This window comes from Capnocytophaga sp. oral taxon 412 str. F0487 (assembly GCF_000271925.1).
GTDB lineage: Bacteria > Bacteroidota > Bacteroidia > Flavobacteriales > Flavobacteriaceae > Capnocytophaga > Capnocytophaga ochracea.
Genome location: NZ_AJZR01000062.1, coordinates 1 through 57671 on the forward strand (window position 1 = coordinate 1; position 57671 = coordinate 57671).

Sequence of the window (57671 nt, forward strand, 5' to 3'; positions counted from 1 at the left end):
TTGTTGGCAAAGTTTACAATGTACACATCGGCTTGTTCGGGTTTTGCGTTGCCTTTAGTAGGTACGTAAGGCTTACGAGTGTCGCCTTTTACTACCTCAATCGAGCCAATTTTTAAGGGAGCTTTGGTAACAATACCTTCTACTTCACGCATTTGCATAGCGGTAGCGAGAGCGGTTTCTTGGGCTTCCTCCGCCGAAATATGGGTTTGCCCTGTGAGAGCTACCCAACCTAAAAGTCCGTTGTCGGAAGCCTTCGTTTCAGTACTGGGTAATACTGAAATATCAGTGTCGGTTGCGAACGGGGCGTCTACCTCTTCGCGTTGGCAGGAAAGGAAGAGTCCTGCTACGATAAAAATAGATAAAAACTTTCTCATATAAGGTTTGTTTTTTTATTACGCGACAAAGATAATAAAAGAAATGGAAACTTCAAAACAAAGTAACAAAAACTATAGCAGGATTTTCTTTTATCTCCTAAAAACTGAGCGTTATCCCCGCTAAGTAATTCGCTTCGGCAGCGGGAATATACACCATTCCGTAACCGTTATCGCCGTAAGGAGTGTATTTGGTATTGAAAATGTTATTCCCCATTACTGAAAACAATACCGATTTGAAAGTGTTTTTAGGCTTCCACTCGTATTGCAAACTGAGGTTATTCACGAAATAAGCATCGAGTTTTGCTTCATCACGCTCGGTGTTATCTACATATTGTGCACCCACATATTTAGAAATCAAACCTATTTGAAACCCCTCAATAGGCATAAAAGTAATCGTATTACCGAGCACTACATCAGGAGAATACGAAATGCGAGTATCGCCCCAACTAATGGTGCGAGTCGCAACCTCAGCATCTTGACTCTTATAATCTCTGTTTAAATTTTTGCTAAAAGCTACGTTAGGCGACCACAACCAACGCTCTGAGAGTTGCACCATCGCATCGGCTTCAATTCCTGCACGATAGCTCTTACCCACATTCTCACGGATAGGATAACCGGTGCTATTGAGCTTACCTGAAAGCACTAATTGGTCTTCATAGCCCATATAATACCCATTGAGATTCAAACGTACTTTTGGGGTGGTGAGTCGCCAACCGAGTTCGATATCGTTGAGCTTCTCGGCTATCGGTTTTTTAGCATTAGGGTCGTCCTGTAGGGCTTCGTAATAGCTCTTGTAATCGGAGCGGTTAGGCTCTTTGGTAGCACGAGCATAAGAGAGGTAAAGGTCGTTATGTGCATTCAAGAAGAAGGTAATACCCGCCTTAGGGTTAAAACTGTTAAGGCTTTCATCTATTTTGTATTTATTTGCCTTATACCCTACGTGACGGAATTGTACATCGGCAAACAGGCTCCATTTAGGGGCAAATTGCCAAGTGAGTTTGCCATAACCCGCTGCTTCTTCTTTGGTGTTGAGTCCTTCGTAACTATAACGATTGCCATACACAAAAGGCGCTTTTTCTGCCCATAACAAGTCTTTGTAGTGAGCACCTTCATAACGATTGAGCAATCCTCCAAATAGCAGTTGCACACCATCTTTCTGATAGTTCGCCGAAAAAGTAGTACCCCAGAAATCATTGTCTAATCCTTGTTGGTGAATGATGTATGCTTTTTGTTCCTTGCCAGCCCCGTCGAGTACTTTGGGCAAGCCTACCTTAGAATATTTTTTCTTCTCATAGTTTTCCCAATAACCTTTGCCTTTGGTGTAGTGGAAGGAAAGTTGCGTATGCCACGCCGTATTCCACTGTTGCGTCCAATGCAGTTGAGCGTGGTCTTGCTGATAGTTATCAGTTTCGTTTTCATAGAAACGTTTGTTACCAGCGGTATCTTTGTATTCACCCGCAGGATTATAACGGCGATTGCTCTGTAAAGTCTCTTTATCTACTCCCAGATAAGTGAGATAGACACTTTGTTTGCCACCAAATACTAATCCTTTGATGAGCGTACCCCCGTGGCTATAAGCGCCTTGTAAGAAGTAAGATTTAAGGTCGGAGGAAGCGCGGTCGCGGTAACCATCACTCTTGATAACAGAAAAGCGTCCGCTGAGCTCAAAACGGTCGTTGAGTTTTCCGGTGGAAAGTTTAAGGCTGTGTTTGTGAGTATTATAACTGCCGTAGAAGTTAGCGAGCTCTCCTGATGACTGCTCTTGTACAGCATCGGTGAGAACGTTTAGGCTTGCGCCAAAAGCTCCTGCTCCATTAGAAGAAGTACCTACCCCGCGTTGCAACTGTATGCTCTCAGCTGAGGAAGCAAAGTCGGAGAGATTGTACCAAAATACCCCTTGTGATTCGGAGTCGTTGAGCGGTACGCCGTTGATAGTAACATTAGTACGGTACAAGTCGCTCCCACGTACAAACATATTGCTACTACCGAAGCCCGAACCATCTTCGGAATAGCTCACCACATTAGGCAACTGACCTAACAACAAAGGCAACTGCTGACCGAAGTTCTTAGTCTTGATTTCCTCCTTAGAGAGGTTAGAAAAGGTTACGGGAAGTTTTTTGGTAGCCCTCACGGACGATACTAATACTTCGTCTAACTGAATAGGCTTAGGTGAAGGGACGATAGAGTCAGGCTCTATTGCCTGTTGTGCCATTGCCGATGTAGTAAAGCAAATAGCAGTGTACAAAAGTACATTTTTCATTGTAAAATAAATATTTACAAATAAAAGAGGCTATTATTTGGTGTGTTAATAAAATAAAAAAGCCTGTTTATGCTACCCAAAAGCAAAAACAAGCTCCAATTGCTTAGTTTCATTCCTTCAACGGGATTATCCGTTCAAGTTCAATGGGTATAATCTCAGCCTGTTACAGCACCCCTTATGAGACGGCGCAAAAGTACAAATAAATACCAAAACCACAAATAATACGCTAATTATTTCTTCTGAAAGCCTTTTATGAAAGCTGTAATAATAAAAGTTAGCAAAGCAGGTAAAAACCATTCTAAACCGTAATGGCTCAAAGGTAATAGGTCTTTAATTTCATAAAGCTTATCAAAGGGTAGTCCTAACGTTTGACAGCTATCAATAGTGGAAATAATAGCAGTGACCAATACGCTTAAAATATAGGGTAATTTGCTATTTACAAAGCGATCGAAGAATAAAACGGTTATAATGAGAGTAGAGACTATCGGATATATAAATAGCAGAATATAAATCGCATAATTGATAATATTATCCACCGTATTAATTGATAATACTAATGAAATGAGCGTACAGGCTATAGCACCTACTTTGTAAGGGATACGTTGGTGAGTTACTTCTTCAAAGAACAAGCCCACTGCCGATGTAAGAGCAATAGCGGTAGTAAGACAAGCAAAACCAATAGCTAAGGCAATAGTAATAGTGCCCCATTTCCCTAAAACAGAATGAGAAATGTGTAACAAAAGTTCAGTGCGTTGTACGCTATCAGTTAAAGGGTAATCGGTAGTGGCGCCTAAGTAGATAAGCCCTCCATAAATAAACAACAAACAAAGCGTAGAAAGCATTCCAGCCGCAAAAGTAACAGAAACACGCTCATTGCGTGAGGTATATCCACTATCTATTACTGCTGCAATAACAATACCTGCAAAGATAACCGAAGCCAGTAAATCCATTGTTTGGTAGCCTTCTATGAACCCTAACGAAAAACTTTCGGTGGCGGTAAATGCCGTAGAGGTAATACTATCGGGGGGAAAGCATACGCCTAAAACAATAAGCAGTACTAAAACTATCAGCAGAAAAGGAGTGAGAAACCTTCCTATAATGCTTACAATCTTGGATTTCGATATAGATAATACAGTTACAACGACAAAGAATAAAACGATGAACCACACCTTAGGAAAAGCAGGTAATAAGGGCTGTATGCCTACTTCAAAAGTAGTAGCAGCGGTGCGTGGGATAGCTACCAAAGGACCTATGCATAAAATAACTAATAACGTAAGGATTTTAATGAGCCAAGGGTGCGTTTTCTTCCCTAAATCAGTGAAGTGAGTGCCCGTTTTAGCCACCATTAACACCCCTAAGAAAGGAGCTAAAATAGCGGTGATAAAAAAGCCTAACAACGCCATACCCCATTCCCCTTCCGTTCTTAAACCTATGAACGGAGGTAATATAAGATTACCCGCCCCAAAGAACATCGCAAATAAAGCGAAGCCTACGGTGGTAATAGTTTTCCATTTGCTTTTACGAATATGATGCATAGAGGTAGAGAATAACTTTGCAAAAATAGTAATTTTATACTACAAATGCAAATATTTATTTCGAAGTTCCTCAAAAAATACCTTCAACCTATGTTTTCCTACCTTCATTGGCGCTACCGAATCCATTGCCATTACGGTGAAAACGAATTCTATAGTGCCGTAAGCACTTTTAGGCAAGAGATATTTGCCTATTTTCAAAACGGACTTCCGTACCCAATCAGGCAAAAAACCGACCTTCACAGGCTTATGTAACACCTCGAAAGCCAAAGCAGCGATTTCATACTGGGTGAACACCTCAGCCCCTCCTACATTCACTTCCTTTTCGGAGCTCTCTAATTGCGCTACACACACCTCGGCTAAATCCTCGCCGTGAATAGGATTCATAGCGTATTGCCCTTTGCCAAAGAGACGCACTTTACCTTCTTTTGCCATTGAAAAGATGGTAGCTATATCGCTGTAAAAAGCCGATGGACGCACGATACAGTAGTCCATTCCACTGGTTTTAAGGGTATCTACAAAACGCTCTTTGGCAGCCCCAATGGCAATAGGACGTAGTGCTTCGCCGTTTAATACGGAAATATATATGAACTTACGTACCCCTGAGCGCAGTGCTTCGTCAAGCAAGTTCTTGTTAGCCGCATAATCTACTTGCTCGTAGGTGAGTTTGTCTTTCTGCCGAGTAATTCCGACAGTGGAAATCACTTGGGTAACCCCCTCGCACACACCGAGTAAAGTATTGGGTTTTGTTACCTCAGCCTCGACTACTTCTAATAGCGGGTGGGTAAGTAAGGCGGGTGCTATTTTCGACTTATTACGCACTATAATGCGGGTAGGGTATTCTTTTTTTAAGAGTTCAGCTAATATAAACTGACCTAAATAACCGGTCGCTCCGGCTAATAATATTTTTTCTGATGATTTCATACTGTTTTAATAAATTGATTTAAGACTTTCAACTTAGCTAATGTTTAAACTTTGGCTAAATTTGCGACGAAAAATAACTAATCGAACACAATTTTTCCTACGATTTTAGCGCCTTCGTACACGTTGAGCTCGTGAAGTTCGTCTAAGATATAAGCGGGGGCGTGGTCAAAGAGAAACCTCACTTGGCACAAAGCACTGTATTCACTTTCTTTCATAGGCTCTTCAAATTCAATAATAATGCTCCAATTTGGTTGAGGCAATTGCTCGATGTAAGTGGTGGCATAATAGACCTCACCGGTAGGAGGGTGTTGCCGTCCGCCTTCTTCTTTGGTAAAAAAATGAATGACACCTGATTTTGATTTCTTCATAGTCAGAATACAATTTGGTTTAACAAAAGTACTTCTTTATTTACTAACCGCCAAATAAAATAACAAATAACGAATGACGAATAACAGATAGATATATTTTAACTATACACTAAACGAATTTAGAGTGGGTCTTCAGTGGCTCTACAGTGGCTCTACAGTGGCTCTACAGTGGGTCTACAAGGGTCACTAATTATACATTTACCGAACACTAGCTGAATATCAACGATTTCTTACCTTTGAGAATTGGCTTTTTCGGTAGAATGAAGGTTTTACCTACTAAAAAACAATCGTCTCTCTTTTATGAGGATATACCCCACGAGTAGGGCGAATAAGCCTGTTTGTATCAGTTTGCTATCGGGATGGGTGGCGAAGATTTCGTTGGAAATATTGGCTACCAAATGGAACAATATGGCTATCAGCACGTTGCGCCTCGATTTGTAATACAGCCAGTTGATGATAAACACAAAGGCAAACAGACTTACGAAAAAGTTGGCTGTATAGAGCCACCCCTCAGCTTGTACATTGCTTTGGTAATAGTCTTTTACAAAGAACAAGGGTAAATGCCATAACCCCCAATACACGGTAAAGATGAGCGATGAGGTGAAAAGCGTCCACCTACTGCGCAAGGCATCAGTGCCGTAAGTATGCCAAGCCAATTCTTCGAGCACCGGCGCCAAACAGAGCACAAACCAAGCGTTGAAAGGCGCTGAACTGAAACTGGGTTGCCCTGAAATGTAAAACTGGTCGAGACTATGCCCTAAATCAAGCGAAAGTAGCTGTGCCACGACAATGGAAAGGGGTGGAAACAAGAGGGTAATCCAAAAATAGCGGTTAGTAAGCAAATTTTTGCCAATAAAACGCGTTTTGAGGTCGGATAATAGCTCCTTATTGCGTGTAAAGAGGTAGGTAGCCACGCCCATAGGAGATAACAAGCCTGCCAATTCAAAAAAACCTGTCCAAAAAGCATTAGGTGCTTTTGGCTGGTGACTCCAATAAGCCACCACAAACCACAATACCCAAGGAATCACAAGGGAAAGGGTGAAAAACAAAATAGGGTGATTATATTTTTTCATTTTATTTATATAAGAAATAAGAGGTAAAAGATAAGAAGTTAGAATTCTATTTTATAACTGATATTTGGTATGATAAGAGTAGCTTTGCTGAGCTCTATCTGTCCGGTTTGGTAATTGTAATTATGGTCGATATAGATAGGAGCTCCGAGTACATTCTTCATTTGGAAAGAGAACACACTACTGCTCTTGCGGTGGTTGATGCGGTAATTCACGGTAAGGTCGGCGTAGGTAAGGGTGCGGAATTGCTCGCTAAAAGCAAGACTTTCATCAAATATCACACGTTTAGCAGCTATCGACTGGCTTTCTAAAATGGGACTGTAACGCTCGCCTCCAGTTACACTCACACGCGCATTCACATCGAGCACCTTGCGGTTATTGGCAAAATAGAACTCTTTACCAAAGAGGGCATTCAGTACAAAACCTTTGTTATAGCGCGTATTACGCCACACATTATCTCCCGCTTTATATTCGGATTTGAAGATAGACCCCGTAATGAGATAGTAATAATTGTCACCCAAAAAGCGCTCCAAAGTAAGGTCGATACCATAATTGCGTCCTTTGGTATTATTCACGAGTGCTTTGTTGAGATACAACGCCCGTCGCAAATTGATAAGCGAGTAGCTGGTACCCTCTTCCCCTGGGATATTCCACAGATATTGATAATAGGCTTCGGCTTTGAAACGCAATTTATCGGTAAGCATCCAGTCGTAACCTAACACAAAATGATGTGCATCGCTCAGCTTCAAATCCTTATTCACAGCTACACCCCCTACTTCTATCATATACACATTCAAATCTTCGGGTTGAGAGTGTTTGCCATAGCCGAAACTCAAACTGTGTTTATCGGAAAGTTTCCAAGCCAATCCCGCTCTGCTTTCAAGAGAAAGTTCTTTACTCAAACCAAAGTAGTGAGCGCGCAATCCTACATTTGCTAAAAGGGCAGGCGATAGCTGGTATTTCAGTTGGGCATAGCTTTCGGTAAGATGCGTATTGCCTGCCGAATTGACAATACACGCATAAGTGGAAGGTACATAATCCTGTGCAGCACTGAGATTATACTTGTAGAAAAGTTGTTTGCTGGTGAGTCCCACCTTCAAAGTAGCCAAAGGAGAAAACTTATGAGTGAGCGAGGTCGCCAAAGTGAGTGTTCCGTTTTGTTTTTTAAGTCGGCTATCGGGGGTGAACACAGAAGCATCATCGGAAAGGTAATCGGTGCTAATACGGTCGTCAGTACCCGAAAAAGCGACGTGTGATTCTACAAAACTGCGCTCACCAGCGGTGATTTGGTGGCGCAAGCCCACAGTACCCACGTAAGTATCCCAATTGTTATTCACGCGGTCGATATCGGTTTTCCAGTCGGTTGGGGAGCTCAAAGCATCTTTATGGGTGTTGTCAATCCCTCCAATGCCCCAAAGAGAGAATGTACCTGCTTTTTCGGTAGGGAAATTCAATTTAAAAGAAAGGTCTTGGTACTTAATACGCTGACCTGTTTTATTGATTTTCAAATCGCTGAGTAATCCCAAAGTAGAATAGCGATAGTTGAAGAGATAAGAAGAACCTTTGGCACGTGAAAGCGGACCTTCGGACGCAAAGTCGAGCCCCAAGACGCCCACTTGTGCCGTATGTTCATAGCGGGAAGTGTTACCAGTGCGCATTTTCACATCAAAAACAGCAGCGAGCGCATTGCCATACTCGGCAGGAAAAGCCCCTGTAAGAAAATCGGAATTGCCAATCACCTGATTGCTAAAAAGCGTCACCAATCCGCCCCCGATGACATTTCCACCAGAAAAATGCTGAGGTGAAGGAATTTCCACACCTTCCAATCGCCATTGCACGCCCTGCGGAGCATTACCGCGCACGACAATAGAGTTGTCCTGTAAATTACCCGTAGAGACCCCCGCAAAAGCAGAAGCTAAACGCGCCGGGTCACTAAGTCCGCCGGCATAGCGCTGTGTTTCCTCTACCGAAAAAGTGCGGGCACTCACGGTAGCCATTGCATTGAGGGCTTTCTCCTTGCGGATACCCGCTACTACTTCCACACCTTCAAGCTCAGTGGCGGCTTCTTTAAGAGCGATGCTGAGCACGACTTCTTTGGCTGAAGTAATGAGTACCTCAGGAATCACGCGGCTCTCATAGCCTATATAAGAGATTTCTAAACTCACCCTCCCTAAGGGAAGGTTAGTAATTGAAAAGTTTCCTGCCTCATCGGTAGTTGTACCGATAACAGGATTAGAGTTTTGCACCACTATGGTAGCCCCTATGAGGGGTTCGTGAGTGCTTTGGTCATAAATAGTACCCCTAAGTGTTTGGGTAATATCTTGTGCGTGTGCTACAAGCGGAAGCACTAAAAAAAGAACGATGTTCAAAAAGGTTTTCATTGCGTAATACGTTTAAAATTCTGGGGCAAAGGTATGGTGGAAAACAAGGTGCATCGCCCAAGCGTGAGGGAATGGACGTAATTGTAATGAACAATTGATAATTGACAATTGACAAATGGTAGTGAGGCAATGGGTTAGGGAAGTTTTGTTCGTGGGAAGAATTGTGCGGGGCGAATGGGAGGAGGTGTTGAAAAGAAGGGGTAGCGTGAGAGTTTGGACGTGCTAAACTATGTTTCTCGCACCTAATTCACAAATTCACTTGGTGTTTTACCTGTAATCTTCTTAAACACTTGGTTGAAAGAGGACTTAGAGTTAAAGCCCGCTTCATAGGCAAGCCCCAAAAGATTAAAATTCTTATCAATGTCTTTCTTCGCCAAAGTGATAAACTCTTCGACACGATAGCTGTTCACAAAGTCATAAAAATTCTTTTCTTCGTATTGATTGATAATTTGTGAAAGGTGGTTAGGAAGTACACCTAACATTTCAGCTAATTGAGCTAAGGAGAGTTTAGGTTCGAGATAAGGTTTTTCGGTAGTCATTAGTGTGAGCAGCTGTTGGTGTAAACTGGTTGCGTCCTCAGCTTTCAATCCAGATTTGCGGTATTCAGGAGTTTTGGAGAATGAAGAATCAATATTGTCTGACCTATGAGAATTGTCAGACAAGACTAAATTCTTTATAAAAGGCTTTTGTTTTTCAACACTAAAAATTCCCTGATGTCGTATGCCCCAGAAGCCAATAAGCCCTATAAGTAAGACAAAGAGTGCCAAAAAAATAAGTTCTATATTAACTCCTATCTCTATTTCTAAGAGAAACTGCACTATATATCCCACTATCATCACTGAGAAAATCAGCCCGAACCCGATGAGCAACAGTCGTAGCCATTGCAAACTAATACCTTCGTTATAGCCAAAATTGTCGCCTATTACCTGCTCATACTGATTGATTTTCTGATAAGCCAATACAATATACACCACACTCACGGTCACAAAAGCTACAAACGAAGTTGTAAATAACCATTGATAGGGGCTATGGTAATCGGCTTGGTCTATCATTGCTTTTTCAGTCGCCGAATAGCCAAAAAGAAAGGGAAACATCACAACGTAGGTGAGCAAAAAAGGTAAAAAGTGCAAGCTATCGTGCCAATGAAAATGTTGGTCTTCACGTGAACACACCAATACGTACAAATATACAAAAGGAGCAAACAAAAGCGGAAAAGGGTGCGTCGCTCCTACTAAATGAGGATATTTCTCCCAATAGCCCAAATAATGCAGGTAATAATTCAGCAGATAAATACCAATGCACACCAACCATATCGCCAATACCTTATCCGATAGGGCTTTAGGACGTTTGGTAAAGAGCAATACAGAGAGGAAAAAGCAAAGGAAAATGCCGATAGTAAAGAGCGTATTCATTATTATCTTTGTTGTTATTAAAGGCGCAAATATAAAGATAATACAAGAAAACGCCAATAACTTTACTACTTAATGATAAATAAATGAAAAAATATAACAAATATAGTGAATAAGGCACCTAAAATGAATAAAAAAACAAGAGCTAAATAAAAGTGTTTTTCTATTTAGTTCTCGTTCTATAATGAGATTATAATGTGGAGTCGGAGAGAATCGAACTCTCGTCCAAATAAGTCATCAAAAAGCTTTCTACATACTTAGTCCTCGTTTGATTTTCGTCGCAAAACTGACCGAGCACCGCCCATTTTGCGCTTAGCTTCCTTTGCTTAAGAACCGTTAGCAGAAGCGTACTGCAGGTTCAATGTTGACTTTTATGGTGTCTCTGTACGAAACGCCGTCAACAAGGGCTTTTCAGAGACATCTCGCTTCCCTACCTTGTAGGGACTTAGCCAGCAATCTTACTAAACTTCAGATTAGGCAGCAAGAGCGTAGTTATTCTCGCCATTTAAAATTTTGAAATAGAGATTATCGAGCATTCATTTCACAGCTCGGTATGCTTACTATTTAATGCCACTTACTGTCAAAACCGGTCGACCCCAAGTGTTCATTTCTGTAATTCGGTGCAAAGGTACAAAAAATAATCATACTCACAACAATTGCTCCTTTTTTTATTTCATAATCCCTCTTTATTCTCCTACCTTCCACTAGCATACGCCTACCAAAACAAAGAAAAAAAAGTGTATACAACGTTCTTTTTCTTTTATCAGCCTGTTTTGTTTATTATCTCGTATTTTAATTATCTTGAATTATTCTGTTATCACATCTCCTCGGTATCCTCTATCACTGTCTCGACCAATTCGGATACTTCTTTTATTTTGCCGCCGAAGTATTTTTTGTCTTGTACTATCTCCTTATAAATATCGTCTAAGTTGTGTGCAGGTGCCAGCACCCATAAAAGATATGGTCTAAACCGAGCGGAACCAAGCTTTCTAATAGAGGGCAGTATTGCCCCCAAATCTTTATGATTAAACCAGCAGTCGGTTCTTAACGCGAAATCTTGATTATACCTACCACAGGCAATCTTACTCTCCAGAAAATCGTTCATCGTAGGATACTTATCGCTTAAATATCTTGTACAGGCGATATGATATTCTACCTTTCTCGGCGAACTGTCCACTGCCGAAATAAAACAAATCCCATACCCTTCTTTCATCGCAACGGCTAATACATCGCCTTTTTGGAAATATGGCTCTTTCGGTTTTTTTATCGTCGGTTTGCGAAGTGGCTTCGGATTATCCGACGAGAGTTGTAATTTTAATTTCTCGAGAGCCTTCTGCCTTTGTCGTCGGGCTTGGGTATGAATCTCGTCCCACAATGCACTCGCTCCGCCTTCTATTATTTCCAATGCTTTCTGGCGGACTTCATCTTCCTTGTACCCGATTTTCCAGAGCGAGTAGGCGAACGCCGTCCAGTATATTTCCGTAAATAATTCGTCAATACAGAAATTGTCTTCCTCGTTCAACCAATCTTGTCTGATTTTTTCAATATCTTCACCGTCTTTGTAGCGTTCTGTGATATTGTTATAAATATCGTAACCGCTATCGCTATCGATAATCTTTACTCCGTCTATTGCCATTGTGTGCCTCCATTTTTTTAGTTGTTCGCTTTTTATATCTCCTTTATGGTTGATTTACTTTACTGTTTACTCAATAGTTGATACATATCATTTTTTGCCTTCTCAACAGAGGGTAAAAGGGTATATGAAGTTTCTTTAAGATAAGGAACAAACTTATTGAGCACATAGCTATCGATAGAAATACATACCAAAATACTCACCGTGAGCCCCATCGTGTATTACATAGTTATAGACATACCATTTAAGAATTTAGCCATAAAGTCACATATAACGTAATCCTTAAATTCTTCAACTCCCGTTCTACCATTCTGTCGATTTTTTTTCGTTTTTCATAAGAAATGTATGTAGTACGGTTATGCAAAGATACAACTAATTTGCTAATTCACTAATTAACAAATTTAGTTCTTTTTTAGCTCTCAGTGAAATCTCACGCAGAATTCTGATAGCAAAGCTATCTGTTAATTTGCTTCAATTTCCACTCCGTCAGATGATTTTCTATCTATTATTTTTTCCGGCAAAAATGCTATTTAATCACTTTCCCTTCAATAATTCAGATAGCACTCTTCTTCTATTGACATTCAATACACCAACGTATTCACTTCTCTTTACTTTCGATTTATTATCCTCAAAATCACTTCTTACTCCCCTCTCTTAACTCCTCATTCTTAACTATTTATATACCCTTTCTATACCAATCTTCCAAGATTCGTATAAGCTTCCTATAAGCTCTCTATAAGCTAAGCGTACCCTCCTAACAGCCTTTTCTCTTCAAAATTCCCTTTAACCCTCTTTTGATATTTTTCGTTTTCCTCCGATAACTCCGAGCCTTTCCAAGTTTCTCTACTCCCCCTCCGCTGGTGCTTTTCTTGTAGCCTGTACCTCATTTTCTAATTTCCAAATTCGCTAATTTTCCCTATGCCTGTGTGGTTCACACTGCGCGTCGTGCACAACTAATTTGTAGTGAGTCCGCCATCTACAGCAAGCACAGTGCCTGTAATCCACGAAGCATTGTCGCTGGCTAAGAATACACAAGCTTTGGCTATATCTTCAGGCGTGCCAATGTGTTGTAAAGGGTAAATTTCCTTTACCATAGTCTCAAAAGCGGCTTGTTTTTCGGGGGTAAGAGCTTGCAAATTGTGGTTGAATTGCGGGGTAGAAATACTTCCAGGGGCAATGGCATTTACGCGTACGCCCAACTGTCCTATTTCAAAAGCTAAAGACTTGGTAAAAGAGTTTAACGCTCCTTTAGTAGCCGAATAAACGGTAGTCGCGCGGTTAGGAAGCATTCGGTGGGCAAAATACGACGAGATATTAATAACATTCCCCTTGCTTTTCACCAGAGCAGGAAGCAGACCTTGGGTAAGGAAATAAGGCGCTTTTACATTGAGGTTGAAGTGGGCATCGTATAAGGTATAGTCCACTTGCTCAAAAGGTACGAACTTGCCCAAACCAGCGTTGTTTACTAAAATATCTACCGTAGATAGCAGTTGCTCAATGTCTTTCACTACCTCAGCTACTGTCTCTGTTTTTGATAAATCAGCAGAGAGGGTGTGTACTTGCACGCCAAACTCATTTAGTAGCGCTTGTTGGGCTTTTTGTAGTTTCTCAGGGTCTTTACCTATGAGCAATAGATTTGCACCCTCACGGGCAAAGGCTTTGGCTATTCCTAAACCAATACCATCACTTCCGCCGGTAATTACGGCATTCTTGTTATTTAAGTTTTTCATTTTAATATTTGTTTATTGATTTTACATTTTCTTCTTTTATACCATTTTACTAAGGAAACATAAAGTACTGCCTGAGGAAATGATATTGCGTAAGAAGTTAGAAACTTTAGTCCCCAATCATTCCAAAGATTAAACTTATCGCTTGTAATAAAGCTGTTTACCAAGCAAAGCGGTGTTGCTATAAAAAAGACAAATTGCAGAGTTTGTTTAAGTTCTGTATTCATTTGTTAATTATCTTCTTTGATTGTAGATTATTTACAAAATGCAAAGGTAAAGTATTTATTTGTATATTTGCAACTTATTTCGTAATTTATTTACAATCTATGGCAAAAGAAGTACAAAAAGAACTCTTGTTAGACTTTGATTTTCTGCGGAAATTGGTAGTGGGCATAGGGGAAGTATCACAAATCACTGGTATCCCTACCCGACAAATACGCTATTGGGAAGAGAAAGGAATTATCAGCAGTTTGACAGAAGAGGAAGGAAAAAACCGCCGATATGATTACCTTAATATCAAAAAAATACTCCTCATCAAAGAACTCCTTGATGAGGGGTACACGTTAGATGCTTCGGTAGAGAAAGTAAAGAAGCGTATGGCGATGATAGAGGAAACGCTCACCAAGATGAATCAATTAGTTAATAAGCAGGTGAGTTGATGAGAACAATAAGTAAACAAGAAGCTATTGCGCTGAGACTCTTGCATCAGCAGTTGCTTTCTCCTCGATATGAAAAAACTGAGGATATTGTAGCGTGGCAAGGAGCTATGCAGGCACAGGATTATAATTATTTCCGTTGGGCGATAGGTATACGGCAGAGTGTCCCGCAATTGGCTCAACTCCAAGAGGCTTTTGCTAAGGCTGAACTTTTACGTCTTCATCTTTTGCGCTGTACGGTGCAAGTGGTGAGCAAAACGGATATAGGCTGGTTACTTCTTTTATGCAAGGAACGCAACCTGAGTACTTTGCAATCTTGGCAAAAGAGTATCAGTACAGCGTTTGCCCAAAATTACTTTGAGGAGGTAACCCACGCTCTACGTGAATTGTTCGTTGGTGGTAAGTCATTGTCTAAAAAAGCTATTGCTAACAGACTCACAGCTTTGGGGCTTTTACCCAATGACAAACTGCTCAACCCCTTATTATTGCGTGCTGAGATTGAAGGACTTTTGTGTTCGGGGGTGATGCAAGGCAAGGAAGCTACTTGGGCTCTATTGTCGGAAAGAGTGCCCACAACAACTGTTATTACCCTTGATGAAGCTTCGAAACGACTGGCACAGAAGTATTTCAGGAGTCATTCGCCTGCCTCGTTAGAGGATTTCACGTGGTGGTCGGGATTGCCTAAAATGCAATGTAAAAAAGCTATTGAGGGGATTGCCTCTGAATTAGAAGAAGTTTTGGTAGAAAGTACTCCAATGTATCTGTATCGCAATAACTTTGAGGCTACTAATTACACAAAAACAATGCATTTACTTCCGCCGTACGATGAGTATCTGATAGGCTATAAAAGCCGTTGGGTAGCTCTCGACAAAAAGCACGAAGCAAAGGCACACAATAAGTTTGGTATATTCAAACCGGTTATTCTGCACGAAGGCAGAGTTGTAGGCAATTGGAAAGCGAGTATTGATAAACAAGCAACTAACCTAACTACCGACCTTTTTACTGAGAAAACCAAAGTAAGGAAGAGTAACTTGCAAGAGGCTACTGAGCAACTTGTAAGGTTTTGTAAAAAAGATAACTAATTTTCTACTTAAAAAATTTGCTCATTTGTTAATTATATATTACCTTTGCAGCATTAAAATATTAATAATATAATTATGAAAAAAGTACTTTTAATGGGAGTGTTAGCTTCCTTTATGCTAGCGAGCTGTGGTACAGCTAAATCACCAGAGATGAAACGCTTAGAAAATCAACAGCAAGCCTTAAAACTCAATTCTGAGCTCAACGAATTGCAAATGAAACTCACTCAAGAGCAAACCAATAATCAGTCGTTGCAAACTGAGGCTACACAAGCTAATGAAGAAGCTACCAATCGTACGGATGCTTTTAGTGATGCCAACTCGGCTTCGGCAAGTGCTAAAAAAGCGAACAAAGCTCAAAAGGCATTGCGCAAAGCTAGTAAGGCTAACAAGAATTTAGCCAAAAGTAATCGCCGTATTGAGAAGTTGCAAAAAGACATCACTAAATTGCAAGAAAAGATAACTAAACTAAATGCTGAAGTAGAATTTAGCAAATAGATGCAAGTTAGATGTTTTATTAAAAAATCCTTGTATGGTATATACCACACAAGGATTTTTATTTATTGCTTGTCGTGCTACGACCTAATTATTACTTACTTCAAAGGTTACTTCTATATTCCCACGAGTAGAGTTAGAATACGGACAAACTTGGTCGGCTTTTGCTACAAGTTCCTTAGCTTGTTCAAGCGACACATTAGGTATATTCACTTGTAAGGTTACGCCGAAAATAAAACCGCCGTTGTTCAGCTTTCCAATAGATACGTGTGCTGTTACAGCGGTCTCACCAGTGGTTATTTTAGTTTGTCTAATAACCAAATTCAGTGCGCTGTCGAAACAAGCAGCATAGCCAGCGGCAAAAATCTGCTCAGGATTGGTATAATCGTCGTTAGCTCCGCCTAAGGCTTTAGGAGAACGTATTTCTAGGCTTAATACGCCATTGTCAGAAGTTACTTTTCTGTTGCGACCACCTGTTGCGGTGGCCACTGCTGTGTACATTGCTGTCATCTGTCTTTTTTATTTATGATTAATAATTTGTTTACTAATGTCCTAAGTGTTTCGAGCTATTCCTCACTTAGGGGTATTCTTCACACGGGGAGTTTTTTTATTGCTTATCGTGCTACGATTCGTGCTACGACCTAATTACCATATTGTAGTATCATCTCTACAAAAGCAGGATCTCGGCGAGAAGAGAAGAGCGGTTGCTTGGTATCAAGAGCTTGAATTTTTTCCATATCCTCTTGGGATAGTTGGAAGTCAAATACATTGAAGTTCTGTTCCATACGCTCTTTACGCACCGACTTAGGAATACAAATAATATCGCGTTGCAAGAGATAGCGCAAGGCTACTTGGGCAGCACTTTTGTGATACTTTTCACCAATGGCATTGAGCGTAGGATTGGCAAAGAAATCGTTTCTACCTTCAGCAAAAGGTCCCCACGACATTAGCTTGGTATCGTATTTCTTCATTAGCTCTTGGAGGTCTTGCTGTTGGTAGAATACGTGTGTTTCCATTTGGTTTACAGCGGGTTTTATCTCAACGTGGTATGCCAAATCGAGGTATCTATCGGCATAGAAGTTGCTCACCCCAATAGCGCGCACTTTGCCTTCTTTGTAGGCTTCTTCCATAGCGCGATAAGAGCCGTAATAATCGCCAAAAGGTTGGTGAACGAGTAGCAAATCAATATAATCGGTTTGGAGTTTGCGCAAAGAGGTTTCGATAGAGGCTTTAGCTTTTTCATAGCCTGCATTGCTTATCCACACTTTGGTAACGATAAAGAACTTTTTACGGTCGATACCACTTTTCTTAATAGCATTGCCTACGCCCTCTTCATTTTTGTAGATTTGGGCAGTGTCAATCATTCGGTAGCCTACCGAAATAGCATCGCTTACGCAACGCTCACATTCTTTTGGGTCTACTTGGAATACTCCATAACCCAATAGGGGCATTTGTACCCCGTTGTTTAATTGAATATTTTTCATTGCAATTCTTATTTTGTTAATTGAGTATATTCTTTTTCACTTACAGGTTCTTTCCATTCGGTTTTAGCTTTTTGCACATCCATTATAGCCAAATGAGCAAACCAACTTTGAGCGGTAGCTCCGTGCCAGTGTTTTACCCCTGCAGGCACTACTACCACATCGCCTTTTTGCAGCAGTTGGGCAGGCTTGCCCCACTCTTGATACCAACCTGTCCCTTCGGTAGCCAAGAGTATTTGTTCGGCACTATGCACGTGCCAATCGTTACGACAAGAGGGCTCAAAAGTAACATTAGCAACCAATATGTTGTTTTTCTTATCGGGGGCAACCAATACATTCAAATAGCTTTTACCAGAAAAGTGCTTGCTATTTTCGGGGGAATTAGGCTCGCCAAGGGCAAAGATATATCCTGCACTGCCTTTGCTAAGGTCGGCAGCTATTTCACTAGCATAGACTTCCTTAGCAGCAAGGAAAGCACTCCACGCCTTAGGCCAGCCTGCATAAAAGGCAATATGGGTAATCATCTCGGCTATTTCGTCTTTGCTGATGCCGTTTTTCTTGCCCTCGGTAAGGTGCGACTTAATAGTAAAATCAGGCGCTCCACTCCCTATTAGGGTAGCGATGGTTACCATACTGCGATCACGAGGAGAAAGTTCCCCTTCACGACTCCACACTTGCCCAAAAAGAACATCATCATTGAGTTCAGCGAATTTAGGTGCAAAATCGCCGAGGCGGTCTCGTCCAGCAGTTTGTTTTTTAGCTTCTTTTTTCATTGTATTTTGTTGTTTTACTTGGGCACTCATCGCTACTGTTAAGAGTACCATTGCAAAGATAATAATTTTTTTCATACAATTTTAATTTGCTAATTTCTTACTTTCTAACCATTTGTAGATATGTTCAAAAACTTCTTGGTTATTGAGGTCTTGAAACATAAAGTGGGTGTTGCCAGTGATGCCTGCCTTAGGCAAATCGATAACTTTGCAGTCACCTCCGTTGGCATTGATCACTTCGGCAAATTTGTAAGCCAATTCGCGTACACCACTCCAGAAGTTTTGAGCGGGTAGCTCGGCAGTCTTATCGAAATCAGGAATATTGTCACCAAAATAGATAACGATAGGTCGCTTAGTGAGGGTGAGAAACTGTTCTTTAGGTACACCAAAACCTCCTACAGGGAAAGAAGTATTTTCTTTGGTAATCGTAGGAACTTCACCTTCGGGGAATGGGAAAGTGCCTGGCTCAATGGCTACAACAGCTGTTACTTTTGGGGTTTGCATCGCAACATTCCAACCGATAATGCCACCTTGTGAGTGCGTGATAAAGATACCGTCACCTCCTTTCTCGAAAGTAGCGACTAAAGCCTCCGTTACTTTTGGAATATCAAACTCACCTATGTTAGGAGTCATTTGTTGGAAAAACTGATGTAGCGTTTCTTCTCCTTGGGGGAATTTAGAATTGCTGAAAAGTTTAGGATAATATCCCATACGGAATTGGGTAAACCACGCTTGGTCTAAAGTAGGGGTGGTTACTGTAGCTTCTACTGAGGGTTGCCCTGCTGCCCCACGGCGAGGTTGGTCGATAAGGTAAGTAGCATAGCCTTTGCGGAGGAACATAGGGGCAAACCCTTCGCGCCCATCGGGGGTGTTCATCCAGCCCACACGCGACTGACCGAAACCATGCAGGAAGTACACGCGGTGATGGTTGTAAGGCTGAGGTACTTGGTAGAAGATATTGGCATAATCGGCGTGAAGCGTTTGTCCGGCGGGGTTGTACTGACCTTTAATGGGGTCGAAAGTGCCATCGGTTCTCAGCACAGTACCTCCTGCGGTGAAAAAACCTTGTTCTTTAATAGCAAGCACAGCGCTTTCACTTTCATTTTGAGAAGCTGTCTTGCATTCTTGGTTGCAGTTGCAGCCTACTAAGGCAATCGCTGTGGCGAGGGTTATAAAAATTCTTTTCATTTTGCTATTGTTTAGAATATTGATTAAAAAATGTAATGATTTTAGGAATGATAACTGATAGATAGGCTTCTTTGTCGTACATATCGAAATGTCGAGCCTTAGGAACTACAAAAAATTCCTTACTATTAGTAGCGGCATTGTTATACATCAATTCTGCTCCTTGACGAGTGAAAGCGTTTTCGCCTGCTATTACCAAGAAAGGTGTATGTAGTTTTTTTACTTCTTCGGCAGGAAAGAATTTGCGCCAAGAAAGCTCAGACCAAGACGCAAATGGCAACCAATTAGGAGCAGCTCCTCGTTTGCTGTTGTAGTAATACTCAGCTCCTTCAGAACCTTCTTCGATGAGATTTACACGTGTAACAATACCTTTTTCTTCATACAGTTTCTTTTCGGATAGCAGTTGTGCTTCACTCTTACCATTAGGAGCGACAAAGTGGATCATTTCAAAAGGATTGACTACTGCAATAGCTTTCAATGGAGACGATTTAGCCAAAGTAACAGCGTAAGGTAAATACACTCCTGAACCACAGATGCCTACAGCAAAGATTTTGTTTTTATCCACATTGGGGTATTTCGTTATAAAAGCTACTGCGCTATTGATGTCGGTAGCTTTTATAGTAGGGTCTTCATAAGCGCGAGGTTGTCCTTCACTAGAACCAAAATAAGAATAATCATACACCATTGTAACAAACCCTTTTTCAGCTAAAAGTTGTGCGTAAAGACTGGCGGTTTGTTCTTTGGTACTTCCCATAGGTCCTTGTACTACTACCGCAGGTAGATGGTCGCTTTTCTTCATTTTTATAGGGGTATAAATCACTCCTGCTAATTGAAAACCAGAAGTCTGGTTTTTGAATACTACGGGAGTAATGTTTACCATTTCGGTAGGAGGTTGAGCTATAACCTCATTTTCTTGTGCCAATGCCCCTATGCTTACCAAAGATAAACATATCGGAGTTAAAACACTTTTAAAAGAATTATTCTTTTTCATAATTGTATTTTTTTGATGACAGATATACAAATACTTTTAATTATTTCAGTTTTTCGGAGAGTTTTTGTGCTTGTGATTGATTGTTAGCCATTCCTTCATAGCTAAAACCATACATTTCACAAAAACGTTTTATAGTGTATTCTCCGTCATTAATCATAAACTCGGAAGGACTTGAACCTTGATATAAAAAAAAGAGTTTACGAGGAGCAAACGAATTTGGGGCAATAGTCCCGTAAAAACGCTCTAACAAGGTGCGTACGATGCTACTTATATTGTGCCAATATACAGGAGACCCAAGCACAATGATATCGGCATTTCTAATTTTCGTCAATACTTCATCGAATTGGTCGCCCGAGAGAGTCTGTCCGTAATGATTGACTCTATACTCCACTAGATTAAGTGTTTCGTATGTTTTTCCTCTGAGTAATGTTTGTGCTAACTGAGCCGTATTGCCGTTAGGGTTTGGGCTTCCGTTGATAAAAAGAATCTTTTGGGTATTCTTCTTGTTGTTCATTTCTTTGTCTTTGTTTTGGCAACTTGCCGTTCCTATTAAAGTAAAAAAAGCAAGTGCAAGTGTTAATAATTTGCTTTTATTCATCTTTTTTCGTCAGTATTCTTGACGACTGATTAATTATTTATTACAAATTCTTTTTAAAAAACTCTGTGAGTTTCTTTACTGCTTGGGTTACATAGGGTTCTTTCCAATAGGTTTGGATATGGGTAGCTCCTTCAAGCAGATAGAGTTCTTTAGGTTGTGCATTGACGGCTTTAGCAAAGGCATCTTCGGTCATATCACGAGTGTCGGCTTTACTACCGGCAAGCATTAAGAGCGGTTGGTTGATAAGCTCTATTTGGTCGGTAGCATCAAAGCGCATCAAGTCCAGAAGACTGCTTTGGGTGTAACGGAAGGTGCTGTTTGGGTGGGCGTGGGTTTCGAGATAATATTCATAACCTTCGCGATAGAGTTCAAAAGGCATTTTAGCAACCTCTTCTTTGCTCATTTTAGGCATATTGCCCACATAACGCACTTCACCACCACGAGCTTCTTCTTCGCGGGCTTCAGAAGCCTCTTTAAGTCGTTGTTGGATAGTAGCTACTTGCGAGTTTTTAAAACCATTACGGCGCACCAATCCTGTGTTGAACATACTCAATGTTGCTACAGCTTTAAATCGCTTATCTGTTTTTGCTGCATTGAGTGTATATCCTCCTCCGCCACAGATACCGAGTATCCCGATACGATTGGCATCTACCCCTGCATAGGTGCTAATAAAATCGGCAGCAGCGTGAAGGTCGGCAGTACGGCTGGAAGGAGTATCTACATTACGAGGGGTACCTCCACTTGCTCCTTGATAAGCAGCATCGGGAACTATCACAATATAACCTTGCTTTGCCAAAAGCTCGGCATACAAACCTGCGACTTGTTCTTTTACGCCACCGTTAGGGTGGGCTACCACTATAGCAGGATATTTTTTAGTTTTGTCATATCCCGCAGGTGTATAGACATTAGCTGCAATGCTAATACCATCATTGCGGGTGTATTGTACGGGGTGCATTTGTTGTGCTGATAGGTTCATAATAGTCGTAAGAGTTAAAAGGTTTATTGTCTTTTTCATTTCTATATGTTTTTATTATTTGTTCATTAACTAATTACAAGGCAAAGATACAGCGGATTTGCCAAAGGATTGTTATACAAAAGTCGGTAGTTTTTACAAATTTTTCTAAGTTCTTATTTTATGTATTGTTGCCAGAACGCTACAGCCAAATCTAACCAACCTTCAGCATCGGTGCCATTGCCTAAACCAAATCCGTGCGAAGCAGTTTGGTAGCGATGAAAGGCTACGGGTACACCTACACGTTTGAGGTTCTCGGCGCGATGTTGCATACCATCAGCAGAGGCAATGCCATCATTAGAAGCTACTGCGAGAAAAGTAGGTGGAAAATCTTTGCTGTAAAGACTTTGTCCTGTATAGATAATCACAGCAGTAGCAGGTTGGGGTAAGTGGGCGTTAGTAAATTTCTTAACTCCATAGTAGGCAATATTGCCCACCATACGTGCGCCTGCCGAGCCTCCCCAAAGAGAATAATCTTCTGTTGAGACGCCTAACGTTTTAGAATTTTGCAGTACATAAGCGATAGCTTGGGCTAAATCTTCGGTGGCGTACTGCTCACTGCCAATGCGGTAGCGTATCACAAAGGCATTGTAACCCAGTTCGCTAATGCGTTTAGCCAGAGGAAAGCCTTCGTGCAAAGAACCTATGTATGAGAAACCACCTCCAGGGCATATTATAGCAAACGGAGCCCCTTGTTTGCCACGAAAAAAGAAGAGTCCTGTGTTTTGCTTGCGAGGATCTTGTTTTTTCTCATTGTCAGTATAAATGTTATAGAAGATAGTTTGCCCTTTATCCACTTCATCAATAAGATGGTTTACAGCGTTGAGTACTACATTGGGGTGCACATTGCTGTGGTAGGGCATAGTATGGGCTATTTGTGAAAGCGGTAGGGTGTAGTAGTTGCTATTCTCATCAAAGGGCAAAAGCAGTTCGCCATAGCCTGTAAAGGCTTTATGATAGATGAGGTCTTGTACGGTATGCGCAACTGTAAGGTGTTCGCTTGTAGTTGTCGAAGCTTGAGGATTGTTAGGCATAAGGTCTTTATTTTGAGCACAGCTTGTAAAGCTAAGAGTTAAGAGAATTAGTGGTGATATGAGATTTTTCATAAGGCTTATTTTTTATAGTTTCTCCAAATTTTTTAAGTATTTTAGGGGTGCAAGCACTCCAGAATTCCCAATCGTGTCCACCTTCACGTAAGATATAATCGTGAGGGTAATTTGCAGCAGTGAGTTGCTGATGGAGGCGTTGGTTTTCACGCGTAAAGAAGTCACGTGTGCCCAATTCAAGGGTGACAGGAGGCAATTCGTTTTGTGGATATTGCTGTATCACCTCATAAATATTGCGTACACCATAGCCTTCGATAACAGCACTCATTGCATAGATATAGCTAAACATATCACGATGGGTAATGCCATAATATAGGGCTCCATAGCCTCCCATCGAGAAGCCTCCTATCATTCGGCTTTGGCGTTCCCCTTTGATATGAAAACGTTTTTCTACTTGTGGAAGAAACTCTTGAAAAAAGTAGCTTTCGTAGCGAATAGAGCGTCCTGCTACATTGTCTAAATACATCCACGTATTGCCATCGGGGGTGATGATAACTGCTTCGGGCATAATGCCATCGGCAATAGCCTTATCGGCTTGTTCTTGGAGTTTATCGTACACAAACCAATCGTTTTGGTTGCCACCATAGCCGTGCAATAGGTATAGTACAGGGTATGTTTTCTCATTGCTGTAACCAGCTGGTAGATAAACCGTGTAATACATATCTCTGCCTACTATTTTGCTTTTTATTACTTGGTCGTGTAGCACAGTGCTTCCATTACTGTTAGTTTGTATAGGTTCGGGGGTATTGGTAACAGTGGGGTTACCTTCTGTTTTAGAGCAAGAAAAAAGTGTAATACTCATCAAGATAAGGATAGGCAAATTCATATTCTTTTAATTTTTATTGTTTGACGGTGCAAAGGTACGGCGGTATTTTGAACAGATTGTTACACAAAAGTCGGTAGTTTTTACAAATTTTTCTATCTTTGTCGCATTATGAGTATGAGTAACGAAAATATCATTATTGAAGACAGCCTTCACCGCTTAGGTAGTGAGGAGTTGCGACATTGTATAGCCCACGTGCTATGCGAGGCGGGTAGTTATGTTTTTAAGTATAACGGAGAAAATTTTGCGCTTGAAGCTGGACAAACGATGATTATTCCTTATCAGCAGTTTATAGAGGCCGTTGTGCCCTCGCCCTACTTGCAAGCTACTTGTATCTACCTAACCCCTGAATATGCCGAATACTGTACTCCGCGTAGCAATTACGGCATACGAGGGGCGTTGGCACTATTTGCTAATCCTATTATGCCCCTCACCGAAAAGCAGTTTGCCCAATTGCAATACGATTTCGAGCAAATAAAACGCCGACTGACCGATACCACTCACGCTTTTCAAGAGGAAGTGCTACACAGTGCGGTGCAAATGCTTATTTTAGATTATTTTGATATTCATACCTCGCTGTTTGGGAAGCAGAAAATAACCTTTCAGGACAACGATCTTATGGTGCGTTTTATGGCATTGTTAGAACAAGAAGAGTATGTGCAACATCGCGAAGTGGGCTATTATGCCGATAAGCTCTTTGTCTCGCCTAAGCATCTATCGGAAGTATGCAAACAGGTGAGTGGTCGCAATGCCCTCTTTTGGATTAACCGATTTACTACCATACATATACGAAAACTGTTGCAACAAAAAACACACTCTATCACCGAGCTCACCGACCTTTTTGGTTTTTCTTCTACCGCCTATTTTTCTCGCTTTGTACAACAACATTTAGGGGTAAGTCCGAGTGAATTTTATCAGTAATAATAAAACTCCCCGCGATACGAGCCACATAGGCTGTTTGCATCACGGGGAGTTTATTTATTATGTATCGTGCTACGACTCCTCAATTTTAAGGTAGTCTTTAGCTTTTGTATCAGCTACATCAGTAAGTCGCATTTTACCATCAGTGGCATCTAATTTTAACTGGTGATAATTTGACACCGTTTCATTTTCCCTCTTTTTTGAGTAATCCCCAAAGGTGTGCATTTTGAGTTCTTTAAATCTTATTTCACTAATTGTTCTATCTGTTTTTGCAGTGTAGCTCGCTCGTTAGCCGATTTAGAAAGAGCAATCGCTTTTTGGTAGTGAGCAATTGCTTTTTGGTTATTGATATCAGTATACAAATATCCTAATAACTCGTGGTAGTAACGATTGTCTTGTAGTCCTAATTTTTCAGCTTCTACAATAGCTTTTTCTTTGCCGTACACCTTGCCGTAAGCAAAAGTCCTGTTTAAGGCTATTACAGAAGAATATTCAATGATAATGAGTTGGTTATATAGGCGGAGAATATACTCCCACTTATTTTCATCGGTAGGGGTAGTATGCCAATAGGCAATACCAGCTTCTAAGTGATATTTAGAGATTTGAGAGTCTTCGCAGGCTTTTACTAAGTAATAGTTGCCTCTGTGTATGAGTTCTTTGTCCCATTTGCTTTTATCTTGTTGTTCATAAAGGGTGTTTTCACCTGTGGTATTGATACGAGCTTCAAGTCTGGAACTTTGGAAACACATCAGCGATAAAAGAGCATTCACTTGTGGTGTATCAGTTTGAGGGTGCTCGGCAAGTAAGAGCGTAAGACGTAAGGCTTCTTTGCAGAACTCCTTTCGTATAAACTGATTGTTAGTTTCGGAAAAATAGCCTTCATTGAAAAATAAGTACAAACAGCGCAGTACAGTTTCTAATCGGGCTTGTATATCGGCTGGGCTTACGGTTTTGATTTGAAAATGATGCTCTCTGAGTTTGCTTTTAGCTCTAAGAAGTCGTTTTTTTATAGTTTCGGTATGGGTGAGTAGGGCATTGGCAATCTCTTCTACTGTAAAACCACAGAGTATTTGCAAAGCCAAACTTATTTGAGACTCTACAGAAATAGAAGGATCGCAGATATTGAAGAGCATTTCTAACTGACTGTCGTTTATTTCAGAGGTTTCAAAGGTAAGTTCTTCGCTTTTTTCAGTAGGTGTAAGTGCCTTTTTTACTTTATCTTCAAATATAGCTACGTGTTTTTCATAGTCTTTAGCTTTGTTTTTGGCGACGGTGTAAAGCCACGCAGTAGGGTTGGGAGGTAAGGGCTCTGTTTCCCACAATTCATAGGCTTTTAAGAAAGTATCACTCGCAATATCTTCAGCAATCTCCAAATGAGAAAAGCCAAAATGGCGACATAAGACTGCCACCATTTTAGCGTATTCTTTTCGAAACAAATCGGATAAAAGTTGTGAGTGAGGCATTTTAATCTCTTTTTAGCACTTCACGCACTTCAATACTGCCACCTACTTGTTCAAAAATAGGGTTGGCTTTAGCCATTTCCACTGCTTCATCAATGTTTTCAGCTTTTACTACCACATAGCCACTGATAAACTCTTTAATTTCGGTAAAAGGTCCATCGGTTACAACCTTATCGGCTTTGATAGTTTTGGCACTGCCAGCGATAGGCAAAAGGGTATTGCCTTTGTCGGCTAATTTGTTTTGTGAAGCGATACCTGCAAGCCAGTTCATACGTTCTTGCATTTGCTCGGGAGTAGGTTTGAAATCAGCGATGTTGTTCAAACGAAAAATTAATACAAAATCTTTCATACATTTTTAAATTTAATATTATACCCCTATAACGATTGAATTTCCTCTATGGGGACAAAGATAGTAATAATTAGCAAATTCGGAAAACTCTCCGTGGTGCGAGCCACACAGGCTGTTTGTATACGGGATTTCATTTTCTCATTTTCTAATTCTCTAATTCCCTAATTCTCTAATTTCCTAATTTCCTAATTTGCTAATTTTCAATCCTTATCTTTTACCTAAAAATTTCTCTTTGGTAACTCTATTATTGGGTCTATCGAGGGCTGTAACTACTATCTTACTACCTGAAAGAGTAGGGTTCAGGGCAGTAGTAGCGTATTGCCAAATGTCAGCGGTAAGTATGGCATTGCCTTCTTCAACGGTTTCCTCACCGTGCGATATCGTTACTTTCACCTGAACAACCTTAAAATTATCACTTACTTCAATAGCTATAAGCTCTCCTTTTTGAGTACCTGTATAGGCTTCGGCATTGATGTGACTGATTTCAGGAGCTTTAAGATAATCAGATACTGCCATATTATAAGCGTTGATAACACCACGTCGTTTAGCTTCTGCTGTATATAAGTCTTTCAGAATAGGGTCTTGCAAAGCGTTTTTGGCATAGGTGCTAGCGAGCCTAAATCGGTTATTTTGCGAGATGAGAGTAGGGTGAGTAGTAGGCTTTCGGCGGGGTTTTGCAACAACAATAATCTTATCGCCTACTCTGCGGTATACTACTTGGTTGCCGAGTTTCCCCGAGATGCCTTGCATTGCTAAGTTGTCTTTTATTTTTGCCATAGGTCTATTAGTTAATTTGTCCTTTTGTTAATTAGTACTGCAAAATTATAAAACATTTACTGAATTAGCAAATATGTCCATCTGCTCTCCGGTTTAAGACTGCCTATCGTTCGGTGTAGAGCCACTGTAGAGCCACTGTAGAGCCACTGTAGACCCACTGTAAAGCCACTGTGGGTTCGGTATAGCTTCGGTGTAGATAGTAATAAAATTCTCTCTATGGTTTCAATAAGTAAATATTCGAAATTTCATTTTTATAAGACGTTTACTTAACCTTATTTCAAAGGGTTAAGCCTTATACTTCCCTCTTTTCCAAATTTCTATTGAGTTAATAATGTTCTGCCACAAAATATAACAGCCAGGACCTACGGTGGAAAGAGGGTGCAGGTAAGTGGTAGCTATCCAAATGGCAAAAGCCGTATTCTTTTGCCCTAAGGCTTGTCCTGCCTCAATCGAAGCTTCAAAAAACCGACCTATATACCGCCCAATAGCGTATTGCATTAGGCATAATAGTAACCCCAAAAAAGCAATGAGCAATAAAAAACCTATCCCCGATTGTGCGTGGAAGATATTTTTAAGAGTCGTACCGGTAACAATCATCAGTGAACAACCCCAAAGGTAGAAGGAGAGGTCAGGAATGTTTATCAGCCATTGGTGAAAGCGGTGAAGTTGTGGTACACTCTTAGTAAGTAGTGCTAAGAGCATAGGCACAACCAACACCAAACACACTTTCTGCATTATGAGCGAGAAAGCAGTCCAAAAAGTAAACTCCGATGCAGGTTCTATCAGCGGAAAACAAATCGGAATCAGTAGGGCGCAAAGCAGATTAGAGAGGAAAGTGTAGGTGGTCATCTGTTCCAAATTGCCCCCAAGTTTTAAGGTTACTACGGCTGCAGCCGCGGCACAAGGGGCTATCACACAAGCAAGAATGCTCTCCAAGAGTATCAACTCCTTGCCTCCAATCCGAAAATAAAGAATCACCCCTACAATCGCTGTTACCAAAACGATTTGGAAGAGACTTGCCCAAAAGTGCCATCGTACAGGCAACAACTTTTTAAAGTTTACCTTGCAGAAAGTAACGTACAGTATCAGGAACATAAACAGAGGCAGTATAGTGTCGAACGTAGGAGCAAGTTTCTGTGAGAGAGTATCCAGTGCAGGCACGTAGTAAAATATGAGATATACCAAAGCGCCTATGCCCATAGAAATAGGCAGTGTCCAATTCTTTATAAAACGAATGAGTGTAAGCATTTTAAATTTACCGATGAGCTAATGATTTAAGGCTACAAAAGTACAAATAATTTGCTAATCAAACTACCTGAACAACTCGTATTTAAAATTTCTAATTTGTCAATTTGCTGATTTCTCCCTATCTTTGCCCTCAATTTACCAATTGTTAATGAACAAATTAAGACATTTCTATAAAACAGCTTTTATCACTTATTGCTATCCTTTCAGTATCAGCTCTTTTGGCTCAAAATCCTTTTGAATTTGATTTGCACTAAACTTCGCCAAAGTTAAATAATTCGCTAATTGACAAATTTTCTAATTATTTTCCAACCTTTTTAATTTTTCTTCGTTTATAAGGGCAAAAAGGATAATTGAGATATCAAAATTCATATATTTATTTTCTGAACTTTTAATTTTGTAGGACTTATGAAAAAGAAAATATTTACATCTGCCAAACTATTGCTGATAGGAGTTATCCTATTGTGCTACCTTGTTTTTACTGCCTGTTCAGCTCTCACGCTTGAGTTTGAAGAGAGGGACTTGACCATTACAAATCTTGACGGCAAGACCATTCCCATAAGAGTTGAGCTTGCTCGCTCCATACGAGAGATGTCAAAAGGTTATATGGGGCGTGAGAATATTCCCGAAGGAACGGGTATGCTTTTTATCTTTAAAAGAGACGAAAAGTTAAGCTTTTGGATGAAAGATACGCCTACTCCCCTTTCAATTGCGTTCATTAACTCGAATGGCGAAATTCGCAAAACACGCGATATGACACCGTTCAGCCATCAAAGTGTGGACTCATCGGAACCTGTGCGTTATGCTCTTGAAGTGCCTCAAGGATGGTTTAAAAAAAACAACATAGGAAAGGGCTGTACAATCAAACTGCCGTAACCGATGAAGTTGAACAATCTCCTGTTTTTCTACATCGTACTTAATTTGAACCTTAAAAAGAATAAATCATTCATCATTTAAAGAAAAATGCAAATCGACCATTGTCTCATCGAGAAAGCTCAGCGCAACGACCGCTTAGCGCAAAAGCAGTTGTACGACCAGTACGCTCCTGCTTTGCTGAGTGTGTGCAGGCTGTACATTAGTGATTTGCAATTCGCCGAAGATGCCTTACTGAAAGCCTTTTTCAAGATATTTACCAGTCTCTCTAAATATGAAGAACAAGAACACTTCTATGCGTGGATACGCAGGATTACTGTAAATGAATGTATAGATTTTCTCAAAAGCAAAGCCCAAAAGCTATCCTTCACCGATTGGAGCGATACTTACGACACTATCGACGAGAGTGAGTTAGACAATGAATCTTTTAACGATGAACAAATACAAGCCTTTATAGATAAACTTCCTTCTGCCTGTCGTACCGTTTTTAACCTTTATGTGTTTGAAAATGAATCTCACAAGCAGATAGCAGAGAAGTTAGGTATTAGTGAAGGCACTTCTAAATCGCAATTGGCTTATGCCAAAAAACTTTTACAACAATACGTTACAAACTATAAAAAAAGAGCTTAAAAAATGTGGAAAGATAGCATACAACGCCTATTTAGGTATCGGAAAATCACCCCCTCGCCTACCCTATGGGAACAGTTAGAGGCGCAATTAGCCGAGAGTGAAGCCCAACAAGCAAGGCAGAACAGCCGAAAAGTGTGGTATTACGCCATAGCTGCCTGCTTGCTATTGTGCCTCGGGATAGGGTATTTGTTAGAACAGCAACAAACCAATACAAACCCTGAATATCAATCGCAGAAAGTAGTAGTTGTAACCACAGAAAAAGAAAACGTATCATCTGTTGGTACTACTTTCACTCCTACTACGATAACCGAAACTCCCAAAGTTCCCATAGTCCAAAGGACTCTTACAACTTTGCCAGCTGTTAAGAGTTCCATAGCTTCTCCTGCCCTCCTCGATATCAATGAGGTAGATACTCTTTTTGCCGAGTATACTGCTGATGCTATTGAAACCAGAATTACAAAACAGATGGAAAAGCAAATAGCAGGGGATTTACAGCAACTATCGGCAGAAGATTTAGCTCTTATCGCTACTACTCAAGCTCAACTCAACCAATATGTAAATCAAAAATACGAGCAAGATGCTACTTTTAACACCATTGAAAGGGACTTGCTTAGAAACAGGGTAAAACTATTAGCTGAAAGGCTATTAAAAGAAGTAGGAACACGCGTTGTTTTAAACAATAAAGACTAAAAATAAATATCAAAATGAGAACATTACATTTTTTATGGGTGATTTGCTTGTTGGCGACAAGCATCACCTTCGCACAAGACCATTCCAAAGAAGCTATCAAAAAATCGAAATACACGATAGACTCTATTGTATTTGCAGAAAAAGAAACGCTCAAAAAGAAACTTTCAGCCGTAAATCAGTTGCTCAAAGAGAAGAAAATCAGTGAAGAACTGAGTCAGCAGATGAAAGAAGAGCTCACGGCTACTACCGAGAAGAATATCAAAGAAAAGACAGCTGCTGAAGCCGAACATTTAGCGAAACTCATACGTGAAGGAGCTACATCAGCCTCCACAGAAACTCAAACCAATACGCTTACCACAGCTAAATCGGATGCGTATAAGCGCGCAATGGAAGAATTAGAAACTATTTTCCGCAAGAAGGAAGAGAAAAAAGTGAATACCAATCGTGCCTTAGACGAAATAGGGCTTTATATGGCAATAGGGTTTCACAACCTAAACAGTAGCAATGGCTTTGGTGACAATCGTTTTAAACCCTTAGGTTCTAAATCGTTTGAATTGGGCTTTACATCAGGGTTTCGCTTGCTTAAAACGAACAATTTGTTGCATATCAACTATGGAATTGCCTGGATGCACGACGGACTCAAATTCAAAGAGAGCGAGTACTTTGTAAGAGAAAACGGCGTAACAAAATCGGTGGAGTATACTGCTAATAAACTTAACAAATCGAAATTGCGTACCAATTACCTCATCGTGCCTGTGGACTTCGAATTTGATTTCACACCTCCTAAAACTAAGAACGGAGTAACCATTTACCCTGTTCACGACAGTTTCAGAGTAGGTTTTGGGGGTTATGTAGGGGTATCCATAGGCAACAGTCAGAAAATAAGATATGACGATGGTTCTATTCATAAAAATGTTATAAGAGAGGACTTAAATATCAGCCCTTGGGTATATGGACTTTCGGCTCATTTAGGATATAAAGATTATGTGATTTATGCTCGATATAGCCTTGCTCCTCTTTTCCGCAACAATCCTGTAAACGAGTATCCTTTTTCTATAGGGATACGTTTTGGAGATTAAAAGATTTGTTTTATATCTCTTAGCTAAAATTTATTTTCCTGAAAATAGTATTATAATCAAAAAAAACTTTGTACCTTTGCAACGTTGCTTGTAAAGGTACTTTTTTTGTTTGGTATAAAAGCAGTCTTTTTAAATGATAAAAATATGAATACAATCTTAAAAGAAAAAGACATAGACACTCAAGATAAACAGAAGCTTATGGAGGCACTCGAGACGATGAGTGCCGAAGAGTCTGCTGGTTATAAGTTGTGGATTTCAAAAAAGCTTGAAGAGAGGTTTCATAATCCGACTAATTTAGAAGAAAACAATGAATATGCCTCAGCTAACTATCAGGATAAAGAAGAAGATATTACCAACTTAGAAAATCTTGTAAGAGAAGCAAGAGCAGAATATAAAGCAGGCAAAACTACCCAAATAAACCCGTTTGATATATGGGAAAATCTTTAACTGAGACTGAAGAAAGCTCAAGCTCAACCTATACAATCGAATTAACTCAAGAGGCTTTAAAACAACTAAAAGAGATAAAGAAAAATGGGCTACCCTCTGTAAAGAAACGCTTAGAGAGGATTTTTGCAGAAATAGCGATTAATCCTATGGATAGTAATGGGTTTGCTTCTGCTGAGAAATTAAAACATTTCCCTAATAATGAGATTTGGAGCAGAGAGTTAAGCAAAAAGGATAGAGTAGTGTATGAAGTTTTTGAAGATGAGAAAACAGTACTTGTTTCCCGATTATTAGGACATTATTTTGACAAATAAGTCGTAGTACGACGACAGTACGAGCCGTATAAGTAACCGTAGTACGGTGGACAGCAGAAGAGTCGGGAGAGCGAAAGATAACGGAGGATTTCAGAAGTAGTGTGAGAGGATTTTTGATGAAAAAAAGGTATTGGAAGGGTGTACTTAGCTTATAGGGAGCTTATAGGAAGCTTATACGAATCTTGGACGATTGGTATAGAAAGGGTATATAAGTGATTGACTCATAATACAATACAACAGTGCTAAAAATGTAAAAAACGGGGTTTCGAGACGAAAGAAAGAGAATCCTCACCCCGTCCCTCTCCCAAGGAGAGGGGGAATGTGGAGACGGTAAAGGAGAAGGGATAATTAGAGAGTTAGCAAATTAGAAAATTAGGAAATGGGGTGGTATGGGAGCTTAGTCCATAGGCACTAGGAGGGGAGTATGACGAAAAAAGGAAGAAATGACGAGTGACGATTGACGAATGACGAATAACAGATGAAGAAGATAATATTATAAGGAGAAACTGAAATGAGGGGAAAGCGATTGAGAAATGGTATTGTTTGAAACTAATGATACTTAAAACATCTAAAAATTGACAACTAACGACTAAACACTAAATATAATGAGTAATACAAAGAAAATTAATCCCGACTATGTGTTTGAAACCAGTTGGGAAGTATGTAACAAAGTAGGAGGTATTCACACGGTGATTACCACGAAAGCTCCGAGTATTGCGAAACAATTCAGAAGGAAATACATTCTGATTGGTCCCGATATTTGGCAACACAACGAAAATAAAGAATTTGTAGAAAACCCCGAACTCTTCAAATCGTGGCGTGCTAAAGCAGCATCTGAGGGCTTGCGCGTGCGTGTGGGGAATTGGAAAATAGAAGGCAACCCCATAGTAATTCTGGTAGATTTCTCTCATTATGTAAGTGCCAAAAACGAGATTTTGCGTTATTATTGGGATAACTACAAGCTCGATTCTTACAACAGTCCGTGGGATTACGTAGAGTCGGTGCTTTTTGGTTATGCAGTAGGGAAGGTGATTGAGAGCTTTGTGAAGTTCAACACTGCTTCACGCGAAAACGTGATTTGCCATTTCCACGAATGGATGACCGGTAGTGCGCTACTCTATTTGGAAGAAGAAATGCCTAAAATAGGTTCGGTATTCACTACTCACGCTACCGTAGTAGGTCGTGCGATTGCCGGCAATGGTTATCCGCTCTACAACGATATGAAGAACTACAAACCCGAAGAAATGGCCTATCGGTTTGGGGTACAACACAAACACTTCCTCGAAAAAGAAACTACCAAAGTAGCCGACTGCTTCACTACGGTAAGCGAAATTACTGCCCAAGAAGCGTTGCACTTCCTCAGCAGAAAAACTGATATCATCACGCCTAATGGCTTTAACGACGCCATAGTACCAGCTGAAAAAGATTTTGATAAGAAGCGCGCAGAAGCTAAACAGCGTCTTATCAGCGTAGCACAGGCTTTGGTAACCCAACCTATTAGCAAGGATACCAAAATTGTAGCTATCAGCGGTAGATATGAGTTCCACAACAAGGGTATCGATGCCTTTATTGATGCCTTGGGAGCACTGAATAGGAATTCTAATAACAAGAAAGAGCTTTTGGCTTACATCTTAATTCCTACAGCTCACGATGCGCCTAACCAAGGATTGCTAAACAATTTGCACAACCCTCAGCAAACTACCGAAAACGAACAAAAGCACCTTACCCATATTCTCCCTGATGTGTATCACGATGCGATAATGACTCGTATTTATGAGCAACAGCTCTTCAATAGGAAGGAAGATAAGGTGAAAGTGATTTTCTGTCCAAGTTATCTCAATGGCAACGACGGGGTGTTCAACCTTTCTTATTACGACTTGCTCATCGGGTTGGACGGCACCGCTTTCCCATCGTACTACGAGCCTTGGGGCTATACACCGCTTGAAAGTTTGGCTTTTAAAGTATCTACCATTACCACTACTTTGGCAGGCTTTGGCAAGTGGGTGAACGATTATTACCCCGAAAAACAAAAAGCGATAGAAGTAGTACCGCGCACCGATAGCAACTACGGTGAGGTAGTAGGCGCGATTGCTAAAAATATTCAGAATTTATTAGACAGGAAAGAACAAGACTTCCAAGAGCTTCGCGAAACAGCAGGTAAAGTATCAGAAATCGCTCTGTGGAAGAACTTGGTACAATACTACATAAAATGTTATGAACTCACTCTTGAAAATATAGAGGACAGAGTGGAGAGTCTGCCTCCGGTAGAAACTGATGGAGTGGCATATTTAGAGAAATCGAAGGTGGTGAACACGCCTAACTGGCGCAGTGTGATTATCCACCGTGCAATTCCCGAAGCCTTACAACCGCTCGAAGAACTTGCTAAAAACCTTTGGTGGTGCTGGAATGACGAGGCTTACGAAGTTTTTAAATACATCGATAAAGCCCAATGGATAGAAGTGCGTAAAAACCCTATTGCATTGCTGGACAGCATCTCACTTACTCGTTATAAAGAATTGGAGCAAGATGCGGTATTTATGCGCAATCTTTCGAAAGTATATGGTGATTTCCAAGCCTATATGGCTAAAAAATCGGAGATGGTAAGTCCGTCTATCTCTTATTTTAGTATGGAATACGGCTTGCATTCTTCCTTGAAGATTTATTCAGGAGGTTTGGGTATCTTGGCGGGCGATTACCTAAAAGAAGCCAGCGACAAGGCAACCAAAATCACTGGGGTAGGATTGTTATACCGCTATGGTTATTTCACTCAAAAACTATCTTCAGCAGGTAACCAAGAAGCCGACTACGAAGCACAAGATTTCTCGAAGATACCTGTAACGCCTGTAACAGATGAGAGTGGAAAATGGTTGATTATATCAATAGATTTACCAGGTAGAACCCTATATGCACGTGTATGGCGTGTGGACGTAGGTCGTATAGAGCTTTATCTTCTCGACACCGATTTTGAGAACAACCGCGAAGACGACCGTTCTATCACCCATCACTTGTATGGAGGTGACTGGGAAAACCGTCTTAAACAAGAAATGTTATTAGGTTTAGGAGGTATTAAGATGTTGCGCAAGCTAGGTATCGACAGTGATATTTACCACTGCAATGAAGGGCACGCTGCCTTTATAGGGTTGGAACGCCTCAGCGAGTATATCCAAAACGAGAATCTTACTTTCTCGGAAGCGATGGAAGTGGTGCGCGCTTCGTCACTCTTTACTACTCACACCCCAGTACCCGCAGGTCACGATGCTTTTGAAGAAGGCTTATTACGCGCTTATTTAGGAAATTACGCCGATATATTGCACGTGAATTGGGAACAAATACTCGCTTTGGGTAAAATAAACTTGCAAAACCCACACGAGAAATTCTCGATGAGTAACCTCGCAGCAAACCTTTCGCAAGAAGTAAACGGTGTGAGCTGGCTACACGGTGAGGTAAGTAAAGAAATCCTCAAAGACTTGTGGCCAGGTTATATGCCTGAAGAACTTCACATTAGCTATGTAACCAATGGAGTACACCAACCTACGTGGACAGCTGGCTTGTGGAAAGAAGTAGAAAACGAGGTGTTTGGCAAAGACTACAAAACACACCACTACGACCCTAAGAGCTTTGAGGGCATCTATAAGGTATCTGACCAACGCGTGTGGGAAATCAAAACGGCTCTTCGTTCTAAGCTCTTGCGCCGTGTAGAACAAAAGCTGCGTTTAGAGAAGAACACCCCTTATTTCTCTCCACGTCAGTTAGTGGAAATCAAAGAGAACTTACGCGAAGATATCCTTACCATTGGTTTTGCGCGTCGTTTTGCAACCTACAAACGCGCTCATTTGCTCTTTACCAATATAGAGCGTTTGGATAAAATAGTGAACAATCCTGAGCGCCCTGTACAGTTCATCTTTGCCGGTAAAGCCCACCCTGCCGATAAAGCAGGACAGGATTTGATTAAGAATATTGTGGAAATTTCGAAATTACCACAGTTCTTAGGCAAGATATTATTCGTTCCTAACTACGATATGGAGCTCGCGCGCCATATGGTACAAGGGGTAGATGTATGGATGAATACCCCTACACGTCCGCTAGAAGCCTCAGGAACCAGTGGTGAAAAAGCTGCAATGAACGGAGTAATGCACTTCAGCGTACTTGATGGTTGGTGGGTAGAAGGGTATCGGGAAGATGCCGGTTGGGCTCTCCCTATGGAACGCTCCTACGAAAACCAGCAGTATCAAGACGAAATGGATGCAGAGACGATTTACAACATTATTGAAGACGAGATAGCTCCTATATTCTATGATAAGAATAAAGATGGCATCTCATCACGCTGGTGTGCGCTCATTAAGAATACGATTGCCAAAGTAGCGGTAAACTTTACCACTACTCGTATGCTCACTGATTACGAAAAGCAATACTATTACCCAATGACTGAGCGCGTAACCAAGATTAAAGACAATCACTTTGCAATCGCTATTGAACTTTCGAACTGGAAACGCAAAGTAACTCAAGAATGGGATAACATAAAGGTAGTGAGCTTTAAAGTGCCTAATCGCAATGAGCAACTCATTTCTATTGGCAAAATATACAAAGGTGAAATTACCTTAGAATTAGGAGAATTACGCCCTGAAGACGTAGGAGTAGAATTGGTAGTAGCCCAACATAAAGACGATAAGTTTAAAGTACTCTCGACAAGTGAGTTTACGGTAGTGGCTCAAGAAGGCAACAAAGCTACCTATCAATTGGAAATTGCCTCAGAATATCCAGGCGCTTTGCACTTAGCAATAAGAATTTTCCCAAAAAATAATTTATTGCCACACCGCCAAGATTTCGCTTTGGTAAAATGGCTATAACAAATAAATAAGTATTTCATTTTAAAGTATATAGGAAGAAAATAAGCAAATATATAAAGGTTAAAAAACCACTATTTTGGAGAGATTAAAAAGAATAAGAAATGTTAAAATTAATAAAAAAATATCTCTAAAATGATTTTGTATTAAAATAATACTTATATTTGCACCAAAATTAAAATAGTAATCAAAATTCATTTTTTAAGTATGAAGAAAATCAAAGTAACTTTATTTGCTTTAGCTGCTGCTTTTTCAGTGGCAGTTCAAGCACAAGATGAAGACAGTCCTTGGCAAATAGGATTTGGAGTGAACTCCGTTGATATTCGTACCCCTGATGCATTCGGGGACTTAATGAAAGACTGGGGAGGGCCAAGCGATATCAATATCCTTCCAGCAGTTTCTCGTCTTTCAGTAGGTAGATATATCGGAGCTGGTTTTTCTGCTGAATTATCAGGTTCTTTAAACAAAATCGAAAAAGGATTCGGTTATAACAAAGATCTTGATAACAAAGTAGATTTATCTTTCTGGTCTGCAGACTTAGCGTTGCAATACCACTTTAAATCTCTTTGGAACAAAGAGAAAGTAAAATGGTTTGACCCATTCTTACAAGTAGGTGGTGGTTATGCCGCTATTGACAACGAAGGTAAATTCCGCGCCTTAGGTGGTGGTGGTGTGAACTTTTGGTTTACTGAAAACATCGGTATTAACTTGCAGACAGCTTACCACCCTACTTTCCAATCTGATTCAAAAGAGGATTACTTCCAACACGCTGCCGGTATTACCATTAAATTTGGTAAAAAAGACCGCGATAAAGATGGTGTAGCTGACAAAGATGACCTTTGTCCTGATGAACCAGGTAAACCAGAATTGAAAGGTTGTCCAGACCGTGATAATGACGGTGTAGCTGATAAAGACGACGCTTGTCCTGATGAAGCTGGTAAACCAGAATTGAAAGGTTGCCCAGACAGAGACAATGATGGTATCGCTGATAAAGATGATGCTTGTCCAGATGAAGCTGGTCCAGCTGAATTTAACGGTTGCCCTGATACCGATGGTGATGGTGTGCCAGATAACGTAGACCAATGTAAAGACGTAGCTGGTCCTAAAGAAAACAACGGTTGCCCTTGGCCTGATACCGATGGCGATGGTGTACTTGACAAAGACGACGAATGCGTAGATGTACCTGGACCTGCTTCTAACAATGGTTGCCCTGAAGTAACTCAAGAAGTTCAAAAGAAATTGAACGACTTTGCACGCACTATCTTGTTTGACGTAAACAAAGCTACTATCAAACCTCAATCAGCAACTGTATTGAACCAAATCGTTGACGTATTGAACCAATACAAGAACGCTAAATTCTCTATTGAGGGTTACACTGATATCAGTGGTAAGAGAGATAAGAATCAAAAATTATCAGAAGATAGAGCTTACTCTGTTAAAGCTTATTTGATTGAAAAAGGTATCGATGAAGGTCGTTTGACTGCAAAAGGTTTCGGTCCTGATAAACCAATCGCTTCTAACAAAACTAAGAAAGGTAGAGAGCTCAACCGTCGTGTTGAAATCAACTTAGTAAAATAGTTGTTTCTCTAACCCTTTTGTTACACATAAAAAGAGGTTGCCCGTAAGGACAACCTCTTTTTAATTATTAATTATCAGTTATTAATCACTAATTGTTTATGTTTCCTTCTATCGAAATTCAATTGCAAACCTTACCTAATAATCCTGGTGTCTATCAGTTTTACGATGCTACGGACACGCTTATTTATGTAGGGAAAGCCGTCAATTTGAAAAAGCGCGTTTCTTCTTATTTCCAAAAGGAACACGACAGTGCCAAAACACGTATTTTGGTGAGGAAAATTGTGCGTATAGAACACATAGTCGTAGCTACCGAGAGTGATGCATTACTACTCGAAAACAACCTTATCAAGAAATACCAACCGCGCTATAACATTCTCCTAAAAGACGACAAGAGCTATCCTTGGATATGTGTGAAGAAAGAACGATTTCCACGCGTATTCTCTACGCGTAGAGTAGTAAAAGACGGTTCGCTGTACTTTGGCCCTTATACCAGTATGAAAACCGTACACACACTTTTAGATTTGATAAAAGAGCTCTTCGCTTTGCGCAATTGTAATTACGATTTATCTCCGCAAAACATCGCTAACCACAAGTTTAAAGTGTGCTTGGAATATCATCTGAAAAATTGTAAAGGGCCTTGTGAAGGATACCAAAACGAAGCAGATTACAACCAGAATATTCAGCAGATTGTAGAAATCCTCAAAGGGAATTTCAAAGATGCATTACATCAGTTTAAGGAGGAGATGATGGCACTGGCTTCGGAAATGCGGTTTGAAGAAGCACATCTCATCAAGCAAAAGATACAGAGTTTAGAGAACTATCAGGCAAAATCGACCATCGTAAGTAGTAAAATTAGCAATGTAGATGTATTTTCTATCGTTTCGGACGAAGAGTACGGTTATGTAAATTTCCTACAAGTAGCCTACGGAGCGATTGTGAGAGCTCATACTTTGGAGATCAAAAAGAAATTGGAAGAAACCGATAGAGAGCTCTTGGAATACGCTATTATTGATGTTCGCGAACGTTTCTTCTCTAATTCCAAAGAGATTATTGTGCCTTTTGAGGTTACTCTTTCAGAAGGATTACAAGCGACTATTCCTAAGGCAGGTGAGAAAAAACAACTCTTAGACCTATCGATGCGCAATGCCAAACACTTCCGTCAAGATAGATTCAAGCAGGAGAAAATAGTAGACCCCGAACGCCATACGAACCGTATTCTCACCCAGATGCAACGCGACTTGCATCTCTCTGTCCCACCGGTACATATAGAGTGCTTTGACAACTCGAATATTCAGGGTACGAACCCCGTATCGGCGTGTGTAGTATTTAAGAATGCGAAGCCGAGCAAAAAAGACTATCGCCATTTTAACGTGAAAACTGTAGAAGGCCCTAACGATTTTGCCTCGATGGAAGAAGCCGTGTATAGACGTTATCGAAGATTGTTGGACGAGGAACAACCTCTGCCACAACTGATTGTAATAGACGGCGGGAAGGGACAATTGTCTTCGGCATTAAAAGCCTTAGAGCAATTAGAACTGCGCGGAAAGATAGCTATTATAGGTATTGCGAAGCGTTTGGAAGAAATATATTTTCCTGAGGATAGTATTCCATTGTATTTAGACAAGCGTTCGGAAACCTTGCGAGTGATACAGCAGTTACGTGATGAAGCTCACCGTTTTGGGATTACCTTCCACCGGCAAAAACGGAGTAAATCGGCAATCGTATCGGAGCTTGATGGAGTAGAGGGTATAGGAGAAAAGACTAAAGAAGTACTCTTGCAACATTTTAAATCGGTAAAACGCATAAGAGAAGCTACTTTAGAGGAGCTTACCCAAGTAGCAGGCTTTAGAGGTAAGAAAGTGTATGAATATTTCCAGAGTCATAAATAAAAACGAAGGCTTTATCTGTTGCTAATTACAATTTGTTTCATACCTTTGGAGCAAGTTCTATTATAGAAATAATCTATGGCGAAAACAGTAGACAGCTTAGCTGTAATAGCTTTATAATCAAACGTTATTCGGAGCTAAGACGAACAAACAACGAACAAAAGACGGTGCGAGCCGCACGGGCAGATAAAAAATGAACGAAGAAAAGACGAACAAACAACGAACAAACAACGAACAAACAACGAACAAAAGACGAACAAAAGATGAAGAACAGTGGTACAAATCTGGGTTCTTAGAGGTGTATAATGAGTACTTCTGCTATAAAAATAATTTATTCTTTTAATTAGAAAGTTTTTAATATATTATTCATAATTATTTTGTATCTTTGTCGCAAGTTTCATCTTAGAAAAAATACCTATGAAAAAACTAGGTATGGTAGCTCTTTTAGCAATGGTGATGGTAGCTTGCAACAACAGCACCAACGCAACGCAAAGCACTGAAAAAGAAACCTCTATTATTATATGATAAAGTAGCGGATAAAGGGAAAGAATGAATAACTATGAAAGTCTCTGAAGCAATTAGTATCACAGATAAATTATTTGAGCTCTACAAAAAAAAGATAGAGGTAAACATTCCTCTATTTCTCTCAAAAATAAAAGAAATACCTCTTACAAAGGAGAGTTTTCAGTTCTATACGGCTGTTTCTTCTATGGCTTCTTCGAAAATTGAAGGAGAAGTATTAGACATCGATAGCTATTTGAAACATAAATTAAATGGAGTAATTTATCAAAAAAACTTAGTTGAGAAACCTAACGATGTGTTTGCTGCCTACACTTTTGCTCAGAACTCTCCCCTTACTGTTGCTAACTTACTGAAAGCACATAAAATTATTACAAAGAATTTGCTAACCGCCAGTTCACAAGGAAAAGTGCGTACTTCGGATATGATTATACGCGATGTGGCAAAAGGAATCGTTATCTATGAAGCCTGCGCTAAGGAAGAAGTGAAAAGTGAGTTTGACGCTTTTTGTAATTTCTTAGAAGAGCTCATAAAACGAACATTATCTGTACAGGAAACGTTCTTCTATGCCTCATTATTGCACTTATTTTTAGTAAAGATACACCCTTTTGACGATGGTAACGGGCGTACAGCACGCTTACTCGAAAAATGGTTCTTAGCTGAAAAAATAGGTAAAAATGCTTGGTTTATACCTTCTGAAATCAATTATTGGGAACAGCGTGAAACTTACTACAAGAATATAGCTCTGTTAGGGTTCTTTTACGAAAAACTGAATTATAATAACAGCATACCTTTCTTACTAATGCTACCTAACTTTTTGAAAAATACTACTCAATAACTGAATTATTAATTGTTAATTGCTAATCGTTAATTGGATAATAATGCTTCTTTTCTTTAAAAACCAAAAAAAAACTATCTATGTGGTAGCTACCAAAGTTGCCCTTACTGAGACCGACCTCAACAAACTGAAATGGCTGTTTGGCAATGCCCAGCAACTCCCCTCCCCTACCCTTAACGGTACTTTCATCGGACCCCGTGCGGCGATGATTACCCCTTGGAGTACCAATGCAGTGGAAATTACCCAAAATATGGATATTCACGGGATTACCCGTATTGAGGAGTTCCACGAGGTAACCGACCCCAATACGCCTTTCGACCCTATGCTCTTTGAGCGATACAATGGTCTTACCCAAGATAGTTTTACTATCGACATTCAACCGCAAACAACACTCGAAATCGATGATATCGAGGCATATAACCAGCAAGAGGGGCTTGCGCTAAGCGTCGAAGAAGTTGCCTATTTGCAAAATCTCTCTCAACAACTGGGGCGCAAACTCACCGACTCGGAAGTGTTTGGCTTCTCGCAAATCAACTCCGAACACTGCCGACACAAAATCTTCAATGGTACTTTTGTTATCGACGGTGAGGAAAAACCTTCTACTCTCTTCAAACTCATTAAAAAGACATCACAAGAACACCCTAATAGCATTGTTTCGGCTTATAAGGACAATGTGGCTTTCATCAGAGGGACTACCGTCGACCAGTTTGCACCAAAAAGTGCCGATAAACCCGATTTCTACGAGGTAAAACCTTTTGAGGCTGTACTCTCACTCAAAGCCGAAACCCACAACTTCCCCACTACGGTAGAGCCTTTCAACGGGGCGGCTACAGGTTCGGGAGGTGAAATACGCGACCGTCTCGCGGGCGGACAAGGTTCTTTGCCTTTGGCAGGTACGGCGGTATATATGACGGCTTACCCCCGATTAGAAGAAGACCGCCCTTGGGAAAAAGGAATGGCAGAACGCCAATGGTTGTACCAAACGCCAATGGATATCCTCATCAAAGCCTCTAATGGGGCAAGCGATTTTGGTAATAAATTTGGGCAACCACTCATTACGGGCTCTCTCTTCACCTTTGAACACGAAGAAGGCGGACGCAAATTAGGCTTTGACAAAGTGATTATGCAAGCAGGAGGCGTGGGGTATGCCAAAGCCTTACAAGCCATAAAGCACACCCCACAGGAAGGTGATAAAATAGTTATCTTAGGCGGTGAAAACTATCGTATCGGGATGGGAGGAGCTGCCGTATCATCTGCCAATACTGGGGCTTTTGGCGCAGGTATTGAGCTGAATGCCGTACAGCGTTCTAACCCCGAAATGCAAAAACGCGCTGCTAATGCGATTCGCGCAATGGTAGAATCGGAGGAGAATCCTATCGTTTCTATACACGACCACGGGGCTGGCGGACACCTCAACTGTCTATCGGAACTCATAGAAGAAACCGGTGGTAAAATCGACTTAGACAAACTGCCCGTAGGCGACCCTACCCTATCGGATAAAGAGATTATAGGCAACGAATCACAAGAGCGTATGGGATTGGTATTGCCCGAAAAGGCTATTGCCAAACTAAAAACCATTGCCGACCGCGAGCGTGCACCTATGTACGAAGTGGGTGTGGTTACCAGCGACAAGCATTTTAGTATTGCCTCTGCAAAAAAAGGTACCCACCCAATGGATTTAGACCTTAGCGCGCTCTTTGGTAGTTCGCCAAAAACCGTAATGACCGATGAAACTGTCGTTACTAACTACGAAGAGCTACACTACTATGCAAGTCAGTTACAGAACTATTTGGTACAAGTACTGCAATTAGAAAGTGTGGCTTGTAAGGACTGGCTTACTAACAAGGTAGACCGTTGTGTAGGGGGGAAAGTTGCCAAACAGCAATGTGCAGGCGCACTACAACTCCCTTTGAACAACGTAGGGGTGATGGCTTTGGACTACAATGGCAAAGAAGGAATCGCTACCAGCATAGGTCATTCGCCTCTTACGGCACTCATCAGCCCTACCGCAGGTAGTCGCAATGCTATTGCTGAAGCACTGACTAACATTGTTTGGGCGCCACTAAAAGACGGCTTGCAAAGTGTATCGCTATCCGCTAACTGGATGTGGGCGTGTCGCAATAAAGGAGAAGACGCACGTTTGTACGAAGCCGTAGAAGCAGCTTCTAATTTTGCGATTGAATTGGGTATCAATATCCCTACTGGTAAAGATTCCCTATCGATGAAACAAAAATACCCCGACGGTGGTGATGTGATTGCCCCAGGTACGGTGATTATTTCGGCGGCTGCCCATTGTACTGACGTGCAAAAAGTAGTAGAGCCCGTATTGAAACGCAATGGAGGTAACATTTATTATATCAACTTCTCGGGCGCTCAATTTGAATTAGGAGGTTCGGCTTTTGCCCAAGTATTAAACAAAATAGGCGATAAAGCCCCTACCGTAACAGATGCCGAAGGCTTTAAAATAGCTTTCAACGTAGTACAATCACTCATAAAAGAAGGTAAAATACAAGCAGGACACGACATTGGTAGCGGCGGACTTATCACAACGCTTTTAGAGATGTGTTTTGCCGAAAACGACTTAGGAGCTACTATCGATTTGAGCGGACTTTCAGCCGATGAAGACCTTATCAAAACCCTTTTTGCTGAAAACGCAGGGGTAGTAATTCAAGCCGATAGCAGCATTGAAGCTACTTTAGAAGAAAACTTCTTAGAATGGGCTAATATAGGCGAAGTAACTACTTCACAAGAACTTACTATTCACCATTTCGGAAAATCGTACCATTTCAATATCCCCGAATTGCGCGATGTGTGGTATCTCACTTCTTACCTATTAGACAAACAACAAACGAAAAATGACAAGGCGACCGAGCGTTATCAAAACTACTCCGAACAGCCTCTGCAATACACTTTCCCAGCGCATTTCACGGGCGAAAAACCTGCACGCCCTGCAGGCAAACGCCCTATAGCAGCAGTGATACGCGAAAAGGGTAGCAACTCCGAGCGCGAAATGGCAAATGCCTTATACTTAGCAGGCTTTGATGTGAAAGATGTGCATACCACCGACCTTATCAGCGGACGTGAAACCTTAGAAGATGTACAATTTATAGGGGCTGTAGGTGGTTTCTCTAATTCCGATGTGTTAGGCAGTGCCAAAGGTTGGGCAGGTGCTTTGCTTTACAACGAGCAAGCTAAAAAAGCGTTAGACAACTTCTTTGCTCGTCCCAACACCCTTTCAGTAGGTATCTGCAATGGCTGTCAGTTGTTTATGGAATTAGAAGTCATCAATCCTGAGCACGCAGAACACGGAAAAATGTGGCATAACGATAGTGGCAAGCACGAAAGTGGTTTTGTATCGGTAAGCATTCCAGAGAACAACTCGGTGATGCTCTCCACCCTTGCCGGTAGTACCTTAGGGGTGTGGATATCACACGGCGAAGGGAAATTCCATTTGCCTTTGGCAGAAGCCGAATATAATATCGTAGGTAAATACGCTTATCAGGAGTACCCTGCCAACCCTAATGGCTCTGATTACAACACGGCTATGCTATGCGACAAAACAGGGCGCCATTTGGTAACGATGCCTCATATAGAACGTTCGGTTTTCCCTTGGCAATGGGCATACTATCCGAGTGAAAAAACAGCGGTTAGTCCTTGGTTAGAGGCATTTATCAATGCCCGCAAGTGGATTGAAGCACGTAATGCCAAATAAAAATGGTAAACAAAATCTTAAAAAAATAAGTGTATAAGTATTAAATTTACGCTAAAAAGGGGCTCTATAAGCCCCTTTTATATTAAACTTTTGTTAAACTTAAAAATACGCTTGACAAGTACTGTTTTATTCGTACCTTTGCCTCGCAATGAGGGTGGTAGCTCATTGTAAACTTCAAATAATAGTTTTCATAATTTAAAGTTTTGGTTGGTTAATGAAGAAGTCCGATAATTCTTTTATCGGACTTTCTTTTTTAATTCTTGAAACACTTCTTCTAAATCAACAGAAAAAGAAGGTAATTGTATTGTAATAGTACTGAAAGGGCAATTACCTTTTAGCTTCTTTGTGATATGGATATGCAAGGCATTGGCTTTCAATTCAAACTCTACATCTTGGCACAAGGCATAAATGTAGTGAGTTTGCTCATTGTATTCAAAATAGAGTTCTTCTTCATAAGCTAATCTACTTATAGAAAAATATTGCTCCTTATTTACAAAAGTTATCTGCAAAAGTTCTGCCCAAGACGCACGAGGGTTGAGGTCTATTTCTTCAGAGATAAAAAGTAAGGTGTTCATTATGTCTTAAACTATTTTATAGTTTCCCGTACTATCGGTCAGTTATAAACTGGATATTTGGATTATGTGTTCATACTGCAATACTCATAATTCTATTATTTTTTTTTACAAAGATACTGATTCTTTCCTGAAAAGCAAGAAGATTTTTAAATTTTAGACTTGAGGAATCTCAAAGAGACTTAGAAAATATCAGAAAAACTTTGAGATATCAGAAATGGATTTGGACTTCCGGAAGATAACGAATAAATTCGAAGGAGGTGAGTTAGGTAAAAGGTGAAAGATGAAAGGTAAAATGGGTATACTTAGCTTATAGAGAGCTTATAGGAAGCTTATACGAATCTTGGAAGATTGGTATAGAAAGACTATATAAACAGTTGATAATGAATAGCTAAAAATGAAGAATAAAACGGATTTTTGAGGGAAATAAATCGACAAATAAGGAAAGTTAAAAGGGCGGTAAGACGATGGTATTAAGAACTGAAGAAATAGAACAATATCAATTATCTTGTTTAGTGTGAATTTTGATACTGCTTCTTTTTCGTGCAGGAGAAAACTGAAAATGAGCCGTGTAAAATGAGAATATTATACAGGTTAATCGTGTAGCGTATACACAAAATAGAGATTTTAGAGATATTGAAGTAAAGAATATAAAACAGTATTAGATATTGATAATAAGCTATTTAAATGTAAAAAAGGCTACTTTATCATTTTTGGCACGCTATTTTCAATATAGATAATGTAAGTTTGACAGACGGGATGTTAGTAAAACTTGCAAGTGCATTTAAATCATAATAAATGATGACACTAAAAATTGCTTGAAAAAACTGAATTAAACAAAATTACTGAAAAATTGCTATAAGAAACATTGTTAGATAAAAATTATTCATTGAAACAAGATTTTGAGAAGACACAGAGATTGCTAAAATAAACATTGTTAATCAAAATTACTATAAGAAACATTGAATCATTAAAGCAAAGACTGAAAAAACTAAATTACAAAGTCATTTATTAGGCTATTTAAAGACAAAATTTTATGAGAAAAAACAAATACTTTTAAGTTCATAAAATTTTATCAACTTAAAAGTATTCATTTTGGAGTTAGTAGTAGTATTTATATGCATTGTGAAAAAAGACTCTTCCGAAAGGGAGGGTCTTTTTTTAATGGTTAATGATTAGTGATTAATAGTTAATAAGGTATTGCAGTAATTCTTTTGCGCCCCTGTACCTCACTTCTTTAACAGGAGTTGATACATTATTTTTAAAGGGAATTAATCACTTTTCGCTATTCGTTATTCACAGTAAGTCTTACGGTTTCTATTTTAGTCTGTGAGCAGGCTTCGATAGTGAAAGTAAAAGGAGGGATTTCTATCACTTCGCCTTGAGTAGGGATTCCTTCGTTATGAAGCACTATAAAACCGCCAAGTGTTTCGTATTCCTCGCTTTCTGGGATATCCAAATGATAGGTTTCATTGAGGTATTCGACCTCCAAACGCGCTGAAAAAAGGTATTCAGTATCGGATATTTGTTCTTCTATAAACTTATCTTTGTCGTGCTCGTCTTCTATTTCGCCAAAGAGTTCTTCTACGATATCTTCTAAGGTTACAATGCCCGAAGTACCACCATACTCATCAAGCACTACTGCCATACTCTTACGTTTGCGGGTGAGAATGTTTAGTACTTCGTTTATCTGGATAGTCTCAGGGATATTGACAATAGGAATGAGCACTTCTTTAATGTTTTTTGGCTTCTTGAACATATCGAAAGAGTGCACGTAACCTAGAATATCATCTATATTTTCGTTGTATATCAATATTTTGGAGAACCCTGATGACACAAAGGTAGCAATAAGATTTTCAATAGATTCATTGAGCTCCACGGCTACTATTTCAGTACGCGGAATCATTATTTCACGTGCTTTTACTCCCGAGAACTCCAAGGCGTTTTGGAACATCTGCACCTCACTATCTACCTCTTCTTTTTTAGGAGCGTTTTCCATCTGTTCGGAGATATAATCTACCAGCTCTACTTTAGAGAACGAAAGAGGCACATAATCGCCTTTCGTCTTGAAGAATACGCGTAAGACAAAATCGGATATCCACATCACAAAACTGGAAAACGGATAGAACAGCAGATAGAAAAAGTATGCAGGAATAGCAAATACTTTCAGGAGTTGGTTTGCATAAATCTGGAAGAACACTTTGGGCATAAACTCTGCCGTGATGAGAATTATGAGGGTAGAGATAATGGTATGCCAAAGGACATTTTGGAAGAAAGGAGGCAAAAGAACTGTCATTACCTTTCCCATTTCAAACCCATACACTACGAGGGCTACGTTATTGCCCACAAGCATAGTAGCCAGTAGTTTAGAAGGCTTTCGGGTGAGTTTGGTAAGCACATTAGCAATCACTCCTTCTTGCTTTTTAAGGATTTCTAAGTGTACTTTGTTAGACGATACGTAAGCGATTTCAAACCCCGAAAAGAAGGCTGAAAGCACGAGTGTAGTAAGAATAATTATTACAGAAATAGGTTCCATAAGGGTATAATAGAAAAAGGCAGTTGCTATCAACTGCCTTTTATATAAGTGTAACACTTGTTATAATAGCTAAGCTGAGTGCAAGCTTCTTCATTAGTGATTCTTATTTTAAGTTATTCACTCGGCAAAGGTACAAAAAAATAAATAATGAACAATCATTTCTTATTTTATTGTTCTGATGTACTCCAAAAGTTCACGAGCTTGCTGTTCGTTCAAGCGCTGGTTGAGCATTAAGGTGTTGTACTCTTCTACCAACTTCTTGGCGATAGGGTCTTGCTTCTCCATCACATCGGGATTGAGAATCATATTCATCACCCACTCTGGCGTACGGCGGTCGAGCAAACCTATCATCGCAGGTCCTGTGAGTCGCTTTTTAGGACGGTGGCACACGGTGCAATAGGTATTGAAAGTCTCTTCTCCTTTGGCTGCCATTGCTGCATCGGGGGTATCGGCTAAGGGTGGGTTAATCGTCTTCACGGGACCTATCCCTTTGTTGTTTTGCCAATCGGGAAAATCGGGCTCTGGTGCACTGTTTGAAGGGGCAGGTACAGTATTTGTTGCCTCTTGGGTAGTACTATCGGTGGTGGTGTTATTGTTGTTCGTTCCGCCACCACAAGCGGTTAAAAGTGCCATAGTGGCGAATGATAAAAAGTGTTTTTTCATTAGTGTATAAAGAAATATAGCTTGCGCTATGAAAATTAATTAAATATTCTTGTTTTGTAAAGAAATATGGCTAAAACCATAGAAATTAAACAAAGATATAGATTTCCTGTTTGATTTGGTGTGATTTGTTCAATTTCTCTCCCGCAAGAGATTCCTACCTATAAAAGTTTTACGACTTCCTTAGCAAAATAGCTAGCGATAAGGTCGGCACCGGCACGCTTGATACTCACAATTTGTTCCATCATTACAGCATCGTGGTCGAGCCAACCGTTGGCAGCAGCAGCTTTCAGCATTGCGTATTCACCCGATACTTGGTAAACAGCCACGGGCACTTCGCTCATATTCTTCACCTCGCGAACGACGTCTAAATAGCAAAGCCCTGGTTTTACCATCACAATATCAGCGCCTTCCTCTATATCCATACGAGTCTCGCGTAAGGCTTCGAGGCGGTTGTGATAGTCCATTTGGTAAGTTTTCTTATCCTTAGGGATATCCTGTTGGTCTACGGGAGCACTGTCGAGTGCATCGCGGAAAGGTCCATAGAAAGCTGAGGCGTATTTGGCACTATAAGCCATTATACCTACGTGCTCGAAGCTATTGTCTTCAAGGGTTTCACGCAAGGCGAGGATACGTCCGTCCATCATATCGCTGGGCGCGATGAAATCAGCACCTGCCTGAGCGTGTGAGAGTGCCATTGTACAAAGAGCATTTACAGTAGCATCGTTCACAATGCGTCCGTTTTCCACAATGCCATCGTGACCATAAATAGAATAAGGGTCGAGCGCTACATCAGTCATTACGAGCATTTGCGGTACCGCTTCTTTCACAGTTTTAATAGCGCGTTGCATCAAGCCATTGGGGTTGGCTGCTTCTACGCCTTTGTTGTCTTTAAGAGCGTCAGGCACTTTCACAAACAGTAATACCGATTTGAGTCCTAAGCTCCAAAGCTCTTTTACTTCTTTTGTCAATAGGTCGAGGCTATAACGGTAATAACCCGGCATAGAGGCTATTCCTTCTTTTACGCCAGTACCTTCAACTACAAAGAGAGGTACAAGAAAATCATTAGGAGTAACAATCGTTTCTTTTACCAAACTACGTACCGTATCGTTTACGCGCAAACGGCGGTTTCTTCTCAGTGGATACATTATATTTAGTTATTAATTTTTAATGATTAATATTTAGTCCTTATTTATCTTTTTACCTACTATCTTCCCGTGTGGCTCGCATCTTTTACCTCAAAAAACTCCTTCACTTCTTTTTCAAAAATCTCTATGGGGTAAGTGTGTGCCATAGTATTCAAGAGGTGAATTTCTATATTTTGCTGAGGACTCATATCTTCTCGGAGAACTGATAGCGACTCCCACGGTATGATGACGTCGTCCTGCAAACCGATAACTATCTGCATATAAGCGCGGTAATTAGGGTTGGGTTCGGTGTTAAAAGGCACTTCGTGTCGATAGGTAAGTGCAGGATTGAACAACAAGCAAGGTTTTTCAAGCTTTTGAGCGAGGTAATAGACAATGAGCCCTCCAAGACTCGAACCTATAAGCACATCAACCTCAGCATACTCTTTTTGTAACTCAGCAAAGAGGTTAGGCGCATTCCGATAGTCAATCGTAGGGGCGAAGATTTCACCGTAAGGGGTGAGCACTGCGCGCCTATCGTCTTGTAAGTAGCTATCGAGACCGTGTAAATAGAGTATTTTCATAATGAGTGCAAAGGTACAAAACATTTTTTAATTGACAAATTTGTCTTCTGTTGGCTATAGTCAGAAATGTTTCGTTTAGAAAATTGGCTTTAACAAAATTTAAAACTTCATCTAACTTAAAACCCTCTTCTTACCACCTCAAAATCAACTTAAAAGCACCTTTTCTTCGTCTTAGCTTCGCCTTACCTTCGCCTTAGGTTCGCTTTAGGTTCGTCTCAGAAGGCTCCAAAATTCATTTTCCTTTTTCCACCTTTATGTTTCAATATTTTTCTTTTCACTGAAAAATTTAGTATCATCTATCTGTTCTCTCTTCTGCTAATTTGCTAAATCCCGCATAAAGATATATATTTGCACTCTCATAATAAAAGACAACCTATATGTTCCAAACACCTTATAACGCAGCACCTTTTTCGCGCTTTGCTCCTACCGACTATCTACCAGCCATCCAAAAAGCTATTGCCAAAAGCCTCAAAGAAATCGATACCATTGCTCATAATCCAGAAGTGCCTACTTATATGAATACAATACAGCCTTTGGCTTATGTGGGATTAGAACTCGACCGACTTACGGCGATGTTCTTGAACTTGAACAGTGCCGAAACGAACGAAACCCTGCAAGCAGAAGCTCAACGCATCTCGCCTCTGCTCACCGATTACAGTAACGATATCCGTTTGAACGAAGCACTTTTTAAACGTGTTGAAGCAGTTTACAAAACTCGCAATTACCTTTCCGCTTCACCAGAACAACATACTCTCCTTGAAAAGACTTATAAGAGTTTTACTCGCAATGGTGCAAATTTATCATCGAATGATAAAGAGCATTTGCGCAGAATTGACAAGGAATTGGCGCGCCTCAAACTGAAGTTTTCAGAAAATGTATTGGCTGAAACACAGCATTACCAATGGGTGATTACCCATAAAGAAGAGCTCAGCGGTCTACCCGACTTTGTATTAGAGATGCTCGCTACCGAAGCCAAAAAGCACCATAAAGAAGGTTGGGTAATCACCCTCGACCTGCCTGTCTATACCGCCGTGATGAAATATGCTAATAACCGTGAGTTGCGCCGTAAACTTTTTATTGACTATCACAGCCGTTGTGCAGTTGATAGTGCTTATAATAACGAAGCCAATGTGTTGCGTATCGCTGAGTTACGTGCCCAACGCGCCTCACTATTGGGTTATCCCGATTATGCCTCTTTGGTATTAGAAGAGCGTATGGCAGAAACATCAGAAAAGGTAATGGATTTCTTGAATAAACTTTTAGCTAAAGCCAAACCGCAAGCAATCAAAGAATTAGAAGAGCTAAAAGCCTTTTCAGGACTTGATGACTTTCAGCAATGGGATTTTGCTTATTATGCCGAAAAACTGAAACAACAGCGCTATCAAATAGATGATTCTCTATTAAAACCCTACTTATCTTTGGATAAAGCAGTGGAAGGAATGTTTGCAGTAGCACATAAACTCTACGGTTTGCACTTCACCCTTACCGATGAGGTAGAAAAGTATCACCCCGAAGTACAAACCTATAAAGTAACCGATGATAAAGGAGAATATCTCGCCCTTTTCTACACCGATTTCTTTCCACGTACAGGCAAACGCAATGGTGCGTGGATGACCTCTTACAAAGAGCAATACACTGATAGTGAGGGAAAGGATTCGCGTCCACACATTTCCATAGTGTGTAACTTCACGCGACCTACTGCTTCGGCTCCTTCCTTACTCACTTTCAACGAACTGACGACTCTCTTCCACGAGTTTGGGCACGCTCTTCACGGTATGCTTTCTAAGGTTACGTACCCTTCTCTAAGCGGTACTAATGTAGCCCGCGACTTTGTAGAGCTTCCCAGCCAGCTGATGGAAAACTGGTGTTACGAAGAAGAAACCTTGCGCCTTTTTGCAACACATTACCAAACAGGCGAGCCTTTGCCCATAGAATGGGTACAGAAAATAAAAGAAGCCGGTGTCTTTATGGAAGGACTTTTAAGTGTGCGTCAGTTAAACTTTGGGTTCTTAGATATGGCGTGGCATACCTACCCTCATTTGGAACGCCTTGAAGATGTTCGCACTTTTGAACAAACAGTTGCCAAAGAAACTCAACTCTATCCAACTGTGGAAGCGATGTGTATCTCGCCTGCCTTTTCACATATTTTTAGTGGAGGTTATGCCGCAGGGTATTATAGTTACAAATGGTCGGAAGTGCTAGATGCTGATGCTTTTGAAGTTTTTAAGGAAGCAAGTATTTTTAATACTGAAGTAGCTACTCGTTTCCGTGGAGAAGTGCTCAGCAAAGGCAGTAGTGAGAAGGAAATGACCCTTTACAAACGCTTTCGTGGAAAAGAGCCCTCTATAGATGCTTTAATGAGAAGAGCAGGATTCGACTTAGATAAGAGATAAAATAAGATAGAAGATGAGTATCAATTAATAATAATCAATAGTATGACAACAGAAAATACACAATTGGTAATCCTTGATATTCAAGGGAAGTTATCACAAATCGTTTATAAATCGGAAGAGGTGTTACACAACAGCAGGATTCTTATTGAGGGAAGCAAGCTCTTAGAGCTTCCTATCATTTGGGTGGAACAAATGCCCGATAAGTTGGGTGCTACTCACCCTGTGATTGCTGAGATATTAGAAGGTAAAAACCCCGTGAAGAAAAGTAGCTTTTCAGCTTGGGGCAATGCTGAGTTCCGCAAGGAACTTAGGGCTAACAATCGCAAGCACGTATTGCTCATAGGTATTGAAACTCATATCTGTATTTACCAAACTGCACTCGATTTACTCGCTGAAGATTATGAACTATCCGTAATTGCCGATGCAGTATCTTCGCGTACCGAAAACAATAAGCATATCGGGCTCACAATGCTACGTGATGCAGGAGCTACTCTATTAAGCACCGAAGCGACACTCTTTGCCCTCTTGCGCACTGCCGAGCACCCGCGATTTAAGGAAATAGCAAGATTAGTGAAATAATGATTAATGGCTAATGATTAATAAAAAGGCTGTAAGAGTTTTCTTACAGCCTTTTTACATTAACATTCTCTTACTTTTCTAATTTAATAGTGAGCACAGGTGTGCTGGAGTGATTTACAAGGTCGCTACTGATACTTCCATTGAAGAAGTGAGCAATACCCTTACGTCCGTTAGGGAACATACAGATAAGGTCTATATTGTTTTCCTTCACATAGTTTAAGATTCCTGTTTCTACACGAATATCGTTATAAACGTGTGTTTCAAAATGCTGATGAGAGTGTTCAGCTTCTTTAAGAAACTCTTCCATACGTTTGTTTATTTCGGAAGTAGTAAGGAACTGGTAAGGAGTATTAACATACACCAAATCAACCTTAGCACCAAATACTTTAGCAAGTTTCAATGCCTTTTCAAAAGGTTTTAAAAATCGTTTAGAGAAATCGCAACCAAACATCATATGTTTAATTTTGAGCTTTTCGTGTGGATTTTTAATTACCAATACAGGCACAGAGGCAGAGCGGACTACTTTTTCAGCATTAGAGCCTATAAAGAGTTCTTTGGCGCCTGAAGCCCCATTAGAGCCCATAAACACAAGGTCGATATGGTATTTCTTTACAACTTCTTCCACAGCTTCGGGTAGCGGAGCGGTTTCAACAAGGTCAATCACTTCGACGGTGGTATCAATTTCCTTTTTAAGGTCGTTGAAACGCTGTTTAGTAAGGTTGAGAAAATACATTGCTTCGGGTACCGATACTTGACTTTCGGTCATTAAGCGGATAGGAAGTTCAATGGCGTGCAACACATATACTTTGGCATTGTGTTGCTTGGCTAAGTTAATCGCAACGTGTAGTGAAGCGATTGACTTTTCTGAAAAATCGGTGGTTACTAAAATGTTTTTCATAAGAATCTATTTTTTTTAGTTAAAAGTTATGAGTTTAGAGTTATGAAAGCGACCTACTCCAAAATTAGGTTTAGCTTATACAAAGCTTATACGAATCTTGAACGATTGTTATACAAAGAGCATATAAAGCATTTATTCACAGCGGTTTTTATCAGGTGTTTTTATCTAGAAAAAAAAGGTGTTACAACGGCGGTAATTACTGTTTTTATTATTCTTAACAATCAGTTTATTAGTATTTTAAACGCCTTTATAGCTTACCAAATGTCTATCTATACAAATATTGATTGATTTATGCGTTAGTTAAATTTCACGTGGTAAAGGTACTACTTATTTTTTTAACTTCCAAACTTTTTTTACTTTTTTTCTTGTTATTTAGAAAATTCGTCGTATCTTTGCACCGAAAAGTAATACTTGAGGGGACATTTAAGTCCCCTCTTTTTATAGCAAATGAATTTCAAAGACCAAGTTAAAGAGTTAGTTAATAAGGCTTTAAGCGAGCACCCTGAACTGTTTCTAACCGATTTAAGCGTAGGAGCTGACAATACCATTCGCGTGACTATCGACGGAGATAAAGGCGTGGGTATTGACGATTGTATAGAGCTTAGCCGTGCTATTGAAAACTCTTTAGACCGCGAGGTGGTAGATTTCGCCCTGGAGGTTACTTCGTTTGGCGCTACTGAGCCTTTTGTAATGGAACGCCAATACACTAAAAATGTGGGTAGAACCGTGCAAATCACAACACTCGATGGCAAAACACACGAAGGAGTACTGAAAGACATTGTTGAAGGCAAAGCCGTACTCGAAACTGAAACTCGCGAACCGAAACCCATAGGCAAAGGTAAAATCACTGTAAAGAAAGAGCACTTATTTGCGCTCACCGATATAAAAGAAACTAAAGTAATCATTAAATTTTAATTAAACGTATATGAATAGTCTTGAATTAATCGAATCATTCTCGGAGTTTAAAGATGATAAACTCATCAATCGCGAAACCTTGATGGCTATTTTGGAAGAGGTTTTCCGCAATACCCTAAAAAAGAAATATGGCTCTGACGATAATTTCGATATTATTATCAACCCCGATAAAGGCGACCTACAAATCTTCCGTAACCGTGTGGTAGTGGAAGACGGTGCAGTAACGAATGACAATCAGCAAATTGAACTTTCGGTAGCTCGCAAAATTGAACCCGATTTTGAGGTAGGAGAAGACGTTTCAGAGGAAATTAAAATTAATGACTTGGGTCGGCGTGCTATCTTAGCTTTACGCCAAAACCTGATTTCTAAAATTCACGAATACGATAGTATGACTATCTATCAGCGTTTCAAAGACTTGATAGGTCAGCTATACGTAGCCGAAATACACCATATCCGTCACAAAGCTATCATCTTATTAGACGACGAAGGCAATGAGATTATCCTTCCTAAGGAAAAACAAATTCCGTCAGACTTCTTTAAGAAAGGCGAGCACGTGCGCGGAATTATCGAATCAGTAGAGCTGAAAAGCACTAAGCCTACCATTATTATGTCGCGTACCTCTCCCCTATTCTTGGAGCGTTTGTTCGAACAAGAAATCCCCGAGATTGCCGACGGGCTTATCACTATTAACAAGGTGGTACGTATTCCAGGAGAGAAAGCAAAAGTGGCTGTAGATTCATTCGACGACCGTATTGATGCGGTAGGTGCGTGTGTAGGTGTGCGTGGGTCTCGTATTCACGGTATTGTGCGAGAGTTGGGCAATGAGAATATCGATGTATTACCGTTCACCAATAACCCACAACTGCTCATCACCCGTGCTTTGGCACCTGCACGTGTATCTTCAGTGGTTATCAACGAAGAAGAAAAACGTGCCGATGTGTATTTGGCAAATGAAGAAGTATCGAAAGCCATTGGTAAATCGGGCTATAACATTCGCTTGGCGAGTCAGCTTTCAGGCTATGAAATCGACGTATATCGCGAAGGAGCAACCGAAGAAGATATTGAGCTTAGCGAGTTTAATGACGAAATTGAAGAATGGGTGATTGAAGAACTGCAAAAAGCAGGACTTGATACAGCTAAGAGTGTATTGGAACTTTCTGCCGAAGAGCTAATGCAACGCACTGACCTCGAAGAAGAGACCGTAAACGAAGTGCTACGCATTTTGGCAGAAGAGTTTGAATAGGATAAAAGGAAAAATCTGCAAGAGCAGAGTATATGAGGGAGGTAGATTCCTTACAACTTAAACAAAGAATAATGTATCTTTTCTTCTTAGAAGGGGAATGGATTTTAATAAACATATATGAGCGAGGGAAA

At 40.3% G+C, this 57671-nt stretch carries 50 protein-coding genes, 1 other RNA gene, 1 pseudogene and 1 riboswitch (1 of these 53 running past the window's edge); of the genes and pseudogenes, 21 read left to right on the top strand and 31 right to left on the bottom strand.

From position 1 onward, the window contains the following. The 12 genes and pseudogenes from HMPREF1321_RS10910 to HMPREF1321_RS10960 all read right to left on the bottom strand — a co-directional run. Positions 1–374: pseudogene (locus HMPREF1321_RS10910) on the bottom strand (pyrogenic exotoxin B); the annotation flags it as partial. 97 nt (positions 375–471) lie between these two features. Then, complete coding sequence (locus HMPREF1321_RS10915; RefSeq protein WP_009422658.1) at positions 472–2634, bottom strand: TonB-dependent receptor; 2163 nt, start codon at positions 2632–2634, stop codon at positions 472–474. Positions 2635–2729: 95 nt separating this feature from the next. Continuing rightward, positions 2730–2820, bottom strand: a riboswitch (TPP riboswitch). Positions 2821–2864: 44 nt separating this feature from the next. Continuing rightward, positions 2865–4169, bottom strand: a complete 1305-nt coding sequence (gene brnQ / locus HMPREF1321_RS10920) for a branched-chain amino acid transport system II carrier protein (protein WP_009422669.1) — start codon at positions 4167–4169, stop codon at positions 2865–2867. Between the two features lie 39 nt (positions 4170–4208). After that, on the bottom strand, positions 4209–5090 hold the full coding sequence (locus tag HMPREF1321_RS10925; RefSeq protein ID WP_009422651.1) for an SDR family oxidoreductase: 882 nt from the start codon (positions 5088–5090) through the stop codon (positions 4209–4211). 77 nt (positions 5091–5167) lie between these two features. After that, entirely contained in the window at positions 5168–5458 is a 291-nt protein-coding gene (locus HMPREF1321_RS10930; protein WP_009422648.1) for a hypothetical protein, read from the bottom strand. Positions 5459–5727: 269 nt separating this feature from the next. Then, positions 5728–6531 (bottom strand): CPBP family intramembrane glutamic endopeptidase, encoded by an 804-nt coding sequence (locus HMPREF1321_RS10935; RefSeq protein ID WP_009422650.1) that lies wholly within the window; start codon positions 6529–6531, stop codon positions 5728–5730. 38 nt (positions 6532–6569) lie between these two features. Further along, positions 6570–8909, bottom strand: coding sequence for a TonB-dependent receptor (locus HMPREF1321_RS10940; RefSeq protein ID WP_009422682.1), 2340 nt, complete (start codon positions 8907–8909; stop codon positions 6570–6572). A gap of 242 nt (positions 8910–9151) precedes the next feature. Next, positions 9152–10321 carry a helix-turn-helix domain-containing protein gene (locus HMPREF1321_RS10945; protein ID WP_009422666.1) on the bottom strand — a complete coding sequence of 390 codons (1170 nt, stop codon included), beginning with the start codon at positions 10319–10321 and terminating at the stop codon, positions 9152–9154. Between the two features lie 192 nt (positions 10322–10513). Then, positions 10514–10916, bottom strand: a transfer-messenger RNA (tmRNA) gene (gene ssrA / locus HMPREF1321_RS11790). A 219-nt stretch (positions 10917–11135) separates the two neighbouring features. After that, the gene (locus HMPREF1321_RS10950; protein ID WP_009422671.1) at positions 11136–11954 is read right to left on the bottom strand and encodes a hypothetical protein; all 819 of its coding nucleotides are present in this window, start codon (positions 11952–11954) and stop codon (positions 11136–11138) included. A gap of 950 nt (positions 11955–12904) precedes the next feature. Next, positions 12905–13681 carry an SDR family NAD(P)-dependent oxidoreductase gene (locus HMPREF1321_RS10955; RefSeq protein ID WP_009422689.1) on the bottom strand — a complete coding sequence of 259 codons (777 nt, stop codon included), beginning with the start codon at positions 13679–13681 and terminating at the stop codon, positions 12905–12907. Beyond that, on the bottom strand, positions 13678–13905 hold the full coding sequence (locus HMPREF1321_RS10960) for a hypothetical protein (RefSeq protein WP_034576084.1): 228 nt from the start codon (positions 13903–13905) through the stop codon (positions 13678–13680). The genes HMPREF1321_RS10955 and HMPREF1321_RS10960 overlap by 4 nt, the downstream gene beginning before the upstream one ends. A gap of 99 nt (positions 13906–14004) precedes the next feature. On the opposite strand from HMPREF1321_RS10960, the gene HMPREF1321_RS10965 reads away from it, so the two are divergent. The 3 genes from HMPREF1321_RS10965 (at position 14005) to HMPREF1321_RS10975 (ending at position 15911) form a co-directional block, all read left to right on the top strand. Then, entirely contained in the window at positions 14005–14337 is a 333-nt protein-coding gene (locus tag HMPREF1321_RS10965; RefSeq protein WP_009422686.1) for a MerR family transcriptional regulator, read from the top strand. Next, positions 14337–15416 (top strand): winged helix DNA-binding domain-containing protein, encoded by a 1080-nt coding sequence (locus tag HMPREF1321_RS10970; protein ID WP_009422652.1) that lies wholly within the window; start codon positions 14337–14339, stop codon positions 15414–15416. Before HMPREF1321_RS10965 ends, HMPREF1321_RS10970 begins: the two co-directional genes overlap by 1 nt. 75 nt (positions 15417–15491) lie before the next feature. Further along, positions 15492–15911 carry a hypothetical protein gene (locus HMPREF1321_RS10975; protein ID WP_009422672.1) on the top strand — a complete coding sequence of 140 codons (420 nt, stop codon included), beginning with the start codon at positions 15492–15494 and terminating at the stop codon, positions 15909–15911. A gap of 84 nt (positions 15912–15995) precedes the next feature. Here HMPREF1321_RS10975 and HMPREF1321_RS10980 read toward each other — a convergent pair whose 3' ends face one another. From HMPREF1321_RS10980 to HMPREF1321_RS11270, 9 genes are all read right to left on the bottom strand, one after another. Beyond that, positions 15996–16418: an organic hydroperoxide resistance protein gene (locus HMPREF1321_RS10980; protein WP_009417696.1), complete on the bottom strand. Its 423-nt coding sequence runs from the start codon at positions 16416–16418 to the stop codon at positions 15996–15998. A 131-nt stretch (positions 16419–16549) separates the two neighbouring features. Next, a complete protein-coding gene (locus HMPREF1321_RS10985) occupies positions 16550–17392 on the bottom strand; it encodes an aldo/keto reductase (RefSeq protein ID WP_009422685.1) in 843 nt (280 codons plus the stop codon). 8 nt (positions 17393–17400) lie between these two features. Next, positions 17401–18237, bottom strand: a complete 837-nt coding sequence (locus HMPREF1321_RS10990; RefSeq protein ID WP_009422641.1) for a carboxymuconolactone decarboxylase family protein — start codon at positions 18235–18237, stop codon at positions 17401–17403. Between the two features lie 6 nt (positions 18238–18243). Then, positions 18244–19347 (bottom strand): alpha/beta hydrolase, encoded by a 1104-nt coding sequence (locus tag HMPREF1321_RS10995; protein WP_009422662.1) that lies wholly within the window; start codon positions 19345–19347, stop codon positions 18244–18246. 4 nt (positions 19348–19351) lie between these two features. Beyond that, the gene (locus HMPREF1321_RS11000) at positions 19352–20335 is read right to left on the bottom strand and encodes an alpha/beta hydrolase (RefSeq protein WP_009422646.1); all 984 of its coding nucleotides are present in this window, start codon (positions 20333–20335) and stop codon (positions 19352–19354) included. A gap of 40 nt (positions 20336–20375) precedes the next feature. Beyond that, positions 20376–20933, bottom strand: a complete 558-nt coding sequence (locus HMPREF1321_RS11005; protein ID WP_009422687.1) for a flavodoxin family protein — start codon at positions 20931–20933, stop codon at positions 20376–20378. Between the two features lie 40 nt (positions 20934–20973). Continuing rightward, positions 20974–21948, bottom strand: a complete 975-nt coding sequence (locus HMPREF1321_RS11010) for an alpha/beta hydrolase (protein WP_009422683.1) — start codon at positions 21946–21948, stop codon at positions 20974–20976. A gap of 113 nt (positions 21949–22061) precedes the next feature. Beyond that, on the bottom strand, positions 22062–23051 hold the full coding sequence (locus HMPREF1321_RS11015) for an alpha/beta hydrolase (protein WP_009422681.1): 990 nt from the start codon (positions 23049–23051) through the stop codon (positions 22062–22064). Further along, entirely contained in the window at positions 23011–23877 is an 867-nt protein-coding gene (locus HMPREF1321_RS11270; RefSeq protein ID WP_009422660.1) for an alpha/beta hydrolase, read from the bottom strand. Before HMPREF1321_RS11270 ends, HMPREF1321_RS11015 begins: the two co-directional genes overlap by 41 nt. A gap of 114 nt (positions 23878–23991) precedes the next feature. Between HMPREF1321_RS11270 and HMPREF1321_RS11025 the strand changes: the two genes are divergently transcribed. After that, positions 23992–24795, top strand: coding sequence for an AraC family transcriptional regulator (locus tag HMPREF1321_RS11025; protein WP_232205459.1), 804 nt, complete (start codon positions 23992–23994; stop codon positions 24793–24795). A gap of 242 nt (positions 24796–25037) precedes the next feature. Here the strand turns inward: HMPREF1321_RS11025 and HMPREF1321_RS11030 are convergent, their stop codons facing one another. The 4 genes from HMPREF1321_RS11030 to HMPREF1321_RS11045 all read right to left on the bottom strand — a co-directional run bounded on the left by HMPREF1321_RS11030 (position 25038) and on the right by HMPREF1321_RS11045 (position 28629). Next, positions 25038–26258 (bottom strand): RNA polymerase sigma factor, encoded by a 1221-nt coding sequence (locus HMPREF1321_RS11030; protein ID WP_009422659.1) that lies wholly within the window; start codon positions 26256–26258, stop codon positions 25038–25040. Between the two features lies 1 nt (position 26259). After that, positions 26260–26604 (bottom strand): YciI family protein, encoded by a 345-nt coding sequence (locus tag HMPREF1321_RS11035; RefSeq protein WP_002666814.1) that lies wholly within the window; start codon positions 26602–26604, stop codon positions 26260–26262. Between the two features lie 207 nt (positions 26605–26811). Further along, positions 26812–27381 (bottom strand): hypothetical protein, encoded by a 570-nt coding sequence (locus HMPREF1321_RS11040; protein ID WP_009422645.1) that lies wholly within the window; start codon positions 27379–27381, stop codon positions 26812–26814. A 285-nt stretch (positions 27382–27666) separates the two neighbouring features. After that, positions 27667–28629, bottom strand: a complete 963-nt coding sequence (locus HMPREF1321_RS11045; protein ID WP_009422655.1) for a transporter — start codon at positions 28627–28629, stop codon at positions 27667–27669. Positions 28630–29034: 405 nt separating this feature from the next. On the opposite strand from HMPREF1321_RS11045, the gene HMPREF1321_RS11050 reads away from it, so the two are divergent. The 12 genes from HMPREF1321_RS11050 to purL all read left to right on the top strand — a co-directional run bounded on the left by HMPREF1321_RS11050 (position 29035) and on the right by purL (position 46033). Further along, positions 29035–29502, top strand: coding sequence for a DUF192 domain-containing protein (locus tag HMPREF1321_RS11050; RefSeq protein WP_034576085.1), 468 nt, complete (start codon positions 29035–29037; stop codon positions 29500–29502). A gap of 87 nt (positions 29503–29589) precedes the next feature. Further along, positions 29590–30129, top strand: coding sequence for an RNA polymerase sigma factor (locus tag HMPREF1321_RS11055; protein WP_009422680.1), 540 nt, complete (start codon positions 29590–29592; stop codon positions 30127–30129). Positions 30130–30132: 3 nt separating this feature from the next. Beyond that, positions 30133–30819 carry an anti-sigma factor gene (locus tag HMPREF1321_RS11060; protein WP_009422638.1) on the top strand — a complete coding sequence of 229 codons (687 nt, stop codon included), beginning with the start codon at positions 30133–30135 and terminating at the stop codon, positions 30817–30819. Positions 30820–30833: 14 nt separating this feature from the next. Beyond that, positions 30834–31898 (top strand): membrane protein, encoded by a 1065-nt coding sequence (locus tag HMPREF1321_RS11065; protein WP_009422653.1) that lies wholly within the window; start codon positions 30834–30836, stop codon positions 31896–31898. A gap of 144 nt (positions 31899–32042) precedes the next feature. Beyond that, positions 32043–32345, top strand: coding sequence for a hypothetical protein (locus HMPREF1321_RS11070; RefSeq protein WP_034576095.1), 303 nt, complete (start codon positions 32043–32045; stop codon positions 32343–32345). Further along, positions 32330–32656 carry a type II toxin-antitoxin system RelE/ParE family toxin gene (locus HMPREF1321_RS11075; RefSeq protein WP_002675218.1) on the top strand — a complete coding sequence of 109 codons (327 nt, stop codon included), beginning with the start codon at positions 32330–32332 and terminating at the stop codon, positions 32654–32656. Before HMPREF1321_RS11070 ends, HMPREF1321_RS11075 begins: the two co-directional genes overlap by 16 nt. 605 nt (positions 32657–33261) lie before the next feature. Next, positions 33262–37503 carry an alpha-glucan family phosphorylase gene (glgP, locus tag HMPREF1321_RS11080; RefSeq protein WP_009422684.1) on the top strand — a complete coding sequence of 1414 codons (4242 nt, stop codon included), beginning with the start codon at positions 33262–33264 and terminating at the stop codon, positions 37501–37503. 204 nt (positions 37504–37707) lie between these two features. Further along, positions 37708–39078, top strand: coding sequence for an OmpA family protein (locus tag HMPREF1321_RS11085; RefSeq protein ID WP_009422657.1), 1371 nt, complete (start codon positions 37708–37710; stop codon positions 39076–39078). 98 nt (positions 39079–39176) lie between these two features. Continuing rightward, positions 39177–40967, top strand: coding sequence for an excinuclease ABC subunit UvrC (gene uvrC, locus HMPREF1321_RS11090; protein ID WP_009422640.1), 1791 nt, complete (start codon positions 39177–39179; stop codon positions 40965–40967). A 190-nt stretch (positions 40968–41157) separates the two neighbouring features. Continuing rightward, complete coding sequence (locus HMPREF1321_RS11935) at positions 41158–41307, top strand: hypothetical protein (RefSeq protein WP_157461822.1); 150 nt, start codon at positions 41158–41160, stop codon at positions 41305–41307. Positions 41308–41523: 216 nt separating this feature from the next. Further along, on the top strand, positions 41524–42321 hold the full coding sequence (locus HMPREF1321_RS11095) for a Fic family protein (protein ID WP_009422679.1): 798 nt from the start codon (positions 41524–41526) through the stop codon (positions 42319–42321). Between the two features lie 43 nt (positions 42322–42364). Then, the gene (gene purL / locus HMPREF1321_RS11100; RefSeq protein ID WP_009422688.1) at positions 42365–46033 is read left to right on the top strand and encodes a phosphoribosylformylglycinamidine synthase; all 3669 of its coding nucleotides are present in this window, start codon (positions 42365–42367) and stop codon (positions 46031–46033) included. A 236-nt stretch (positions 46034–46269) separates the two neighbouring features. Here purL and HMPREF1321_RS11105 read toward each other — a convergent pair whose 3' ends face one another. The 5 genes from HMPREF1321_RS11105 to HMPREF1321_RS11125 all read right to left on the bottom strand — a co-directional run bounded on the left by HMPREF1321_RS11105 (position 46270) and on the right by HMPREF1321_RS11125 (position 51536). Continuing rightward, positions 46270–46608 (bottom strand): hypothetical protein, encoded by a 339-nt coding sequence (locus HMPREF1321_RS11105; protein WP_009422649.1) that lies wholly within the window; start codon positions 46606–46608, stop codon positions 46270–46272. A 1282-nt stretch (positions 46609–47890) separates the two neighbouring features. Continuing rightward, positions 47891–49141 (bottom strand): hemolysin family protein, encoded by a 1251-nt coding sequence (locus HMPREF1321_RS11110; RefSeq protein ID WP_034576098.1) that lies wholly within the window; start codon positions 49139–49141, stop codon positions 47891–47893. 162 nt (positions 49142–49303) lie between these two features. Beyond that, positions 49304–49804: a c-type cytochrome gene (locus tag HMPREF1321_RS11115; RefSeq protein ID WP_009422639.1), complete on the bottom strand. Its 501-nt coding sequence runs from the start codon at positions 49802–49804 to the stop codon at positions 49304–49306. Between the two features lie 158 nt (positions 49805–49962). Continuing rightward, positions 49963–50949 (bottom strand): porphobilinogen synthase, encoded by a 987-nt coding sequence (gene hemB, locus HMPREF1321_RS11120; RefSeq protein WP_009422674.1) that lies wholly within the window; start codon positions 50947–50949, stop codon positions 49963–49965. Positions 50950–51008: 59 nt separating this feature from the next. After that, on the bottom strand, positions 51009–51536 hold the full coding sequence (locus HMPREF1321_RS11125) for a YqiA/YcfP family alpha/beta fold hydrolase (RefSeq protein WP_009422654.1): 528 nt from the start codon (positions 51534–51536) through the stop codon (positions 51009–51011). Positions 51537–51889: 353 nt separating this feature from the next. Between HMPREF1321_RS11125 and HMPREF1321_RS11130 the strand changes: the two genes are divergently transcribed. Both HMPREF1321_RS11130 and HMPREF1321_RS11135 read left to right on the top strand, forming a co-directional pair. Beyond that, positions 51890–53905 carry a M3 family metallopeptidase gene (locus HMPREF1321_RS11130; protein ID WP_009422667.1) on the top strand — a complete coding sequence of 672 codons (2016 nt, stop codon included), beginning with the start codon at positions 51890–51892 and terminating at the stop codon, positions 53903–53905. Between the two features lie 42 nt (positions 53906–53947). After that, complete coding sequence (locus tag HMPREF1321_RS11135; RefSeq protein ID WP_009422663.1) at positions 53948–54484, top strand: isochorismatase family protein; 537 nt, start codon at positions 53948–53950, stop codon at positions 54482–54484. Between the two features lie 70 nt (positions 54485–54554). On the opposite strand, the gene HMPREF1321_RS11140 is transcribed toward HMPREF1321_RS11135, so the two are convergent. Then, entirely contained in the window at positions 54555–55382 is an 828-nt protein-coding gene (locus HMPREF1321_RS11140; protein WP_009422677.1) for a universal stress protein, read from the bottom strand. A gap of 447 nt (positions 55383–55829) precedes the next feature. Between HMPREF1321_RS11140 and rimP the strand changes: the two genes are divergently transcribed. From rimP to infB, 3 genes are all read left to right on the top strand, one after another. Beyond that, positions 55830–56297: a ribosome assembly cofactor RimP gene (gene rimP, locus HMPREF1321_RS11150; RefSeq protein WP_009422647.1), complete on the top strand. Its 468-nt coding sequence runs from the start codon at positions 55830–55832 to the stop codon at positions 56295–56297. Between the two features lie 10 nt (positions 56298–56307). Then, positions 56308–57540: a transcription termination factor NusA gene (gene nusA / locus HMPREF1321_RS11155; RefSeq protein WP_009420253.1), complete on the top strand. Its 1233-nt coding sequence runs from the start codon at positions 56308–56310 to the stop codon at positions 57538–57540. A gap of 117 nt (positions 57541–57657) precedes the next feature. Next, positions 57658–57671: the start of a translation initiation factor IF-2 gene (gene infB / locus HMPREF1321_RS11160; RefSeq protein WP_009422675.1), read on the top strand. The gene runs 2839 nt beyond the window's last position; the window shows 14 of its 2853 coding nt (coding positions 1–14); its start codon is at positions 57658–57660; its stop codon lies off the right edge, out of view.

Excerpts from the sequence above, each read along its gene's own strand:
- HMPREF1321_RS11010 (WP_009422683.1), bottom strand. The coding sequence starts at position 21,948 with ATGAAAAAGACAATAAACCTTTTAACTCTTACGACTATTATGAACCTA.
- HMPREF1321_RS10965 (WP_009422686.1), top strand. The coding sequence starts at position 14,005 with ATGGCAAAAGAAGTACAAAAAGAACTCTTGTTAGACTTTGATTTTCTG.
- HMPREF1321_RS11050 (WP_034576085.1), top strand. The coding sequence starts at position 29,035 with ATGAAAAAGAAAATATTTACATCTGCCAAACTATTGCTGATAGGAGTT.
- HMPREF1321_RS10975 (WP_009422672.1), top strand. The coding sequence starts at position 15,492 with ATGAAAAAAGTACTTTTAATGGGAGTGTTAGCTTCCTTTATGCTAGCG.
- uvrC (WP_009422640.1), top strand. The coding sequence starts at position 39,177 with ATGTTTCCTTCTATCGAAATTCAATTGCAAACCTTACCTAATAATCCT.
- HMPREF1321_RS10955 (WP_009422689.1), bottom strand. The coding sequence starts at position 13,681 with ATGAAAAACTTAAATAACAAGAATGCCGTAATTACCGGCGGAAGTGAT.
- HMPREF1321_RS10985 (WP_009422685.1), bottom strand. The coding sequence starts at position 17,392 with ATGAAAAATATTCAATTAAACAACGGGGTACAAATGCCCCTATTGGGT.
- HMPREF1321_RS10915 (WP_009422658.1), bottom strand. The coding sequence starts at position 2,634 with ATGAAAAATGTACTTTTGTACACTGCTATTTGCTTTACTACATCGGCA.
- HMPREF1321_RS10935 (WP_009422650.1), bottom strand. The coding sequence starts at position 6,531 with ATGAAAAAATATAATCACCCTATTTTGTTTTTCACCCTTTCCCTTGTG.
- HMPREF1321_RS11270 (WP_009422660.1), bottom strand. The coding sequence starts at position 23,877 with ATGAATTTGCCTATCCTTATCTTGATGAGTATTACACTTTTTTCTTGC.
- HMPREF1321_RS11075 (WP_002675218.1), top strand. The coding sequence starts at position 32,330 with ATGGGAAAATCTTTAACTGAGACTGAAGAAAGCTCAAGCTCAACCTAT.
- glgP (WP_009422684.1), top strand. The coding sequence starts at position 33,262 with ATGAGTAATACAAAGAAAATTAATCCCGACTATGTGTTTGAAACCAGT.
- HMPREF1321_RS11105 (WP_009422649.1), bottom strand. The coding sequence starts at position 46,608 with ATGAACACCTTACTTTTTATCTCTGAAGAAATAGACCTCAACCCTCGT.
- HMPREF1321_RS11035 (WP_002666814.1), bottom strand. The coding sequence starts at position 26,604 with ATGAAAGATTTTGTATTAATTTTTCGTTTGAACAACATCGCTGATTTC.
- HMPREF1321_RS10995 (WP_009422662.1), bottom strand. The coding sequence starts at position 19,347 with ATGAAAAGAATTTTTATAACCCTCGCCACAGCGATTGCCTTAGTAGGC.
- HMPREF1321_RS10960 (WP_034576084.1), bottom strand. The coding sequence starts at position 13,905 with ATGAATACAGAACTTAAACAAACTCTGCAATTTGTCTTTTTTATAGCA.
- HMPREF1321_RS11095 (WP_009422679.1), top strand. The coding sequence starts at position 41,524 with ATGAAAGTCTCTGAAGCAATTAGTATCACAGATAAATTATTTGAGCTC.
- HMPREF1321_RS10925 (WP_009422651.1), bottom strand. The coding sequence starts at position 5,090 with ATGAAATCATCAGAAAAAATATTATTAGCCGGAGCGACCGGTTATTTA.
- HMPREF1321_RS11085 (WP_009422657.1), top strand. The coding sequence starts at position 37,708 with ATGAAGAAAATCAAAGTAACTTTATTTGCTTTAGCTGCTGCTTTTTCA.
- HMPREF1321_RS10990 (WP_009422641.1), bottom strand. The coding sequence starts at position 18,237 with ATGAAAAAAATTATTATCTTTGCAATGGTACTCTTAACAGTAGCGATG.
- HMPREF1321_RS10950 (WP_009422671.1), bottom strand. The coding sequence starts at position 11,954 with ATGGCAATAGACGGAGTAAAGATTATCGATAGCGATAGCGGTTACGAT.
- HMPREF1321_RS10970 (WP_009422652.1), top strand. The coding sequence starts at position 14,337 with ATGAGAACAATAAGTAAACAAGAAGCTATTGCGCTGAGACTCTTGCAT.
- HMPREF1321_RS11065 (WP_009422653.1), top strand. The coding sequence starts at position 30,834 with ATGAGAACATTACATTTTTTATGGGTGATTTGCTTGTTGGCGACAAGC.
- HMPREF1321_RS11115 (WP_009422639.1), bottom strand. The coding sequence starts at position 49,804 with ATGAAAAAACACTTTTTATCATTCGCCACTATGGCACTTTTAACCGCT.
- HMPREF1321_RS10980 (WP_009417696.1), bottom strand. The coding sequence starts at position 16,418 with ATGACAGCAATGTACACAGCAGTGGCCACCGCAACAGGTGGTCGCAAC.
- HMPREF1321_RS11110 (WP_034576098.1), bottom strand. The coding sequence starts at position 49,141 with ATGGAACCTATTTCTGTAATAATTATTCTTACTACACTCGTGCTTTCA.
- HMPREF1321_RS11935 (WP_157461822.1), top strand. The coding sequence starts at position 41,158 with ATGAACGAAGAAAAGACGAACAAACAACGAACAAACAACGAACAAACA.
- nusA (WP_009420253.1), top strand. The coding sequence starts at position 56,308 with ATGAATAGTCTTGAATTAATCGAATCATTCTCGGAGTTTAAAGATGAT.
- HMPREF1321_RS11015 (WP_009422681.1), bottom strand. The coding sequence starts at position 23,051 with ATGAAAAATCTCATATCACCACTAATTCTCTTAACTCTTAGCTTTACA.
- HMPREF1321_RS11135 (WP_009422663.1), top strand. The coding sequence starts at position 53,948 with ATGACAACAGAAAATACACAATTGGTAATCCTTGATATTCAAGGGAAG.
- HMPREF1321_RS11060 (WP_009422638.1), top strand. The coding sequence starts at position 30,133 with ATGTGGAAAGATAGCATACAACGCCTATTTAGGTATCGGAAAATCACC.
- HMPREF1321_RS11140 (WP_009422677.1), bottom strand. The coding sequence starts at position 55,382 with ATGAAAAACATTTTAGTAACCACCGATTTTTCAGAAAAGTCAATCGCT.
- brnQ (WP_009422669.1), bottom strand. The coding sequence starts at position 4,169 with ATGCATCATATTCGTAAAAGCAAATGGAAAACTATTACCACCGTAGGC.
- HMPREF1321_RS10940 (WP_009422682.1), bottom strand. The coding sequence starts at position 8,909 with ATGAAAACCTTTTTGAACATCGTTCTTTTTTTAGTGCTTCCGCTTGTA.
- HMPREF1321_RS11070 (WP_034576095.1), top strand. The coding sequence starts at position 32,043 with ATGAATACAATCTTAAAAGAAAAAGACATAGACACTCAAGATAAACAG.
- hemB (WP_009422674.1), bottom strand. The coding sequence starts at position 50,949 with ATGTATCCACTGAGAAGAAACCGCCGTTTGCGCGTAAACGATACGGTA.
- HMPREF1321_RS11005 (WP_009422687.1), bottom strand. The coding sequence starts at position 20,933 with ATGAATAAAAGCAAATTATTAACACTTGCACTTGCTTTTTTTACTTTA.
- purL (WP_009422688.1), top strand. The coding sequence starts at position 42,365 with ATGCTTCTTTTCTTTAAAAACCAAAAAAAAACTATCTATGTGGTAGCT.
- HMPREF1321_RS11030 (WP_009422659.1), bottom strand. The coding sequence starts at position 26,258 with ATGCCTCACTCACAACTTTTATCCGATTTGTTTCGAAAAGAATACGCT.
- HMPREF1321_RS11025 (WP_232205459.1), top strand. The coding sequence starts at position 23,992 with ATGAGTAACGAAAATATCATTATTGAAGACAGCCTTCACCGCTTAGGT.
- HMPREF1321_RS11055 (WP_009422680.1), top strand. The coding sequence starts at position 29,590 with ATGCAAATCGACCATTGTCTCATCGAGAAAGCTCAGCGCAACGACCGC.
- HMPREF1321_RS11130 (WP_009422667.1), top strand. The coding sequence starts at position 51,890 with ATGTTCCAAACACCTTATAACGCAGCACCTTTTTCGCGCTTTGCTCCT.
- HMPREF1321_RS10930 (WP_009422648.1), bottom strand. The coding sequence starts at position 5,458 with ATGAAGAAATCAAAATCAGGTGTCATTCATTTTTTTACCAAAGAAGAA.
- HMPREF1321_RS11040 (WP_009422645.1), bottom strand. The coding sequence starts at position 27,381 with ATGGCAAAAATAAAAGACAACTTAGCAATGCAAGGCATCTCGGGGAAA.
- HMPREF1321_RS11125 (WP_009422654.1), bottom strand. The coding sequence starts at position 51,536 with ATGTTTTGTACCTTTGCACTCATTATGAAAATACTCTATTTACACGGT.
- HMPREF1321_RS11000 (WP_009422646.1), bottom strand. The coding sequence starts at position 20,335 with ATGAAAAAGAATAATTCTTTTAAAAGTGTTTTAACTCCGATATGTTTA.
- rimP (WP_009422647.1), top strand. The coding sequence starts at position 55,830 with ATGAATTTCAAAGACCAAGTTAAAGAGTTAGTTAATAAGGCTTTAAGC.
- HMPREF1321_RS11045 (WP_009422655.1), bottom strand. The coding sequence starts at position 28,629 with ATGCTTACACTCATTCGTTTTATAAAGAATTGGACACTGCCTATTTCT.
- HMPREF1321_RS10945 (WP_009422666.1), bottom strand. The coding sequence starts at position 10,321 with ATGAATACGCTCTTTACTATCGGCATTTTCCTTTGCTTTTTCCTCTCT.